The sequence below is a fragment of the Streptomyces sp. SAI-135 genome, assembly GCF_029893805.1.
Lineage (GTDB): Bacteria > Actinomycetota > Actinomycetes > Streptomycetales > Streptomycetaceae > Streptomyces.
In genome coordinates this window covers 3,719,221-3,776,891 of the sequence record NZ_JARXYP010000002.1, presented here as the reverse complement: position 1 = coordinate 3,776,891, position 57,671 = coordinate 3,719,221, and the positions used below count along the sequence as shown (strand labels likewise).

Below are 57,671 nucleotides of genomic sequence, written 5' to 3'. Positions count from 1 at the left end.
CAGGAGGCCAAGGGCCGGGCGGAGAACGCCGAGTCCACGGCTCGCGCCAAGCGGCAGGACGCCGAGGCCGCCCGGGACCGGGCCAAGGGCAAGCGGGACGACGCGTGGGACGCGGAGAGCCAGGCCAACGCGGCTCGCGCCAAGGCCGACGCCAAGGACGCGTACGCCGAGGCCCATGACTCGGAGTCGGACGCCAAGGAGTCCCGGGCCGCCGCCGACCAGGCGGACGCCGCCGCCGACGACGCGGAGTCGGCCGCACGCTCGGCCCGCTCCGAGGCGGACGCGGCCACCCAGGCCGCCGCCGACGCGGACGCCGCAGCCACCCGTGCGGAGGCCGCCGCCCGGCGGGCCCGCTCCGACGCGGACGCGGCCCAGGCCGCCAAGCTGCGGGCGGACGCGGCCGTCCGTACGGCGACCAGCGCCGCCGCCGACGCCATCAAGGCGTCCGAGGCCTCGGCGTCCGCCGCCCGCAGCGCGGTGGAGCTGGCCGACGAGGCCGAGAAGCACGCCGCCGACGCCATGAAGCAGGCCGACGCGGCGAAGGCAGAGGCCGCCAAGGCGGTCGCGGGCGCGGCCGACGCGGCCGGGCACGCCTACACCACCGCCCAGGCCGCGGAGGACGCCGGCAACGCGGCCCAGCAGGTGGCGGCTCCGGCGAACGACGCGATCCAGCTGGGCGCGCCGTACGTCACCACCGACTCGGCGGCGGGCCTCGCCGTGCTGTCGGGCCAGTCGTCGAAGACGATCGCCGAGCAGCAGCAGGCGGTCGCCGAGGCGCACGCGGCCAACGCGCAGAAGAACGCGGCCCAGGCGGCGAGCCTCGCCGCTGCGGCGACCGGTGACGCGAAGGCGGCGTACACGCTGGCGGCGGAGGCCGCCGGGTTCGCGGCCGACGCCCGCAAGTCGGCGAAGGAGGCGCTGGGTTACGCCGCCGAGGCGGCCCAGTACGCGGCCGACGCCCAGGCGTCCCTGGCCCGGGCCAAGGAGTACGACCGCCAGGCCACCGAGGACGCGGCCGCCGCCGACCAGGCGGCCGACCGCGCCGAGACCTACGCGGCCGACGCCCGCTCCTCCGCCGACCAGGCGGCCCTCGACGCGGAGGCCGCGCGCTCGGCGGCGGCGGAGGCCGAACAGGCCGCGAAGGACGCCCGCGCGGCGGCCGACCGCGCGGACGCGGAGGCGACGGCGGCGGAACAGGCGGCGAAGGACGCGCAGAAGTACGCGGAGTCGGCGCAGGAGGCGGCGACCCTGGCGGAGAACAAGGGGGCCAACGACCAGATCAAGAGCGGAGCCGGCACCGGCATCGACAACACGTTCTACACGGTTGACAGCACCCATGAGACGGGCCGCGAGACCAAGGGCTGCGATGACATCATCATGCCCAACGGGTGCACGCTGACCATCACCGTGCACTTCGACGCCACTGTCTCCTTCTACCAATGCGCAGCGGACCTGGACCCGAAGAAGTTCGGTTGCCCGGCACCGGACACGGAGTACCTGGCCACCAGGACGTTCCGGAACCTCAAGGCGGACATCACCCGTGACCTCTCGAACCTGGAGGTCAACCAGGGCATCGCCGACAGCCTGCGCAAGCAGGGGCTGAACCTGCTCTTCGGTGACTTCACCGGCTGCTACCACAAACTCACCGGCACGGGCGGCGGCTGGGGCGACTGTGCCTGGGCCGCGTCCAACTTCATCCCCGGCAAGCTCATCGAGAAGGCGATCGAGCCCCTCGTACGGCTGCGGCTCGCGGTCAAGTCGGGAGACGACCTCGCGGACGCCTGGAAGGCCCTCAAGGAGTCCGGTCTGGAGGACGACGTCCTGGCCGGTATCGGCAAGAAGGAGGCCGAGAAGCTCAAGAACACGGGTTGCCCGACCAACAGCTTCCCGGCAGGCACGCAGGTGTTGATGGCCGACGGGTCGCGCAAGTCCATCGACACGATCGTCCAAGGCGACCGGCTGCTGGCGACCGATCCGAAGACCGGCACCACCCGCCCGGCACCCGTCACCGCGACCTTCTCGCACCGGGCCGGCGAACTCGTCGAGCTGACCGTCTCGGCCGGCGGACGCCTGCTCACCACCCCGGGTCACCGGGTCTATGTGCAGGGCAGTGGTTGGAAGACCGTGAAGGAACTGCGCGCGGGCGACCGGCTGCGCACCCGCGACGGTGCGGTGAGCGCCGTGACCGGTCTCAGGACCGTGGCGGTGCCCCGCGCGGTGTGGGACCTCACGGTCGGCGATCTGCACACCTTCTACGTCCTCGCCGACGCCACCCCGGTTCTCGTCCACAACTGCGACGGCACGCTGCCCGACGCCCTGTACGACGAGATCGAGGCTCGCTACGGCCCGGACATCGCTGACGGCGTCGACTACAACGCCCGCCGGATGCACGACGGTTCGGCGAACTCCCTCGACCATGCGATCCCCGGCATCGGACACAACCTGAAGGCGCTCGGTGACTACCTCGCGAGCTGGCGCGGGAAGTTCACGTACCGTGACACCACGAAGGGATCGGAGGTCGTGTACGACGTGGCCAAGAGGGTGCTGGTGGTGAAGACGCCGTACAACATCCATGCCTTCCAGTACACGACCAAGCAGTGGGAGGACGGCTTGCAGGCGGGGCGGTACGTCCTGAAGAACCCGGGGGGCGGCACACCGTGAGAGACAGGCCGTTCGTACGTCGGGAAGGCACGGGTTTCTCCGTCCGATTCGCGGGAGCACAACGCCCGCTTGTCCACGGAGCGTTGCTGTGGCTCGCCCATCGGCGCGAAGGTGAACCCGCGCTGACGGTCCGGGCCGGGTGCGACAGGCAACGGCTGGAGCGGCTCGCCGGGATGGTCGACACCGGTGAGCAGGTGCTGCTGACCGTGGCAGACCTCCACGTCCTGCATGCCGTGCTGCTGTCCGTGCCCAGCATGTTCGCGTCGGAGGAGGCCTTTCACACGCAGCTCGGCTTCTACCGCGAGAACGCGCTCGCACTGGCAGACGGTCTGGTGAGGGCCGTCCAAGAAACGGTCGTGCCGGAAGGCTGATCGGCCGTACTCACAGGTGCCCCTTTCCCACCCGCGGGAGAGGGGCACCTGTGTCACCGGGCGTCACCTACGAGCAGGTGAACCGTGCGATCTGTTGCCCCTCACACCACGGCCCGAGCCCTGGTACTCGCCCGTTCCGTCATCCGCGGTGGCAGCAGGGTCGACTCCGGTACGGCCGTTCCGTTCAGTTGCTTCATCAGGAGGTCCACGGCCCGTGCGCCCAGGTCCTCCGACGGCAGTGTCACCGACGTGATCGGGACGCGGGCCGACTCGGCGAGTTCGTCGGGGCAGATCGCGGTGAGGGAGAGGTCGGACGGGACGCGCAGGCCCAGTTGTTCGAAGGCGTCGAGCAGGGGCTCCAGCAGGGCCTCGTTGTGGACGACCACTCCCGTCAGCGCGGGCTGTTCGCGCAGGAGGCGTTCGGCGGTCGCGCGGGCCGCGTCCGGTTCGCAGGGGAGGACCGTCGAGGACATGCCGGCCCGGTCCGCGGCGGCCGTGAAGCCCTGGACCACCCGTTGGGCGAAGGCCGTGCGGCGGACGTAGACCTCCGGCGGGGAGCCGACCAGGGCCACCGTCCGGTGCCCCAGCCGAGCCAGGTGCTCCACGCACGCCTCGCCCGCCGCCCTGAAGTCGAGGTCGACGCAGGTCAGACCCTGCGAGGAGGCCGGGAAACCGATCAGGACCGACGGCAGGTCCAGCGTGCGCAGCAACGGCAGCCGGGGATCGTCCAGTTGCACGTCCATCACGATCAGCGCGTCGACCAGAGCCGTGTCCGCGACCCGGATCAGCCCGTCCTCGCCCTCCTCCTGGGTCAGCAGCAGCACGTCGTGGTCGTGGCGCCGGGCCGTCGTCACCACCGACACCGCGAACCGCATCACGGTCGGGACGTGGATGCCGGTCCGTAAGGGCACCACCAGCGCCAGCACGTTGGAGCGTCTGCCGGCCAGGGCGCGGGCGCCCGCGTGCGGACGGTAGCCCAGCTCGCGGATGGCGTCCTCGACCCGTCGGCGGGTCTCCTCCGAGATCGGGCGCTTGCCGCTGAGGGCGTAGGAGACGGTGCTGGGGGAGACCCCGGCCCGCCGCGCCACATCGGTGATCTTCACCATCAGCCCAGCTCCAGGGAGAGGAAGCCGGTGCCGGCCTGCGCCCGTGCCGTTCTGTCCCCGGCCGCCAGGCTCCAGGGAGCCGACGGGTCGGCGCAGGACGCCCGCAGTGTGTCCCCTTCGCGTACGACGGTGAAGGCGACCTCGCCGACCCGTACCGTGACCTGCTCGCCCCGGGCCAGGCCGTACGCCCGCAGGGTCACCCCGTCGGCGTGGTCGTAGTCGGGCCGGTCGTCCACCGCCCCGACCGGCAGCACCGCGCCCGGCCGCACCAGCAGCGGCACGCTGGTGAAGTCGTGCTTCTCGCGCACCCAGCGCGGACCGGTGACCGTCCCACCGGTCACGAAGTGGGTCCAGGTGCCCTCGGGGACGTAGTACGAGACCTCCCCGGAGTCGTTGAAGACGGGCGCCACCAGGAGGTCCGGGCCGAGCATGTACTGCCGCTCCAGATGCGCGCACCCGGGGTCGTCCGGGAACTCCAGGACCATCGCCCGCATCACCGGCACGCCCTCGGTGTGGGCGGTGCGCGCGGCCTCGTAGAGGTAGGGCATCAGGCTCAGCTTGAGGCGGGTGAAGTGCCGCAGCACGTCCACGGACTCCTCGTCGAACAGCCACGGGACGCGGTACGACGAGCTGCCGTGCAGGCGGCTGTGGGAGGAGAGGAGTCCGAAGGCGAGCCAGCGTTTGAAGAGCGCCGGGGTCGGGGTGCCCTCGAAGCCGCCGATGTCGTGGCTCCAGAAGCCGAAGCCGGACAGGCCGAGGGACAGGCCGCCGCGCAGGGACTCGGCCATCGACTCGTAGGTCGCCTCGCAGTCGCCGCCCCAGTGCACCGGGAACTGCTGGCTGCCCGCGGTCGCCGACCGGGCGAAGAGGACCGCCTCCTGTTCGCCGCGGTGCTTGCGCAGCACGTCGAAGACGGTCCGGTTGTAGAGGTAGGTGTAGTAGTTGTGCATCCGCTCGGGGTCGGAGCCGTCGGACCATTCCACGTCCAGCGGCACCCGCTCGCCGAAGTCGGTCTTGAAGCAGTCCACGCCCTGCGCGAGGAGCGCCTCCAGCTTGGCCGCGTACCAGTCGCGGGCGGCCGGGCTGGTGAAGTCGACCAGGGCCATGCCCGGCTGCCACAGGTCCCACTGCCAGACGCTGCCGTCCGGGCGCTTGAGGAGGTGGCCGAGCGCCTTGCCCTCGGCGAACAGCGGGGACCGCTGGGCGATGTACGGGTTGATCCACACCGAGACCCTCAGGCCCCGCGCGTGCAGCCGGGCGAGCATGCCCTCCGGGTCCGGGAAGACCCGCGGGTCCCACTGGAAGTCGCACCAGTTGAACTCGCGCATCCAGAAGCAGTCGAAGTGGAAGACGGACAGGGGCAGTTCGCGGTCCTTCATGCCGTCGATGAACGACGTCACCGTCTCCTCGTCGTACGACGTCGTGAAGGACGTCGACAGCCACAGGCCGAAGGACCAGGCGGGCGGCAGGGCCGGGCGGCCGGTGAGGGCCGTGTACTTGCGGATGATCTCCTTGGGGGTGGGGCCGTAGATGACGTAGTACGTCAACTCCTGTGTCTCGGCGCTGAACTGGACCCGTGACACCGCTTCCGAGCCGACCTCGAAGGAGACCTTGCCGGGGTGGTCGACGAAGACGCCGTAGCCCGCGTCCGTGAGGTAGAACGGGACGTTCTTGTAGGCCTGTTCGGTGGCCGTGCCGCCGTCCGCGTTCCAGATGTCGACGACCTGGCCGTTCTTGACCAGCGGCCCGAAGCGCTCGCCGAGCCCGTACACCGAGGTTCCGACGGCCAGGTTGAGCTGCTCGCGCAGGTAGTGCCCGCCGGACGCGTCCCGCAGGATGCCCATGTTCTTGGTGCCGCTGCTGGTGAGGACCCGGCCGTCGGCGAGGAAGTCGACCTGCCAGGGCCCCGTGCGGGCGAACCGTACCGACAGGGCGCCGGAGGTCAGGGTCGCGGAGTCCTCGTCGGACCCGGAGTGCGGGGTGAACTCCTCTTTCCTGAGCTCGAACTCGGGACGGTCCGGCTGCTCGCCCTCGAAGTGGGTGAAGGTGATGCCGATGACGTCGGGCATCGGGGCGTGGGCGCTGATCGTCACGACCGGTCCCTTCAACAGGTCGCCGCGGTGGCGGATGGGCTGGGACGGCGCGTGGATCTCCAGCCCGCCGTCGGAGGCGACGACCTCGTGGACCACGGCCGGATGGTCCGCGGTCACGCCCTCGCGCAGCAGCCAGTAGCCGTCGGTGAACTTCATCTGTGGGGGGTCCTTACTTCACGGCACCCACGGCGATACCGCGGGTGAGGGTTCGCTGGAAGACGAGGAAGAACACGAGCGCGGGGAGCACGCCGAGCAGGGCGGCCGCGTTGGTCATGGTGGCGTCCATCAGACGCTGGCCCTGGAGGACGCCGAGGGCCACCGACACCGTCTGGTTGTCGTTGGAGATCAGCATGACCAGGGGGAGCAGGAACTCGTTCCAGGTCCAGATGAAGAAGAAGACCAGCAGCACACCGAGGGTGGGGCGGCTGACCGGGACGACGATCCGCCACAGGACCTGCCACTTGTTCGCGCCGTCGATCCGGGCCGCCTCCAGGATCTCGCGGGGGAACTGGCCGAGGACCGCGGAGAGCAGATACGTGCCGAAGGCCGCCTGGATCACCGTGAACACGATGACCACGCTCAGCCGGGTGTCGTAGAGGCCGGCCTCCTTGCTCAGGTAGTAGACGGGGTAGACCAGCGCCTCCTGCGGAAGCATGTTCGCCAGCACGAAGAAGGCGAGGACCCAGGTGCGGCCCTTGATCCGGCCGATGCCGATGGCGTAGGCGTTGAGGACCGACAGGATCACGGCGAGCACCGCCACCGAGCCGCTGATCAGCACCGAGTTGACGAGCTTGCGGCCGAAGTCGACGCGGTCCCAGAAGTCCTTGATGCCGTCGGTGTAGAAGCCGTCGGGAAGGCTGAGGGGGCCGTTCTGGGCGTATTCGGCGGGGGACTTGAAGGCGTTGACCGTGACGATCAGGAACGGCACGATCATGAACAGGGCCGCGATGCACAGGGCGATCAGCACCGGGTAGCGGCGCAGGGCGGTGGTCATGCGTCGGTCCTCTCCTGGAGCCGCAGACCGATCAGGGAGAGCGCGAGGATGATGACGGTGAGCACGGTGGAGATCGCGGCGCCGTAGCCGACCTGCGTCTTCTCGAAGAACGTGGTGAAGGAGAAGTAGGAGGGCACGTTCGTGGCGCCGCCCGGTCCGCCCTTGGTCAGGACGTACACCGCGCCGAACACCTTGAGCGCGGCGATCGAGCACCAGGTCAGGACGACGTAGATCTCCGGGCGGATCTGCGGCAGCGTGATGTGCCAGAAGCGGCGCCACCAGCCGGCGCCGTCCAGCTCGGCGGCCTCGGCCAGCTGGGGGTCGGCGCGTTGCAGGCCTGCCATGAAGACGACGAGCGGGAAGCCCAGTTGGACCCAGACCATGACGCCCATGACGCTGTAGAGGGCGAGGTCGGGGTCGCCGAGCCAGTCCTGTCGCCAGCCGCCGAGGCCGATCGCGTCGAGGAGCGCGTTGAGGGAGCCGTTGTCGGGGGCGAGGATCCAGCTCCAGACGATGCCGGCGACCGCGATCGGCAGGACCTGGGGGAGGTAGAAGCAGGCCCGCAGGACGGCGGCGATCCGGGTGCCGAAGTGCTTGCCGACGTGGTCGAACAGGGCGGCGGCGAGGACCAGCCCGAGGGCCGTGGGGATCGCCGCCATCGCCACGACCATGAACAGGCTGTGCCGGAACGACGCCCAGAACTCGGAATCGTCCACCAGCTCGCGGTAGTTGGCGAGCCCGGACCAGGTGGGCGAGCCCACGCCCTGCCAGTCCGTGAAGCTCACGTACGTGTTCATCACGAACGGCAGGACGATGACCGCGAGGAAGGCGAGGGCGCCCGGGAGGAGGAAGAGGGCGTAGGAGTCACGGGGGCGTGGGGGCTTCGGTGCCGTGCTCTTGCCGGCCGCCCGCGCCCCGCGTTCGACGGTCACCGTCATTGCTTCGGCGCGCCCTTGTCGTAGGCCTCCTGGAGAGCGCTGAGGTAACCGTCGGGCTTCTCGCTGCCCGTGATCAGCTTCTGGGTCTCGGAGACGAGGACGTCGTAGAAGCCGGGGACCGGCCAGTCGGGGTAGAAGGCCAGGCCGTCGTTCTTGGAGAGGGTGTTGAAGTCGTCGATCAGGGTCTTCGACTGAGGATCGGTGATGGCGGAGGCATCAGCCGCGACCGGGACGCCGCCGGAGTTGCCGAGCAGGTTCTGGATCTTCTTCGACATGGTGATGTCGATGAAGTCGTAGGCGAGGTCCTTGTTCTTCGAACCGTGCGGTACGACCCAGAGGTTGCCGCCGGAGCCGAGGGTGAGCCGGGAGTCGGGCCAGCGGAACGTGCCCCAGTCGAACTTGTTCTCCGCCTTGAAGCGGCCGTACCACCAGCTGCCGGAGAACAGGATCGGCGCCTTGCCGGAGGTGAAGGAGACACCGGCGGCCTCCTCGTTCTGACCGCTGGAACTCTTGCTGAAGTAGCCCTTCCGGACCCAGTCGGCGAAGGTGTCGGCGCCGTAGGTCCAGGCCGCGTCGTGGAAGTCGGTCTTCCCCTTGTAGAGCTGGTACGAGTCGACCCAGGCGCGGTCGGCCTTCGAGAGCGCGAGCTGGTAGAGGTACTGCTGGGCGGGGTAGGCGGCGCCGCCGTTGGCGAGCGGGGTGACCTTGTTCTCGACGAACTTGTCCATGGCGGCGGTCAATTCGGCGAGGGACTTCGGCTCGGCGACGCCGTACTTCTTGAAGAGGTCCTTGTTGTAGTAGACCAGCGTGTACTCGGCGTAGTTGGGGACGCCGTACCACTTGCCGGAGCCCATCACGCCGTTGGTGTCGTAGAGGCTGGTGGTGCGGACGCTGGGACTGAGTGCCTTGTCCCAGCCGCGCTCGGCCGCCTGTTCCGTGAGGTCGGTCAGCAGGCCCTGCTTGGAGAGCAGGCCCGCGGTCGCGTTGCCCTTGTTGTACTCCATGAGGTCGGGCGCGTCCGAGGAGTTGAGGACCATCGGGGCGGTCTTCTGTATCTGGTCGAAGCTCTTCTCCTCGAACTTCACCTTCACGCCGGGGTGCGTGGCCTCGAACTCCTTGATCGCCGCGTTCCAGGCGATGCCCATCGCGCTGTCCGGGCCCTCGTAGTGCCACAGCCGCAGTGTCTTCCCGTCGGAGGACCCGCCGTCCGAGTCCCCGCAGGAGGTCATCAGCAGCGATCCCGTCAGGACCACCGCCGTCACCACCACACGCCTTCGTGCCGTCAACATCCCGTACCTCCGGGGAGTCGGATGGTCGCTTCGGGCGGGGCGCCGCGCAGGGGTCGTCGTTTCGACTCGATTCGACGACGCCAGTCGAAGCGCTTCGACACGGGAACGTATGTGGGGGCTCTGGGGGGCGTCAATGGTTTGTACGGGATCAGGTGAAGCGATTCGATGACGTGGGGTGGGGAGGGAGTGGGTGCGGCAGGAAGATGCGCTGCGACTGTCCGGTGGCGTTCCGGTCGGACGGGCTGGTCATGCTTCGGCGGCGTCATCCGCGTGAGCGCGGTCGTCACGGCCGCCGTGGCACCGCCCGGGAGACGTGCTGCAACTGTCCGGCCGCCGACCCGGCTCCCGCCCAGCGGCCAGGCTCGGCGGCACCCAGGTGGGGTGGTCATCGGGGCCGTCGCTGCTGCTGTGCCCGGTCGTCGGCGACGGTGATCCGCCCTCTCAGTCACCGGCCGTGGCTGGGCTGGGGCCCACGGCGACCGGGACCACGCGGATGACCGCACCCACCTGGAGGAGACCGACCCCGCCCCGACGGGACACCGGCCACGGACCGTGCCGCCACGACAGACAGCGGTCCCAGTGGGCGCGGTCGTCGGTTCGTGTTCCGCCGGGCCGGGGCGTCATGGGCTCGTCGGTCTTCTCCAGGTGAGCGCGATCATCAGGGCCGTCGCCGCTGCCGTGGTCGGGATGCCGTAGCCCGCCACCGGCGACAGGTGCTCCACCGTCCAGCCGCCCGCCGCGCTGCCGCAGGCGATTCCGCCGAGCAGGCCGGTCACGGCCAGGGTCATGCCCTCGTTGAGGTGGCCGGGCGGGGTGCGGCGCTGGATCAGGGTCATGCCGGTGACCATGGTCGGGGCGGTCGCCATCCCGGCGATCAGGAGCGTCACCGCGAGGACGGGCAGGGAGCCGGTGAGGGACGCGGCCAGCAGGGGGAGGGTCAGCAGGGCCGTCATGGCGGCTATGCACCACACGTAACGGTCCGCCACGGACCCCGTCCCGGTCCGGCGCACCGCCCCGTAGACCAGCCCCGCCGCGCACGAACCGGCCGCCTGGAGCGCGAGCACGACCCCCGCCGCCGAGCGGTGTCCCTGCGCGTCGGCGAAGGCGATGGTGACGACCTCCAGGGAACCGAACACGGCACCCATGACCAGGCAGACGGCAAGCAGGGGCGGTACGCCGGGCACGCGCAGCGGCGTCCTGGAAGGGCCCCGCCCCCGCACCGGCGGCTCCGTCGAACGCTGTGCCGTGAACACCAGCACGCCCGCCACCAGCAGCACCACCCCGGTCAGCGTGCCCGCCTCCGGGAAGAACGCCGTGCACAGGAAGGCCGCCAGGACCGGGCCCAGCATGAAGCACGCCTCGTCCACGGCCTGCTCGAAGGAGTTGGCGACATGCAGCGACCCCTCGTCGCCGTCGAGGAGATGGGCCCAGCGGGCACGGGACATCCCGCCCAGATTGGGGGTCGTGGCGGTGGCGGCGTACGAGACGAAGAGCGTCCACGCCGGAGCGCCGAGGCGGACGCACAGCAGCAGGGCGAGCGAGCCGAGGGCGGCGAGCACCGTGGCCGGTACGGCGATCTTGGCCTGTCCGTGTCGGTCCACGAGCCGCGCGGTCCACGGGGCGACGACCGCCGTGGCGGCGAGGCCGGTCGCGGTGACGGCGCCGGCGAGGGCGTACGACCCACGCGTCCCCGCGATCATGACGACCGCGCTGACGCCGAACATGCCCATGGGAAGCCGGGCGAGAAGGTTCCCGATGGTGAACGCCCTGGCCCCCGGGGTGGCGAGAAGACGGCGGTAGGGACCCGGGGCCCGGCGACGGCGCGGTCCCCGCGGGCCGAAGTCGGCGATGACGAGCGCGTCCGCGGTCATGGTGAACAACGTTCGTTTCGGTGGCGGCATGCGCCTACCATCGCGTGGAGACGATCAAGGGGTCCAACACCTTCTCCGTACCGATTCACGCACCCGTGTTGTAAGTTCGCCCGATGTCCGCGCCAAGGCCGAGCCCCGGCCCCCGCCCTCACCACCTCGACCCCCGGCTCCTGCGCGCCTTCCTCGTCGTCGCCGAGGAGCTCCACTTCACGCGCGCGGCGGCCCGGCTCTACGTCGCCCAGCAGGCGCTCAGCCGTGATGTGCGGCGGCTGGAACGGGAGTTGGGCACGGAGTTGTTCGTGCGCACCACCCGCCAGGTGACTCTGACCGTCGACGGCGAGCGCCTGGTGCCGTACGCCCGCCGGGCCCTGGACGCCCAGGACGAACTGCTCGCCGCCCTCTCGCAGGCCCGCCCGCTGCTCGTGGACCTGAACTTCCCCGACCAGGCCACCGCCCGCGCCGTACTGCTGCGGGCCCGGGAACTCGCCCCCGACCAGGAGCTGATGGCCCGCTACGAGAGCGGGCTGACGGGTGCGGCGGGGGAGCTGCTGGCCGGTCGCCTCGACGCGTCCTTCGGCCGGTTCGCCGGTCTGGACCCGGCGCTGCGGGCGGGCCTGGACCACCAGCCCGTGCGCTACGAGCCCATGGCCGTAGTACTGCCCGAGGACCATCGGCTGGCCGCCCTGGAACGGGTACCGCTGGCCGCTCTGGAGGGCGAGACCGTGTACGCGGGGGCCGGAAATCCGCGCACTCCGGAATGGACCGATCTCGCTCGTCGGCTGTTCGAAGGACGGGGCATCCGGATCGCCCCGCCGGCCCCGCTCGCGGTCGGCGACGAGGAGTTCCAGCGGATCATGGCGAAGACCCGCAACCCGGTTCTCGCCGTCCTGGATTTTCCGGCCATGCCCGCCACCGTGCTGCGTCCGCTGGTCGACCCGGTACCGCTGTCGCCCGTGTCGTTGGTGTGGCGCAGGGGCTTGGTGCATCCGGCCTTCGACGCCCTCCGCCGTGCCGCGATCGAACTGTCCGTCGAACATGGCTGGCTTCGTCGGCCCTCCGATGGATGGATTCCAGCCACCGATGAGGCCGATATGAACATCCACAAATGACACGTGGCAAACACACATCCTCCGTGTGCGCTACATTCGTGACCTGAGCACGGTGTGGTAAGGGGGGCGCTCGGACCGGGTGGGGGCTCGGTTCAGCCGACGTGTGCTCAAGGTCGAATGCGCGCCCAGATCAGCCCGTGGGGGATGTGCGTGCGCGTGAAAAAGTGGCGGGAAGACGCCCAACCGGAATGGCCCGAGGTTGCATCAGGCACCCAGGACATATCCCTGACGGGGGGTTCCACCCAGACGTTCCCGGAAACCGGAGACCCCGGCTCGACCGGTGCGACCGGTGCGACCGGTACGACCGGTACGACCGGCTCGACCGGCACCGAACAGGCGGGAGCGGTAGGGACAGCGGGTGCGGCCGCCTTCGCCGGCTTCGCCGGAACGGCCGGGCAGAGCGACGACCCGGACTTCCCGGGAGCCCCGACAGCCGACCGCGACGGGGACCTCCCCGAGCCGCCCGGCCGCCGAGCCGTCGTACGCGATCCCTGGGACGAGTCCGGCAGCGCTGACGGCGGCACCCACGACCCGCACGAGGTGACCGTCCAGCTCGACGCGATCAGCCTGAACGGCCACGACCGTATCGAGGGCCGTCCCGGAGGCGACGGCGGATCCGAGTCCGAGGGCCCCGTCTTCGTCGACGAGTCGGGCCGGCGCAGCCGACGCTTCCGCCGGATCGGCATCGCCGTCGGACTGGCCTGCGCGGTCTACGCCGTCGTCATCGTCGTCACCCTGCTGTCCGGCAACTCCAACGCGCCCTGGCTCCCCGTGAACGGCCCGAAGGACGACGCCCCGGCCGGCCAGGTCGACACCAGTCCGATGCCGGCCGAGTCCACCGAGCCCTCCGCCGACGCGGGGGTGATCCCCGGGACCACCCCGACGGTCGGCGGCGGGGTGACACCGGCTCCCGGAGTCAGTGGCACCGCGCCCGCCGCCGGCGTGAGCCAGGCCGGGCCGGGCACGTCCGCCGACCCGTCGGCCACCGCCGGCCGACCGGGCGGCAACCCGTCGGCCAGCGCCGATCCGTCGACCCAGCCGACGCAGTCGGTCACCCCGCCGCCCAGCGCCTCGATCACCCCGCCCGCCACCACCAGCCCCGACCCCTCGGTCGCCCCGACCCAGACCACGGGCGGTGGCAGCGCCGGACCCGGCACGGTCGCCGACGGCCCGGCCGACCCCTCGCCCATCGCGTCGGAGACGTCCCGGACATCCGCGCCCGGCACCTCCGCCCCGGCACCCTCCGACGCCCCGCTCTCCTCCCCGTCCCCGGAGTACATCCTCTGATGGCATCCCGCACCCGCCGCCCGGGGGCCGCACCAGGAGCCCCCGGTGCCTCCAGGCGCCGTCGCCTGCCCATGCGCCTGCTGCTGCCCGTGCTCGTCCTCGTCGCGCTCATGGCGATGCTGATGCTGCGCGGCTACGTCCACAGCGAGATCCTCGCCGACCACCGCATCCAGCCCGAGGCCTCCTCCGACAAGGTGCCGGAGAAGATCATCGACGGCGGCCCGGTGATCGACACCCGCAGCGGCAAGGCCACCAGCCTGAGGATGCCCGACCACCGGATCGTCCTCACCTTCGACGACGGTCCCGACCCCACCTGGACCCCCAAGGTCCTGGACGTCCTGAAGAAGCACCACGCACACGCGGTCTTCTTCGTCACCGGCACCATGGCCTCCCGCTACCCCGACCTGGTCCAGCGCATGGTCGACGAGGGCCACGAGATCGGGCTGCACACCTTCAACCACCCCGACCTGTCCTTCCAGTCGAAGAAGCGCATCGACTGGGAGCTCTCCCAGAACCAACTCGCGCTCGCCGGCGCGGCCGGTATCCGCACCTCGCTCTTCCGGCCGCCCTACTCCTCCTTCGCCGACGCCATGGACAACAAGTCCTGGCCGGTCACCGAGTACATCGGCACCCGCGGCTACATCACCGTCGTCAACAACACCGACAGCGAGGACTGGCAGAAGCCCGGAGTCGGAAAGATCATCAGCAACGCCACGCCGAAGAACGGCAAGGGCGCGATCGTGCTGATGCACGACTCCGGCGGCGACCGCCACCAGACGGTCCAGGCGCTCGACCGGTTCCTGCCCGACATGGCGGACAAGGGCTACGAGTTCGACAACCTCACCGAGGCCCTCGACGCGCCCACCGCGCACACCGCGGTCGCCGGACCCGAACTGTGGAAGGGCAAGGCGTGGATCTTCCTGGTCCAGGCATCCGAGCACATCACCGACTTCCTCGTCGTCGGACTGTCGATCATCGGCTCCCTGGTCATCGGCCGTTTCGTCCTCATGCTGCTGCTCTCCGGCATCCACGCCCGCCGGGTGCGCCGCAAGGACTTCCGCTGGGGAGAGCCGGTCACTCAGCCGGTGTCGGTGCTCGTCCCGGCCTACAACGAGGCCAAGTGCATCGAGAACACCGTCCGTTCCCTGATGGCGAGCGAGCACCCCATCGAGGTGCTCGTCATCGACGACGGTTCCAGTGACGGCACCGCCCGGATCGTCGAGGCGATGGGCCTGCCGAACGTCCGGGTCGTCCGCCAGCTCAACGCGGGCAAGCCCGCCGCCCTGAACCGCGGTCTGGCGAACGCCCGTCACGACATCATCGTGATGATGGACGGCGACACCGTCTTCGAGCCGTCCACCGTCCGCGAACTGGTCCAGCCCTTCGGCGACCCGCGCGTCGGAGCCGTCGCCGGCAACGCCAAGGTCGGCAACCGGGACTCGCTGATCGGCGCCTGGCAGCACATCGAGTACGTGATGGGCTTCAACCTCGACCGGCGGATGTACGACGTTCTGCGCTGCATGCCGACGATCCCGGGCGCGGTGGGAGCCTTCCGGCGCTCCGCCCTGGAACGCGTCGGCGGCATGAGCGAGGACACCCTCGCCGAGGACACCGACATCACCATGGCCATGCACCGGGACGGCTGGCGCGTGGTCTACGCCGAGAAGGCGCGCGCCTGGACGGAGGCACCGGAGTCCGTCCAGCAGCTCTGGTCCCAGCGCTACCGGTGGTCGTACGGCACCATGCAGGCCATCTGGAAGCACCGGCGCGCGCTGGTGGAGCGGGGCCCGTCGGGCCGCTTCGGCCGCGTGGGTCTCCCCTTGGTCTCGCTGTTCATGGTCGTGGCCCCCCTGCTGGCCCCCCTGATCGACGTGTTCCTGCTCTACGGCGTCGTGTTCGGCCCGACCGAGAAGACGATCCTGGCCTGGCTGGGCGTCCTCGCCATCCAACTGGTCTGCGCCGCCTACGCGTTCCGCCTCGACCGGGAGCGCATGACCCACCTGATCTCGCTGCCGTTGCAGCAGATCCTCTACCGCCAGCTCATGTACGTCGTGCTGCTCCAGTCCTGGATCACCGCCCTCACCGGGGGCCGCCTGCGCTGGCAGAAGCTGCGCCGCACGGGAGTCGTCGAGGCACCGGGCGGACCGGTGCCGAGGCAGCGGACAGGCAGTGAGAGCGACGAGCGGAGGCCGGTCGGATGACGCAGGAGTACACAGCGGGGCTTGATGTTCCGGCGCCCGAGGCGGATGCGAGGAAGCCCGGCCGGGACCGGTACCTGGACCTCCTCCGCTCCCTCGCGCTGGTCCGCGTCGTCCTCTACCACCTCTTCGGCTGGGCGTGGCTGACCGTGCTGTTCCCGTCGATGGGCGTGATGTTCGCGCTGGCGGGCTCGCTGATGGCGCGTTCGCTGAACCGCTCCGCCCTGAGCGTGATCAGGGGCAGGATCCGCCGCCTCCTGCCTCCGCTCTGGGCGTTCAGCGCGGTGGTACTGCCGTTGATGTTCGTCGGCGGCTGGAAGCTCTCGGAGGACCCGGACCACAGCGGCACCTGGGGCCTGCTGGAGCTGGTGAACTACGTCGTCCCGATCGGGGCGCCGCCGTACCCGTGGGAGGTCGGCTTCCCGAACGACCTGCTGGAGAGCACGTGGGCGGACCAGGCGGTGGGCCCGCTGTGGTACCTCCGCGCGTATCTGTGGTTCGTGCTGGCGTCCCCGCTGCTGCTGTGGGCGTTCCGCAGGGTGCCGTGGGCGACGCTGCTGGCACCGCTGGCGCTGACGGCGGTCGTGGGCACGGGACTCGTGACCATCCCCGGTGAACTGGGCAACGCGGTCACCGACTTCGCGGTCTACGGCAGTTGCTGGGTCCTCGGTTTCGCGCACCACGAGGGGGTGCTGGCGAAGGTCCCGCGCTATCTCGCGGTCTCCGGGTCGTTCCTGGTGATGTCCTTCGCCCTGTGGTGGGCCTCCGGCCACCTCGGCCCCGAGGGCTGGGACCTGAACGACATCCCGCTCGCCCAGGCGGCCTGGTCCTTCGGTTTCGTGGTCATCCTGCTCCAGTACTCCCCGTCCTGGCAGGAACTTCCGGGCCGCCTGGCACGCTGGGACAAGCTGGTGACCCTCTCCAACAACCGTGCCGTCACGATCTACCTCTGGCACAACATGCTCATCATGGCCACGGTCCCGATCATCGACCTCGCCTACGACCTGCCCTTCATGCAGAGCGACCGCGCGGTCGCGGCCCTCGACTCGACGGACACGCTGTGGATGTTCTTCCTGGTGTGGCCGCTGATCGGGCTGGCGATCCTGACGTTCGGGTGGATCGAGGACCTGGCGGCGAAGAGGAGCCCCAGACTGTGGCCGAACGGGGTGAAGCGAGGGCGCGCGAAGCCGCGGGTGAGCGCCGGGCACCGGGCCTGACCGAGTTCGAGGCGATCTCGCAAGGCAAGTGGATCGGCTTCGGCCCGGACGCCCGCGAGCGCGTCCCGGCCGCACGGAGCGGCTTCAAGGGCGGCTGCCTGAGCAGGCACCGGTTCTCACCTCCGGAGTGACCGCAGCGGAGCTTTCCGTAACACAAGGGCTCCACGACCTCTCATCCCGGCCTGCCCCGGGGTGAGAGCAAAGTTCCTTTCCGGTCATCCGAGGAAACACAGGCAGGAAACGCGCTCTCCCTAACTTCGGGCTCAGTCACTCGCAGCAGGACCCGAGCCCCGTCGCACCGTGGAGGCGTCATGACAGCCCCTAGTACAGCCCCCGCACCCCCGAGCAGGGGCGGTCGCTGGATCCAGCAGTGGGATCCGGAGGACGAGACCTTCTGGAAGGAGACCGGCGAGAAGGTCGCCAAGCGGAACCTGCTCTTCTCCGTGCTCTCCGAGCACATCGGGTTCTCGGTCTGGACCCTGTGGTCCGTGCTGGTGCTCTTCATGGGCCCGGAGTACGGGCTGACCCCCGCCGACAAGTTCCTGCTCACGTCGATGGTCACGCTCGTCGGCGCCGTCGTCCGCGTCCCCTACACCTTCGCCGTCGCGATCTTCGGCGGGCGGAACTGGACGATCATCTCGGCCGGCCTGCTCCTCGTCCCCACCATCGCCGCCTTCACCGTGATGGAGCCGGGGACCTCGTTCAGCACCTTCCTCCTCGTCGGTCTGCTGGCCGGTATCGGAGGCGGCAACTTCGCCTCCTCCATGACGAACATCAACGCCTTCTTCCCGCTCCGCAAGAAGGGGTGGGCCCTCGGGCTCAACGCCGGCGGCGGCAACATCGGCGTCCCGGTCATCCAGCTGGCCGCCCTCGCGATCATCGGCGCCAGCGGTGGACCCCGGGTGCTGCTCGGCATCTACATCCCGCTGATCCTCGTCGCCGCCGTCCTCGCCGCGCTCTTCATGGACAACATCGAGAACGTGAAGAACGACACCGGCGCCGCGAAGGACGCGGCGCGGGACGGTCACACCTGGATCATGTCCTTCCTCTACATCGGCACCTTCGGCTCGTTCATCGGTTACAGCTTCGCCTTCGGGCAGGTGCTGCAGAACCAGTTCGGCCGGACCCCGCTGGAGGCGGCGTACGTCACCTTCATCGGCCCGCTGCTCGGCTCGCTGATCCGTCCGGTGGGCGGCGCGCTGGCCGACAAGTACGGCGGCGCCAAGATCACGCTGTGGAACTACGTCGCGATGGCCGCCGCCACCGCCGTCCTCATCGCCGCCAGCATGCAGAAGTCGCTCGGACTGTTCACCGTCGCGTTCGTGGTGCTCTTCGTCCTCAGCGGCCTCGGCAACGGCTCGACCTTCAAGATGATCCCCGGCATCTTCCACGCGAAGGCCCTCGGCAAGGGGCTGGAGGGCGAAGCGGCCGCCGCCTACGGGCGTCGCCTCTCCGGTGCCTCCATGGGCCTGATCGGCGCGGTCGGCGCGCTCGGCGGTGTCGGCATCAACCTCGCCTTCCGCCAGTCCTTCCTCTCCTACGGCTCCGGGACCGGCGCGTTCGTGGCCTTCCTCGCCTTCTACGCGGCCTGCTTCGCGGTCACCTGGGCCGTATACCTTCGGCGTGCGGCGGTCCAGGGCCGGGCCTCGGCCGCCGCAGAGACGAAGCCGCAGCTCAGCTACGCCGAGGTGTGACGTAACACTGGCGACATGAACCGGAACCGAGCCTGTCACGAGCCGTTGACAGGCTCGGTCGGCATGTAGGGACGACCCACGTACGCCCACGTACGACTGTGTACGACGACTCGAGTGCGGGACGAGAGCCATGTACGAGCAACAGCAGGAACCAGAGCAACACGGCCCCCTCGCGGGGTTCACCGTGGGAGTCACGGCCGCGCGCCGGGCGGACGAACTCGGTGCGCTGCTCCAGCGCCGCGGGGCCGCGGTCCTGCACGCGCCCGCCCTGCGGATCGTCCCCCTCTCCGACGACAGCGAGCTGCTCGCGGCCACGAAGGACCTGATCGACCAGGCACCGGACGTGGTGGTGGCCACCACCGCCATCGGATTCCGGGGATGGGTCGAGGCCGCCGACGGGTGGGGGCTCGGTGAGGCGCTCCTCGACCGGCTGCGCGAAGTCGAACTGCTCGCGCGCGGGCCGAAGGTGAAGGGGTCGGTACGGGCCGCCGGGCTGACGGAGGACTGGTCGCCGTCGTCCGAGTCGATGGCGGAGGTGCTGGACCGGCTGCTGGAGGAGGGTGTCGAGGGGCGCCGGGTCGCCATCCAGCTGCACGGGGAGCCGCTGCCCGGGTTCGTGGAGGCGCTGCGGGCCGGGGGAGCGGAGGTCGTGGGGGTGCCGGTGTACCGGTGGATGCCGCCGGAGGACATCGGGCCGGTGGACCGGCTGCTGGACGCGACGGTCTCGCGCGGGCTGGACGCGCTGACCTTCACCAGCGCGCCCGCCGCCGCGTCGCTGCTGTCCCGGGCCGAGGACCGGGGGCTGTTGCCGGAGCTGCTCGCCGCGCTCAACCATGACGTGCTGCCGGCGTGTGTCGGCCCGGTGACGGCGCTGCCGTTGCAGGCGCGGGGAGTGGACACCGTCTCGCCCGAACGCTTCCGGCTGGGGCCGCTCGTGCAGCTGCTGTGCCAGGAACTGCCGGGGCGGGCCCGGTCGCTGCCCATCGCGGGGCACCGGGTGGAGATCCGGGGGCACGCGGTGCTGGTCGACGGGGTGCTGCGGCCGGTGCCGCCCGCGGGGATGTCGTTGCTGCGGGCGCTGTCCCGGCGGCCCGGATGGGTGGTCTCCCGGGCGGAGCTGCTGCGGGCCCTGCCGGGCGCCGGCCGCGACGAACACGCGGTCGAGACGGCGATGGCCCGTCTCCGCACGGCCCTCGGCGCCCCGAAGCTGATCCAGACGGTGGTGAAGCGGGGGTACCGCCTCGCCCTGGACCCGGCGGCGGACGCGAAGTACGCGGACGCCTGACGCGGACGCCTGACGCCGACGCCTAGTCACCGGTCGGATCGGCCTCTGCGGCACGACTGCCCGTCCGTGGGGCACGACTGCCCGTCCGTGCGGCACGACTGCCTGTCCGTGCGGCTCGACTGCCCGTCGCTTTCACCAGAAGCCCCAGTGCCACCGTCAGCAACACGGCCCGCACCACGTTCCACGCCACCCACGCGTCCTCGAACTCCTCGCGCAGGGCACCCGGGTCGCCGTCGTGGGCGAGGGCGTCGTTGAGGGGGACGTTGCAGGCGACGGTGACCAGGAAGGCCAGGACGGAGAGGGCGAGCGCCGCCCGGACCCACCCGCGATGGTCCCGGGCCCGCGCCTGCCAGGCCGCCACCGCCGTGAGCACCGGTGCGCCCAGGAAGGTCAGGAAGAAGACCGGGTTCTGGACGACCTCGTTGATGTCGCGCATCACCTGGACGTAGACGCGGTCGTCACTGCGGGCCAGGGCCGGCATCACGGCGCACGCGAAGACGTAGAAGGCTCCGGCGATCAGGCCCGTGGCGACCGTGGCCGCGCCGAGGACGTATCCGCTGCTCCGGCTGTTCTGTGTCATGTCTCCAGTCAAGGCACCGCCTCCCGTGCCGGACATGGCCGAGACGCGCCGTCGCATACGTGCGCGTCCAGGCATCGCTCCCGGTACGGGGGGTTCCGGCGGCGGGGGCGGGAGGGCACTGTGGGAGGGAGCCCCGGAACAGCCCCGCACAGCCGCGAAGCACCTCACCGACCCCGTCCGACCGGGGCACCCCAAGGCGGTGACAGGCACATGGCACTCGGTACGGCCACGGTCGCGTACGAGCTGCGGTTCGACGCCGGACGGATCTGTCTCGACCTCCTCGCGACCACCCACCCCGAGGAACGCCTCGACTCGACGGAGGTGCTCGGCGCCTGGATCGTCGGTTCGGGACTGGTGCCGGAGGGGACGGACCTGACACACGTGGACCCCTCCTGGCTCGTCGGCTTCCGTGAACTGCGCGGACGCATCGCACAGTTGGTGCGGGGCGCCCCCGGTCACGGCTACGACCTCGCACTCGCCGGCGTCAACGACGCCGCCCGCGCCGCGCCGCCCGCCCCGCGCGCGGTACCGGCCGAAGACGGGTCATTGATCCGCGAGTTGGACGGCCCGCCGGACTGTGCCGCACTGCTCGGGGCCATCGCCCGGGACGCCGTGGGGCTGCTCACGGACCCCGTCGCGCGGGCCGCGGTCAGAGAGTGCGAAGGCGACAACTGCCCCATCGTCTACCTCGATACGTCACGGGGACGCAGGAGGCGCTGGTGCTCCAGTGAGGTCTGCGGGAACCGCGAAAGGGTGGCCCGGCATCGTCGGCGCGCGGCCCTGTCGCGCTCCTGACTGGTCGTTATGTCCCTTCTGCGGAGGGGAAGTCGACGTGATTTCGATTACATGTTGTTTACTCGCTCAACCTCACGGGCCGTAGTCGTGATCTTGCCTGTGTGGCGGAAATGTAAAGATCGCGCGGCGGGAATGTGCGCGCATGTCCTGTCTCGTCACGTCACTCAGAAGAAAACTGTCGTCGCACTTTGAACACCTGGCGCCCCCCGTCCGTACCCCTCGTCGAGCGACCGACTGGGGGAACCCCCGGACATCGGAGGTGGGCGTGCGCAAGGATTCCGTCGTGGCCAATGAACGTGGATCGAGGGCCCGACATCGCATGTCCCAGCCCTCGGAACCTGATGAGGAGCTGATGCGTGCCCTGTACCGGGAGCACGCCGGACCTCTCCTTGCGTACGTCCTTCGTCTGGTCGCGGGTGACCGCCAGAGAGCCGAGGACGTGGTGCAGGAAACACTCATCCGTGCCTGGAAGAACGCCGGACAGCTCAATCGAGCGACCGGATCGGTACGCCCCTGGCTGGTGACGGTCGCACGGCGCATCGTCATCGACGGCCACCGCAGCCGGCAGGCCCGGCCGCAGGAGGTCGATCCGTCGCCGCTGGAGGTCATCCCCGCGGAGGACGAGATCGACAAGGCGCTGTGGTTGATGACGCTGTCGGACGCGCTCGACGACCTGACCCCGGCCCACCGGGAGGTGCTCGTCGAGACGTACTTCAAGGGGCGTACCGTCAACGAGGCGGCCGAGACCCTGGGCATCCCCAGCGGAACCGTCCGCTCGCGGGTCTTCTACGCCCTGCGGTCGATGAAGCTCGCACTGGAGGAGCGGGGGGTGACAGCGTGATGGGTGTTTACGGGGGTAACCAGGGATTCGGCACAGGTGGTTCGGGTATGTCTGGCTCCATGATGGGATCTCCGGTGCCGAACGAGCACGAGACCGTCGGCGCCTACGCCCTCGGGATCCTCGACGACGCCGAGGCGACCGCCTTCGAGGCCCATCTCGCGACCTGCGAGTGGTGCGCGCAACAGCTCGACGAGCTCGCCGGCATGGAGCCGATGCTCGCCGCCCTCGCGGACCTGCCGGGCTCCGGCACCCCAGCGATCGGGGAGTCGCTGTCCGCCAAGCCCAGTCCGCGGATCGTGAACAAGCTGGTGGACGAGGTCGCCGAGCGCCGTGCGCAGAAGCGGCGCCGCAGCTTCTACATGGTCGCGGCCGCGGCCGCACTGATCATCGGCGGCCCGTTCGTCGCGATCGCGGCGAACGGCGGTGACTCCGACGGCGGTGCCAAGCAGGGCCAGGTCCTCGCGGCCACGCCCAAGGAACTCTTCGACTCCATGAAGGACAAGGTCTCGGGCAAGGACGCCACCACCGGCGTCAGCGCGACCGTCGCCATGGCGCAGAAGAACTGGGGCACCTCCCTCGGCTTGGAGCTCAAGGGCGTCAAGGGACCGCTGAAGTGCTCGCTGATCGCGGTCGGCACCAACGGTGAGCGCTGGACGGCGTCCACCTGGTCCGTCGGCAAGTGGGGCTACGGCATCCCGGACGGCAAGACCGAGGAGTCCAAGAAGCCGCTCTACATCGGCGGCGCGGTCGCACCCGCCCAGAACGAGATCGATCACTTCGAGGTCGTGGATTCGGACGGCAACAAGCTCGTCCAGGTCGACGCGTAACTTCCCGCCGGGGCCCCCTTCGCGTACGGTTGACGGCTGCCCAGCACGTCAGAAGGGGGCCCGGTGGCCGCTCAGGCTCAACCATCTGCGGTCGGCTCGGTTCACGACTCGGTTCGGGACCGTGAGATCAGCGTCGAACAGGAACATCTGGACCGGGTCTACCGGCGCCTCGAGGAGAAGATCCACGAGGCGGAGTTCCTCATGAACGACGCGGCCAAGCGTGGCCAGGTCGGCACGCCCGGCGCGCTCGCCGAGCGGGACGCCCAGGTCTTCCGGGCCGGCGTCCACCTCAACCGGCTCAACAACGAGTTCGAGGACTTCCTCTTCGGCCGTATCGACCTGCTCGCCGGCAAGGACGGCAAGAAGGGGCCCGACGGCGCCTACACCGCCGTCGAACCCGCCGAGGGCGCCGTCCGTGAGGACAACACGGCCGACATCGCGGAGACCCTGCACATCGGCCGGATCGGGGTCCTGGACTCCGAGTACGCGCCGCTCGTCATCGACTGGCGGGCCCCCGCCGCAGCGCCCTTCTACAGGTCCACTCCGGTGGATCCCGGGCGTGTCGTACGACGCCGGGTGATCCGCTCCAAGGGGCGCAGGGTCCTCGGTGTCGAGGACGACCTCATGCGCCCCGAGCTCACGGCCTTCCTCGAGGGCCGCGAGCTGCCCGTCATCGGCGACGGTGCTCTGATGGCCGCGCTCGGTCAGGCCCGCAGCCACACCATGCGGGACATCGTCGCCTCCATCCAGGCCGAACAGGACCTGGTCATCCGCGCCCCCGCCGCGTCCGTGACGTACGTCGAGGGCGGGCCCGGCACCGGCAAGACCGCCGTGGCCCTGCACCGCGCGGCCTACCTGCTCTACCAGGACCGCCGCCGGTACTCGGGCGGCATCCTCATCGTCTCGCCCACACCCCTGCTGGTCGCCTACACCGAGGGCGTCCTGCCCTCCCTCGGCGAGGAGGGCCAGGTCGCCATCCGGGCGATCGGCTCCCTGGTCGACGGCGTCGAGGCCACCCTCTACGACTCCCCGGCGGTGGCCCGTGCCAAGGGCTCCTACCGGATGCTGAAGGTGCTGCGGAAGGCGGCGCGGGGGGTGCTTGAGCTGGGCGCCGACGGTTCGGGCGGGGGCGCGCCGGGCCCCTCCGACTCCGGGCAGCTCTCCTTCGGGGACGCCGGTGACCTGGACGGCGGGGTCGGGGAAGGAAGCGGTGCCGGTACCGCCGTAGCACCGAAGGCCGGACCCCCCACCCGCCTCAGGGTCGTCGCCTTCGGGCGGAGGCTGGAGCTGGAGGCGGACGAGCTGGAACGTATCCGCCGCACCGCCCTCGGCGGCACCGCGCCCGTCAACCTGCTGCGGCCCCGGGCCCGCAAGCTGCTGCTGGACGCGCTGTGGGCGCGGTCCGGGGCGGGCGGCCGGCACACCGATCCGGAGCTGGCCGCCGAGCTGCGGTCCTCGTTCGACGAGGACATCACCTCCGAGGACAGCTTCATCGAGTTCCTCGACGCCTGGTGGCCCGAGCTCACCCCCAAGGCCGTCCTCGCCGCCATGGCCGACGAGCGGCGCCTGGGCCGCTGGGCCCGCCGCATCCTCAACCCCGGCGAGGTCCGCAGGGTCGCCCGCTCGCTCCGGCGGGACGGTCTGACCGTCCACGACATCGCCATGCTCGACGAGCTCCAGGCGGTCCTCGGCGCCCCCGCCCGCCCGCGCAAGCGGCGCGAACTGGACCCGCTCGACCAGCTCACCGGCCTGGAGGAGCTGATGCCGGTCCGCGAGGAGTCGCAGCGCGAGCGGGCCGAGCGGCTCGCCCAGGAGCGGGTCGAGTACGCCCACGTCATCGTCGACGAGGCCCAGGACCTCACGCCCATGCAGTGGCGCATGGTCGGCCGCCGCGGCCGGCACGCCACCTGGACGGTCGTGGGCGATCCCGCCCAGTCCTCCTGGTCCGACCCCGACGAGGCCGCCGAGGCCCGCGACGAGGCCCTCGGCACCCGGCCCCGCCGCCGCTTCCAGCTCACCGTCAACTACCGCAACCCCTCCGAGATCGCCGACCTCGCGGCGAAGGTGCTGGCCCTCGCCATGCCGGGCGCGGAGTCCCCGCGGGCCGTGCGGTCCACCGGTGTCGAGCCCCGCTTCACTGTCGTGCGCAAGTCGCTGGGCGAGACCGTCCGCGAGGAGGCCGACCGGCTCCTCGGCCTCGTCGACGGCACCGTCGGCGTCGTGGTCGCCATGAACCGCCGCGAGGAGGCGGCCCGCTGGCTCACCGGACTCGGCGACAGGGTCATGGCGCTCGGCAGCCTGGAGGCCAAGGGCCTGGAGTACGACGCGACGGTCGTCGTCTCCCCGGCCGAGATCGCCGACGAGTCGCCCGCCGGACTGCGGGTGCTCTACGTCGCCCTCACCCGGGCCACCCAGCAGCTCACGGTCGTCTCGGCGGAGCGCGACCAACCGGACGGGGAGGGCGTGCCGGACCTGCTGAGAGATTGAACTCTCCGTACGGGAATGGTCTTTCGGGATCCGTTTGTTAGCCTGGATGTGACACCGGCCCGATCCAAGCCCCCGGGCCCAACCTTCGTCGCTACGAGCGACCACTTGCCGCGAGGCGAGCATGGCGGGTCGGTGTCACTGACCTGGTGAGAGGCCCACGTCCGTGTGACGTGGGCCTCTTGCGTGTGGACGCCCCCGTGAACAAAACGTCCGCAATCCCGTGCGGCTAACGCCTACTCATCAGTAGGTGCGACGATCGGACGGCATCAGCGTCACCCGTGAAAGCAGAGGAAGTCGGCCATGGCAACGGCGCCCAGCGTCTCCTACTCGATGACGGTCCGGCTGGAGGTGCCCGCGAGCGGAACCGCCGTCTCGCAGCTCACCACCGCCGTGGAGTCCTCCGGAGGCTCGGTGACCGGCCTCGACGTCACCGCGTCCGGCCACGAGAAGCTCCGGATCGACGTCACCATCGCGGCCAGCTCCACCAAGCACGCCGACGAGATCGTCGAGGAGCTGCGCGGCATCGAGGGCGTCACGCTCGGCAAGGTGTCCGACCGTACGTTCCTGATGCACCTCGGTGGCAAGATCGAGATGGCGTCGAAGCACCCCATCCGCAACCGCGACGACCTCTCCATGATCTACACCCCGGGTGTGGCCCGCGTGTGCATGGCGATCGCCGAGAACCCCGAGGACGCCCGCCGCCTCACCATCAAGCGAAACTCCGTTGCGGTCGTGACGGACGGCTCGGCCGTGCTGGGCCTGGGCAACATCGGTCCCAAGGCCGCCCTGCCGGTCATGGAGGGCAAGGCGGCCCTGTTCAAGCGGTTCGCCGGCATCGACGCCTGGCCGCTGTGCCTGGACACCCAGGACACCGACGCGATCGTCGAGATCGTCAAGGCGATCGCCCCCGGGTTCGCCGGCATCAACCTCGAGGACATCTCCGCGCCCCGCTGCTTCGAGATCGAGGCCCGGCTGCGTGAGGCCCTCGACATCCCCGTCTTCCACGACGACCAGCACGGCACGGCGATCGTGGTCCTTGCCGCCCTGACGAACGCACTGCGCGTCACCGGCAAGGCGATCGAGAACATCCGGGTCGTCATGTCCGGCGCCGGCGCGGCCGGTACGGCCATCCTCAAGCTGCTGATCGCGGCGGGCGTCAAGAACGCCGTCGTCGCCGACATCCACGGCGTCGTGCACGCCGGCCGTGAGGACCTCGTCGACGCCGCTCCGGGCTCGGCGCTGCGCTGGATCGCCGACAACACCAACCCCGAGAACCTGACCGGGACGTTGAAGGAGGCCGTCCGCGGCGCCGACGTCTTCATCGGCGTCTCGGCCCCGAACGTCCTGGACGGCGCCGACGTGGCCGCCATGGCCGAGGGTGCGATTGTGTTCGCGCTCGCGAATCCCGACCCCGAGGTCGACCCGGCGGTCGCCCGTCAGACGGCGGCCGTCGTGGCCACCGGCCGCTCCGACTTCCCGAACCAGATCAACAACGTGCTGGTCTTCCCGGGCGTTTTCCGCGGTCTGCTGGACGCCCAGTCCCGCACCGTCAACACCGAGATGATGCTCGCGGCCGCGAAGGCCCTCGCGGACGTCGTCACCGAGGACGAGCTGAACCCGAACTACATCATCCCGAGCGTCTTCAACGACAAGGTGGCGGGCGCGGTGGCCGGCGCGGTGCGGGACGCGGCGAAGGCCGCGGGCGCGACGGCGTAGGGCCCTCGACCGGGCCTGGGGACCCGCGTCTACAGTGGACGTCGTATGTTTGTTCGGCTGTGAGGATTGCCACGGTGGTCCTCCGGCCCGGCGCGTCGCGGAACCAGGCGCTTCGCGCCACCCTCTAGGGTGGCGCCACGCCCAGGCCTCTGTTCGTGTGACCCCCTAGGGTGTTCATGCGAGTCCTACGGGTGCCGGATTGGCTTTCCCGCAGCAGGTAGGGGCAGGATGCGTCCCTGGGCGCGAGCGCATCGGCTTCGCTGTGCCTCGTGTGCGGCTCCGCCGCGTGGCACACCCCAACGGCAAGAAGAACACGGGAGTAACAACATGAACCGCAGTGAGCTGGTGGCCGCGCTGGCCGACCGCGCCGAGGTGACCCGCAAGGACGCCGACGCCGTTCTGGCCGCGTTCGCCGAGACCGTCGGCGAGATCGTCGCCAAGGGCGACGAGAAGGTCACCATCCCCGGCTTCCTGACCTTCGAGCGCACCCACCGTGCCGCTCGCACCGCGCGCAACCCGCAGACCGGTGACCCGATCCAGATCCCGGCCGGCTACAGCGTCAAGGTCTCGGCGGGCTCCAAGCTCAAGGAAGCCGCCAAGGGCAAGTAAGCGCTCCGCTTCGAGCGCCGGGTAACTGCGGGCCGTCCCTCGGCTGACGGATCGCCGTGGCTGGTCGCGCAGTTCCCCGCGCCCCTTCGGGGCGCTCAGCACAACGCCGATGGGGCGGTCACCCGAGTCCGGGTGACCGCCCCATCGGCGTGTTCGGGAGGGGGCTAGCCGAGTGCCTTGCCCGGCAGTTCCACCTTGGCGCCCAGTTCCACGAGCTTCTCCATGAAGTTCTCGTAGCCGCGGTTGATGAGGTCGATGCCGTGGACGCGGGAGGTCCCCTGGGCCGCGAGGGCGGCGATCAGGTAGGAGAAGCCGCCTCGGAGGTCCGGGATGACCAGGTCGGCGCCCTGGAGCTTGGTGGGGCCCGAGACGACCGCCGAGTGCAGGAAGTTGCGCTGGCCGAAGCGGCAGTCCGAGCCGCCCAGGCACTCGCGGTACAGCTGGATGTGGGCACCCATCTGGTTGAGCGCGGAGGTGAAGCCGAGCCGGGACTCGTAGACCGTCTCGTGGATGATCGACAGGCCCGTGGCCTGGGTGAGCGCGACCACCAGCGGCTGCTGCCAGTCCGTCTGGAAGCCCGGGTGCACGTCCGTTTCGAGCGCGATGGACTTCAACTGGCCGCCGGGGTGCCAGAAACGGATGCCCTCGTCGTCGATCTCGAAGGCACCGCCCACCTTCCGGTAGGTGTTCAGGAACGTCATCATCGAGCGCTGCTGGGCGCCGCGGACGTAGATGTTGCCCTCGGTCGCCAGCGCGGCGGACGCCCAGGAGGCGGCCTCCAGGCGGTCCGGCAGGGCGCGGTGGTTGTAGCCGCCGAGCCGGTCCACACCCGTGACGCGGATGGTCCGGTCGGTGTCCATCGCGATGATGGCGCCCATCTTCTGCAGGACGCAGATGAGGTCCTCGATCTCCGGCTCCACCGCGGCGTTCGACAGCTCGGTGACGCCCTCGGCGAGGACGGCCGTCAGCAGCACCTGCTCGGTCGCGCCCACGGACGGGTACGGCAGCCGGATCTTCGTGCCGCGAAGGCGCCGCGGCGCCTCCAGGAACTGCCCGTCGGCGCGCTTCTCGATCGTCGCGCCGAACTGCCGCAGCACCTCGAAGTGGAAGTCGATGGGCCGGCCGCCGATGTCGCAGCCGCCGAGACCGGGGATGAAGGCGTGCCCGAGCCGGTGCAGCAGCGGGCCGCACAGCAGGATCGGGATGCGCGAGGAACCCGCGTGGGCATCGATGTCAGCGACGTTGGCGCTCTCGACATGCGTCGGGTCCATCACCAGCTCGCCCGGTTCCTCACCCGGACGGACCGTCACCCCGTGCAGTTGCAGCAGCCCGCGTACGACACGCACGTCACGGATGTCCGGAACGTTGCGCAGTCGACTCGGCTCGCTGCCCAGCAGGGCGGCGACCATGGCCTTCGGTACGAGGTTCTTCGCACCGCGGACACGGATCTCGCCCTCCAGCGGGGTTCCGCCGTGGACAAGCAGTACGTCGTCAGAGCCGTTGACGGTCATGTATCTCGCGTTCCGATGAGTGGGGCAGGGGCCGGAAGGGACAAGGGTAATCGCCGCCTACCCCCCTTCTGTAAGCCCAAGTACCGCCCAGGCACGTCATAGCTCTGTCACAACACGGCCTGCTAGGCGCCGGGCACATGGGGTCACCGGCGCCCGGCGTGCGCTCACGGCGCACCGGTGCGCTCTGAGCTGCATCCACCGTCGTCGGGGCATTGCCTCCCCACGCGGAGGGAAGATGCGGGATCATGTCTGGCATGACCGAGGTGTCCTCGCTCACAGGGCGGTTGCTCGTGGCAACGCCCGCCCTGGCGGACCCGAACTTCGACCGTGCGGTGGTGCTCCTTCTCGACCACGACGAGGAGGGCTCCCTCGGTGTCGTCCTCAACCGCCCCACCCCGGTGGACGTGGGGGACATCCTGGAGGGCTGGGCCGACCTCGCGGGCGAACCCGGGGTCGTCTTCCAGGGCGGCCCGGTCTCCCTGGACTCGGCCCTGGGGGTCGCCGTCATCCCCGGCGGCGGGGCCGTCGACGGGGCCCCGCTGGGCTGGCGCAGAGTGCACGGCGCGATCGGACTGGTCGACCTGGAGGCCCCGCCGGAGCTGCTCGCCTCGGCCCTCGGCAGCCTGCGCATCTTCGCCGGTTACGCCGGCTGGGGGCCCGGTCAGCTGGAGGACGAGCTGGTCGAGGGCGCCTGGTACGTCGTCGAGTCGGAGCCCGGGGACGTCTCCTCACCGGCCCCGGAGAGACTCTGGCGCGAGGTGCTGCGCCGCCAGCGCAACGAGCTCGCGATGGTGGCCACGTACCCGGACGACCCTTCGCTCAACTGATCCATGTGAGCTTCAGTACTCTTGGGCTTATGAGCACTCTCGAGCCCGAGCGCGGGACTGGTACGGGGACCCTCGTCGAGCCCACGCCGCAGACTTCCCACGGCGACGGCGACCACGAGCGCTTCGCCCACTACGTCCAGAAGGACAAGATCATGGCGAGCGCCCTCGACGGGACCCCCGTCGTGGCGCTGTGCGGCAAGGTGTGGGTACCCGGCCGCGATCCCAAGAAGTACCCCGTGTGTCCCATGTGCAAGGAGATCTACGAGTCCATGGGCTCGGGGGACGACGACAAGGGCGGCGACCAGTAGGACTGCCGCCCGGCTGAGCTTCACAGGGCCCCTGGGGTGCGTACAACGTGCCCCAGGGGCTTTTGCGTGTCACGGATTGGTTGAGACCTCTTGTGGGCGTGTTCATGCAAGCCATAACCTCCGTTGCGTTGAGCGAAACCGTCATTGCATATGTTGCAACGCACGCTCGGAGGAACACTCCATGAAGCTCTCCCCCCGCCTCCCCTCCCTCCTCCTCGCTGCCCTGGTGGTCACCGCCTGCGCGCCCCAGACCTCCTCCAACTCCTCCTCCGACAAGGACGAGAAGACCGGCACCCTGCGCGTCTGGCTCTTCCAGGAGGTCGGCAACAAACCGAAGGAGAAGGTCGTCGACTCGGTCGTCACCGCCTTCGAGAAGGCCCACGACGGCACGAAGGTCGACGTCGAGTACATCCCCGTCGAGACCCGCGCCCAGCGCGTCAAAGCCGCCTTCAACGACCCCTCCTCCGCGCCCGACGTGATGGAGTACGGCAACACCGACACCGCCGGCTACGTGAAGGACGGCGGACTCCTCGACGTCACCGAGGAGTTCGGAGCCTGGAGCGAGTCGAAGGACACCGACCCCACGGCGAGGACCTCGGTCACCGTGGACGGCAAGGTGTACGGCTCGCCCTTCTACGTCGGCGTCCGCGCGCTGTACTACCGCACCGACGTCTTCGACGAACTCGGTCTGGAAGTGCCGAGGACCATGGCCGAGTTGGCGGCGACCGCCCGCAAGATCCGCGCCGCGAAACCCGACTTGTACGGCCTGGTCGTCGGCGGCGCCTACACCTACGGCGCGATGCCCTTCATCTGGGCACACGGCGGCGAACTGGCCACCCGCAAGGCCGGTTCGTACGCCTCCGCGATCTCCGGAGCAGCCGCGCAGAAGGGCATCAAGGAGTACACCTCGCTCTTCACCGACGACAACTGTCCGGCCGCCAAGTGCGCCGGCATGGGCGGCAACGACACGGTCACCGCGTTCGCGGCGGGCAAGGCCGGGATGGCGATCGGCGGCGACTTCAGCCACACGGCCGTGGAGGCAGGGAAGGTCAAGGGCGCGTACGCGGTGGTGCCGCTGCCCGGCACCTCCGCCGGGTCGATCGCTCCCGCCTTCGCCGGCGGCAACAACATCGGGGTGCTGAAGAGCACCTCGCACCGGACGCTGGCCGTCCAACTGATGGAGCGGCTGACGTCGAAGAGGACGCAGGCGGCGATGTTCGACGCGATGGGATTCCTGCCGACGTTCGGGGACGTGCGCGACGAGGTCGCCGCGGAGCACCCGTACGTCAAGCCGTTCGCGCAGACCCTGGCCGCCGGGACGAAGTTCGTGCCCGCGTCGGCAGCGTGGTCGCAGATCGACTCCTCGCTGGTGCTGCCGACGATGTTCCAGGAGGTCGTCAGCGGCAGGAAGAGCGTGGCGGCGGCCTCCGGCGAGGCGGCGAAGAAGATGGACGACGCGTTCGGGTCCGCCGGATGACCTCGGTGACCCACCGCACCGCCCGGACCCCCTGGCTCTATCTCGCCCCCGCCCTGGTCGTCCTCGCCGGACTGCTCGTCTACCCGATCTACCAGCTCGGCTTGATCTCCTTCTTCCAGTACACCCAGGCCCAGGTCAGCGGCGGGCAGCCGACCACCTTCGAGGGGTTCTCGAACTACTCGGCGCTGTTCTCCGACCCGCAGTTCTGGCGGGTCCTGCTCGCCACCGTGCTGTTCGCGGCGGCCTGCGTCGTCTCCACGCTCGCCGTCGGATGCGCGCTGGCCGTGCTCCTCACGCGCGTGCGTGCCGTGCCCCGGCTGGCGTTGCTGCTGGCGGCGCTCGGCGCGTGGGCCACCCCGGCGGTGACCGGGTCGACGGTCTGGCTGTTCCTCTTCGACCCCGACTTCGGCCCGGTGAACCGGCTGCTCGGGCTTGGCGACCACTCCTGGACGTACGGGCGGCTCAGCGCCTTCTTCCTCGTGCTGCTCGAAGTCGTCTGGTGCTCCTTCCCGTTCGTGATGATCACGGTCTACGCCGGCATCCGGGCCGTCCCGGCCGAGGTGCTGGAGGCCGCCGCGCTGGACGGTGCCTCGCAGTGGCGGATCTGGCGGTCGGTCCTCGCGCCGATGCTCCGGCCGATCCTGACCGTGGTCACCATCCAGTCGGTCATCTGGGACTTCAAGGTCTTCACCCAGATCTACGTCATGACGAACGGCGGCGGCATCGCGGGCCAGAACCTCGTCCTGAACGTCTACGCCTACCAACGGGCGTTCGCCTCCTCCCAGTACAGCCTCGGCTCGGCGATCGGCGTGGTGATGCTGCTGATCCTGCTCGCGGTGACACTGGTGTACCTGCGGCTGCTCCACCGACAGGGGGAGGACCTGTGAATCTTCTCCGGCTGAATCTCGTGCGGCTGCGTCTCGTGCGGCTGGATCTTCTACGGCGCCCTTGGCGCGCGGCCGCCGAGGGTGCCGCGTTGCTCATCGCGGCCCTCGTCGCCTTCCCCCTCTACTGGATGGTCCTCGGCGCCTTCAAACCGGCCGGGGAGATCGAGTCGACCGAGCCCCGGCCCTGGACGCTCGCGCCCTCGCTGGATTCCTTCCGGCGTGTGTTCGGGCAGCAGGATTTCGGCCGGTATTTCGTCAACAGCCTTGTCGTCGCATGCAGCGTCGTGATCGTCTCGGCGTTGATCGCGTTTCTCGCGGCGACCGCTGTGACGCGATTCCGCTTCCGCTTCCGGACCACCTTGCTGATCATGTTTCTGGTGGCCCAGACGGTGCCCGTGGAGGCCCTCACCATCCCCTTGTTCTTCCAGATGCGGGACTTCGGACTGCTGAACACCCTGGGCTCGCTGATCCTGCCCCACATCGCCTTCTCGCTGCCCTTCGCGATCTGGATGCTGAGGGGGTTCGTGAAGGCCGTACCGGAGGCTTTGGAGGAGGCCGCCTACATCGACGGGGCGAGCCGCGCGCGATTCCTCTGGCAGATTCTCTTCCCGCTCGTCCTGCCCGGCCTGGTGGCCACGAGCGTGTTCTCCTTCATCTCGGCCTGGAACGATTTCCTCTTCGCCAAGTCGTTCATCATCAGCGACACTTCGCAGTCGACGCTGCCGATGGCCCTGCTCGTTTTCTACAAGCCTGACGAGCCGGACTGGGGCGGGGTCATGGCCGCGTCGACGGTGATGACGATTCCGGTGCTGGTGTTCTTCGTACTCGTACAGCGACGCCTGGTCTCGGGGCTGGGCGGAGCGGTAAAGGACTGACGTGACTTCACTGATTCCGGCACCCGGAGTCCTGCGGCATCCGACGGTGGGCGGGTTCGTGCTCGGCGAGAGCACGGTGCTCGACGCCGGACCCGGCACCGAGGCGACCGCGAGGTGGCTGCGCGGCACGCTCGGTGCCGTCACCGGACTGGCCCTGGCCCCCGGCGCGGGGGACGACGGCGAGGCCATCCGGCTGCGGGTCAGTCCCGGGGACGCCGGCCACCTCGGCCCGGAGGGCTACAAGCTCTACGTCAACGGGGACGACGTCACCATCCACGGCGGCGGGCCGGCCGGGGTCTTCTGGGGCGCCCAGACGCTGCGTCAGCTGCTCGGCCCCGAGGCGTACCGGCGGGCTCCCGTCGACCCCGGCCGGCGATGGCAGCTCCCCGGCACGTTCGTCGAGGACTCGCCGCGGTTCCGCTGGCGCGGCCTCATGCTCGACGTGGCCCGGCACTTCATGCCCAAGGACGGGGTACTGCGCTGTCTCGACCTGATGGCCACGCACAAACTCAACGTCCTCCACTTCCACCTGACGGACGACCAGGGCTGGCGGATCGAGATCGAGAGGTACCCCCGGCTCACCGAAGTGGGTTCATGGCGGGCGCGCACCAAATTCGGCCACCGGGCCTCACCGCTGTGGGAGGAGAAGCCGCACGGCGGTTTCTACACCCGCAACGACATCCGGGAGATCGTCGCCTACGCGGCCGAACGGCATATCACCGTCGTCCCCGAAATCGACGTGCCCGGACACTCGCAGGCCGCCATCGCCGCGTACCCGGAACTCGGCAACACCGATGTCATCGACACGTCCTCCCTCTCGGTCTGGGACAACTGGGGCATCTCCGCAAACGTACTCGCCCCCACTGACAACACCCTGCGCTTCTACGAGGGGGTGTTCGAGGAACTCCTGGAGCTGTTCCCCTCTCAGTTCATTCACGTCGGGGGTGACGAATGCCTCAAGGACCAGTGGAAGCAGTCACCCACCGCCCAGGCCCGCATCAAGGAACTCGGCCTCGCCGACGAGGACGGGCTCCAGTCGTGGTTCATCGGTCACTTCGACCGGTGGCTGACCGCGCGCGGACGCCGGCTCATCGGCTGGGACGAGATCCTGGAGGGCGGTCTCGCCGAGGGAGCAGCCGTCTCCTCCTGGCGCGGCTACCAGGGCGGGATCGCGGCGGCACGATCCGGCCACGACGTCGTCATGTGCCCCGAGCAGCACGTGTACCTGGACTACCGTCAGGACGCCGGCGCGGACGAGCCGGTGCCGATCGCGTACGTCCGCACCCTGGAGGACGTCTACCGCTTCGAGCCCGTTCCGCCGCAGCTCACCGCGGAGGAGGCCGCCCGTGTGCTCGGCGCCCAGGCCAACGTGTGGACCGAGGTGATGGAGGACCAGGGGCGCGTCGACTACCAGACCTTCCCCCGCCTCGTGGCCTTCGCCGAGGTGGCCTGGAGCGCGCTGCCCGCCCCGGCGGAACGGGACTTCGCCGACTTCGAGCGGCGGATGAGCGCGCACTACCGACTGCTCGACGCCCTGGGCGTCGGCTACCGGCCGCCCACGGGACCGCTGCCGTGGCAGAAACGGCCCGGTGTGCTCGGCCGGCCCATCGAAGGGGCGCCCCCGAACAGGTAGGGGAAAAAGAGCCCTAAGGGTCACCGAAGAGTGTCAATCGGTGTGTGTGGGTGATCCCGTGCGAAAACGGACCATCTCCTGGTGGGGTGGGCGAATGCCGCCGAACGCCTCCTAGCGGACCCCTGTCTTCGGGTGTTGCGAAGATGTGCCAGAGTTGCCACGTCCGCCCTGTCAGCACGTACCGTACGGCAGCAACAGGCAGGACCAGCAGGACCAGGTGGGGCAGCGGGAAGGGGCAGCCGGTTTGACCACGCACGCACCGCAGGCGGCGCAGGCCGTCACGCTGCCCACGACGCTGGACGAGGCCGTGGCGGCCCTCACCGCCATGCCCGCCGCCGTGCCCGTCGCCGGCGGCACCGACCTGATGGCCGCCGTCAACTCCGGGCAGCTCAGGCCCGCCGCGCTCGTCGGCCTCGGCCGGATCAGCGAGATCCGCGGCTGGCAGTACCAGGACGGGCACGCCCTGCTCGGCGCGGGACTCACGCACGCGCGCATGGGCCGCCCCGACTTCGCCGCCCTCATCCCGGCGCTCGCGGCCGCCGCCCGCGCCGCCGGTCCGCCGCAGATCCGCAACGCGGGCACCCTGGGCGGCAACATCGCCTCGGCGGCCCCCACGGGCGACGCGCTGCCCGTCCTCGCCGCCCTGGAGGCCACGCTGGTCATCGCGGGCCCCGACGGCGCCCGCCGGGAGATGCCGGTCTCGCACCTGCTGGCCGGCATGGAGATGCTGCGCGCCGGCGAGCTCATCGGCTTCGTGCGGGTGCCGCTGCTGCACGCCCCGCAGGTCTTCCTCAAGGTCACCGGGCGCACCGGACCGGGCCGCGCGATGGCCTCCGTCGCGCTGGTCCTCGACCCGGCCCGGCGCGGGGTCAGGTGCGCCGTCGGTGCCATAGCGCCGATGCCGTTGCGGCCCCTGGACGCCGAGCAGTGGGTCGCCCGGCTCATCGACTGGGACAACAACCGCGCCATCGTCCCGGAGGCCCTGCAAGCCTTCGGCGAGTACGTCGCCGCCGCCTGCATCCCGGACCCGGCACCGGCCCCGGACGGTTCCGTGGCGCAGCATCCGCCCGCGGTACTGCACCTGCGGCGCACCGTCGCCGCGCTGGCCCGGCGAGCACTGGGGAGGGCACTTTCGTGACCGACGACCAGCACGGAGAGGGCACGCCCCGGGCCGCCGGCCGCTGGGACCCGCTGCCCCAGGGTGACTACGACGACGGCGCCACCGCCTTCGTGAAGCTCCCCGAGGGGGGCATCGACGCCCTCCTCGCCTCCACCGACAGTCCGCTCGCCGCGCCCGGTCACGGCTATGTGCCGCCGCAGATAACGGCCGCTCAGGGCGACGGCACCGATCCGGGCGCCTGGACCGTGCCGCCGGCCGAGAGCGCCCAGTGGCCCGACCCGAGCACCCTGCCGCAGGGTCAGACCGGGCAGTTCACATACAACCCCGCGACCACCCAGCAGTGGCACGTGGAGGACACCGCGGCCGCGCCCGCGCCGGGCCACGACGTCACCGGCCAGTGGTCGATCCCCGTCGCCGGCGGCGACCTCCCGGACGAATCGGGCGAGTTCACCACGTCGTCCCTGGTCGAGCAGTGGGGCGGCACCCCTCCGGCGACCCTGCCGGGCGGCGCGGCCGCGCCCTGGGCGACCCAGCCGGCGCAGCCGTGGGGTGACCAGCCCCAGGGCGAGCCGGGAGCGGGCCCCGAGCACGGCGGACCGGCCGGAGAACGGCACCCGCACGTGCCGCACGGCGACGGTCACGGGAGCGGGTTCGACGGCGGCCGCGAAGGCGGCTTCCCCGGAGGTCACGAGGGCGGCTTCGACGACGGCCGCGGTGACGGGTTCGACGACGGTCACGGCGGGGCGGCGGGCGACGGACACGTAGGTCCGCCCGGTGACCGGCACGCGGGTCCTGCCGGTGACGGCCACGCGCACGTGCCCGCCGGTGAGATGCCGGGCGGCGGGGTCGGCGAGGTCATCGAGCGGCACGGCGGCCCGGCCGGCGACGCGCATCTGGCGTCCGCCGCGCACCCCGGGGACCACGCGGTCGCCGACGCCCCGCAGCGACCCGGGCCCGACGAGGAGTCCCACGAGCTGTCGCAGGAGGCCGCTCAGCCGCACGCGGACACCGACGGCCGCGGCACCGGTCTCGCCGAGCCCTCCGCAGCCGCCTCACAGCCCTCACCCGGCCCCGGTGAGACATCGGCGGCCCCCAGGCTCCCCGAGAGTCCGGAAGAGGCCCTGGAGGGCGCTGACGGCCCCGCCGAGCCCGGAGCCGAGCACCCGTCGGCCGCGGGCGAGGGCGAACCGGCCCCGGAGACCGTCGAGGAGCCCGCCCCCGACGCCGACGAGGATCCCGACGACCAGGCCCTCGCGCACCCCGGTGAGGAACACCCCCTCGCCGCCTACGTCCTGCGCGTCAACGGCGTCGACCGCCCCGTCACCGACGCCTGGATCGGCGAGTCGCTGCTCTACGTGCTGCGCGAGCGGCTCGGACTCGCCGGTGCCAAGGACGGCTGCTCGCAGGGCGAGTGCGGGGCGTGCAACGTCCAGGTCGACGGGCGGCTCGTGGCCTCCTGCCTGGTGCCCGCCGTGACCGCCGCCGGCAGCGAGGTCCGTACCGTCGAGGGCCTCGCCGAGGACGGCCGGCCCTCCGACGTGCAGCGGGCGCTCGCCCGGTGCGGGGCCGTGCAGTGCGGCTTCTGCGTGCCCGGCATGGCGATGACGGTGCACGACCTGCTGGAGGGCAACCCCGCCCCCACCGAGCTGGAGACCCGCCAGGCGCTGTGCGGCAACCTCTGCCGCTGCTCCGGCTACCGGGGCGTCGTCGACGCCGTCAAGGAGGTCGTCGCCGAGCGCGAGGCCCACGCGGCGGCCGACGCTGAGACGGACGGCGACGAGGCACGTATTCCGCACCAGGCGGGCCCCGGCGCCGGAGGCGTCAACCCGTCGGCGTTCGACTCCCCGGGCTTCCCGGGCACCTCCGGACCGCATGAGCAGGCGTACGGACAGGGACAGGACGGAGGCCAGGCGTGAGCAACGAAGCCGCCACCGCGACCACCGCCGCGGAGGCAGCACCCGCCCCCGAGCCGATTCCGCACGGCATCGGCGTCTCCCTGCCGGCCGCCGACGCGCGCGCGAAGACCGAGGGCACCTTCCCCTACGCGGCCGACCTGTGGGCCGAGGGCCTGCTGTGGGCGGCCGTCCTGCGCTCCCCGCACGCGCACGCGCGCATCGTGTCCATCGACACCTCGCACGCGCGTGAGATGCCCGGAGTCCGCGCGGTCGTCACCCACGAGGACGTGCCCGGCAGCCCGGTGCACGGCCGCGGCCGGGCCGACCGCCCGGTGTTCGCCTCCGAGGTCGTACGCCACCACGGCGAGCCCATCGCGGCCGTCGCCGCCGACCACCCCGACACCGCGCGCATGGCCGCGGCCGCCGTCATCGTCGAGTACGAGATCCTCGACCCGGTCACCGACCCGGAACAGGCCTTCGAGGCCGAGCTCCTGCACCCCGACGGCAACCTGGTCCGGCACATCCCGCTCCAGCACGGAGACCCCTCCGTGACCGGCGAGATCGTCGTCGAGGGCCAGTACCGCATCGGCCGCCAGGACCCCGCCCCCATCGGCGCCGAGGCCGGACTCGCCGTGCCCCGCCCCGACGGCGGCGTGGAGCTGTACCTGGCCTCCACCGACCCGCACGCCGACCGCGACACCGCCGCCGCCTGCTACGGCCTGGAGCCCGAGCGCGTCAAGGTCGTCGTCACCGGTGTCCCCGGCGCCACCGCCGACCGCGAGGACCAGGGCTTCCAGCTCCCGCTCGGCCTGCTCGCGCTCAAGACGGGCTGCCCGGTCAAGCTGACGGCCACGCGCGAGGAGTCCTTCCTGGGCCACGTGCACCGCCACCCCACCCTGCTCCGCTACCGGCACCACGCCGACGCCGAGGGCAAGCTGGTCAAGGTCGAGGCGCAGATCCTGCTCGACTCGGGCGCCTACGCCGACACCTCCTCGGAGGCCCTGGCCGCCGCCGTGGGCTTCGCCTGCGGGCCGTACGTCGTCCCGAACGCCTTCATCGAGGGCTGGGCCGTGCGCACCAACAACCCGCCCTCAGGACATGTCCGCGGCGAGGGCGCGATGCAGGTCTGCGCCGCCTACGAGGCGCAGATGGACAAGCTGGCCAAGAAGCTGGGCCTCGACCCGGCGGAACTGCGCCTGCGCAACGTACTGGCGACGGGGGACGTTCTCCCCACCGGCCAGACGGTGACCTGTCCGGCCCCGGTCGCCGAACTGCTGCAGGCCGTACGCGACTTCCCGCTGCCCGCGCTGCCCAAGGACACCCCCGAGGACGAGTGGCTGCTGCCCGGCGGCCCCGAGGGCGCGGGCGAACCGGGCGCGATCCGCCGGGGCGTCGGCTACGGCCTCGGCATGGTGCACATGCTGGGCGCGGAAGGCGCGGACGAGGTCTCCACGGCGACCGTGCGGGTCCAGGACGGTGTCGCCACGGTGCTCTGCGCGGCCGTCGAGACCGGTCAGGGCTTCACCACGCTGGCCCGTCAGATCGTCCAGGAGACGCTCGGCATCGACGAGGTCCACGTGGCCCCTGTCGACACCGACCAGCCCCCGGCCGGACCGGGCTGCCGCGGCCGCCACACCTGGGTCTCGGGCGGCGCGGTCGAACGCGCGGCCAAGATGGTCCGCACCCAGCTCCTCCAGCCCCTGGCGCACAAGTTCGGCATGTCCACCGAGCTGCTCCAGATCACCGACGGCAAGATCACCTCGTACGACGGCGTCCTGTCGACGACCGTCACCGAGGCCATGGACGGCAAGGAGCTGTGGGCCACCGCCCAGTGCCGTCCGCACCCCACCGAGCCCCTCAACGAGATGGGCCAGGGCGACGCCTTCGTCGGCATGGCGTTCTGCGCGATCCGCGCGGTGGTCGACGTCGACATCGAACTCGGCTCGGTGCGCGTGGTCGAGCTGGCGCTCGCCCAGGACGTCGGCCGGATCCTCAACCCCGCCCAGCTGGAGGCCCGTATCGAGGCGGGCGTCACGCAGGGCGTCGGCATAGCGCTGACGGAGAACCTGCGCAGCGCGCGCGGGCTGATCCGCCACCCCGACCTCACGGGGTACGCGCTGCCGACGGCCCTGGACGCGCCCGAGATCCGGATCGTCAAGCTGGTCGAGGAGCGGGACGTGGTCGCCCCGTTCGGCGCGAAGGCGGCCAGCGCGGTGCCGGTGGTCACGTCACCGGCGGCCGTCGCCTCCGCCGTACGGGCCGCGACGGGCCGTCCCGTCAACCGGCTGCCGATCCGCCCGCAGGCCGCGGTGGTGACGGACCGGTGAGCACGCCGGGCCAGGAACCGCGCGAGTACGAACCGCCTCCGGGGCTCGGCAAGTTGGCGTTGTGGATCCTCCTCTTCGTGGTCGCGGCGATCGTGGTCGTGGTGGGCGGCGTGTACTTCGCGTGATGCGCGGGGTCGTGCTGGTCACCGGCGTGATGGCGGCCGGGAAGTCGACGGTCGCGCAGGCGCTGGCCGAGCGGTTGCCGCGGGCGGCGCACGTCCGCGGCGACGTGTTCCGGCGGATGATCGTGTCGGGGCGCGAGGAGTACACCCCCGGGGCCTCCGCGGAGGCCACCGCCCAACTCCGCCTGCGGTACCGCCTGTCGGCGGCGACGGCGGACGCGTACGCCGAGGCCGGGTTCACGGCCGTCGTGCAGGACGTGGTTCTCGGCGCGGACCTGACGGCGTACGTCCAACTGGTCCGCACCCGCCCCCTGTACGTCGTCGTCCTGGCGCCGGACGCCGGGACGGTGGCCGCCCGGGAGGCGGCCCGGACGAAGACGGGCTACGGGCCGGCCTGGACGGTTCCCGCGCTGGACGCGGCGCTGCGGGCGTCGACCCCGCCGATCGGCCTGTGGCTGGACACCTCCGCGCAGACCCCCGCACAGACGGTGGAGGCGATTCTCGCGGGGCGGGAACGCGCGCGGGTGCTCTGACGTCTCCTTGGTACGGGGGCGTTGTCAGTGGTGGCGCGTAGTGTTTCGAGCAGTGGGGGACGCGCGCAGGCCCGACGGGTTCGCCGTGCCGTGCCCGGCCAGGGGACTGCGTACGAAGCACACGGGGGAGCCATGAGCGCGACCGATGCCGCCGTAGCGGCGATCACACTGACCGAGGACGAACTGCAGCCGTACATCTCGCACGCCTCGACCCGCCGCTGGCTCAGCGGCCCCGGACTGCCGGTCGACAGCGACCTGTTCACCTTCGAGGAACTGCGCAGACAGGGCCTGCGGACGGTGGCCGACGCGACCGCCGACCCCGGCGGCCGGCTCAGTGAGGAGCTGCGCGGCCAGCTGGTGATCGGCGGACTCACGGACCTGCACGGCAGGGAGACGGAGTCGGTCCTGCTCGACGGAGTCACCGGCGAGGTCTCCACGACGGCGTTCTTCCCCGCCCGCCCCGAGCTGATGGACCGCACCCCCCTGGCCCCGTCGCTCCCCACCCTGGTCCGCTTCGCCACGGCGACCGACGAACTGACGGAGGTGCGCGGCCAGTTCGCCGCCTACGCCGGCCGCTTCGGACCTACGGCCGTGGAGGACGCGACGCGCCAGCTGCTGACGGTGTTCGAGGAGGGCACGGGCGGCGATGTGCCGACGTTCTGGAAGATCGCGGCCCTGATCCGCCCCCTGGCCCTGGTGGCGGGCCCGGGCACCGACTCCGGCCTGGCCCTGGACCTGCCGCCGCGCCTCCTGGACCACGAGTTCGGCCGCAACAGGGTCGCCCGCTTCGAGGACATCGACTTCCCGTCCACCCTCACCCACGCCCCGACCCGCCGCTTCCTCGCCCAGACCGGCCTGCCCGAGGACGGCGTCCTCTTCCACACCGACCCGGACGCCCCGCTGCCGACCCTCGCGGAGCACCGGGCCGAGCACCTGGTCGCCCTGCCGCCGCGGGCCGGCCACCTGATCGTCCTCGGCCATCTGATCGAGGACAACACCCTGGTCGTCGACGGCGAGACGGGCGCGGTCCTGAACTGGAGCGAGCGCGAGGGCACGCTCCACCCCCTGAACACCGACATCTCCACGCTCGCCTTCACCCTCTGGCTCCTGCACCGGGAGCGCCGGATCGACGAGTCCCTCGCCCACGAGTTGACCAACACGCTGTACGTCCAGGTCGCCAAGACGATGATCCGAGCCCTGTCCACCATCGACCCCACGGGCACGACGACGGACGCGGACTGGCACTACTGGACGGAGCTGTTCCAGGACGAGGTGGGCGGGGTGCTGTGAGCTACGTCTTCGTACCCGACCTCGCGAGGCCCGGCCCCTGACCCGGACGCGTCGTGTGGTCGCCGGCCGGCCTTGCCGCGGAACCGCTGCCGACGGCGACGGGTGCCTCCGGCACCGAGCCCGGCACCTTCACGTTGTCCAGCAGATGCTGGCCCTGCCGGTCGACGGCCCGGGTGACGGACTCCTGCAACACACCGAAGGCGAACGCCCCACGCGGCCACCTGCGTGGGGGTGTCGAGCCTTCGTTTTGCTGGTGAGGCGCTAAGAGGCCGTGGCGGGAATCGAACCCGCGTAACTCGCTTTGCAGGCGAGTCCCTGAGCCACTCGGGCACACGGCCGGGGTGAACCGGTGACTTGACCGTAGGGGGCGGGTGAGGGGTGGTTCAAGCAGGGCGTGGGGGCTGCAACGGGACTGCCATACGCCGTTCATGAACGGTCGTACGACCAAGGTCTCAGGGGGAAGGAGGCTTTCGACAGGGGTGAAGAGGGGGTGAGGACCTTACGCTGGCGGGCATGGCAGTGCTGGAACCACGTGACGCCGGTGTCACCGACGACCCTGAGGCCCCCTCCGCCGACGAGAGGGAGGAGGGGGTGCTGGGGCGTTCCTACCGGGCGTTGAGCATCGGGATCGTGTCCGTGGTGCTGCTGATCGCGTTCGAGGCGACCGCCGTGGGGACCGCGATGCCCGTCGCCGCGCGGGAGTTGGACGGGGTCGGGCTGTACGCGTTCGCCTTCTCCGGGTACTTCACCACCAGCCTGTTCGGGATGGTGCTGGCCGGGCAGTGGGCGGATCGGCGGGGGCCGCTGGGGGCGTTGAGCGGGGGGATCGCCGCGTTCGCCGCCGGGTTGCTGCTCTCCGGGACCGCCGGCGCGATGTGGCTGTTCATCCTCGGGCGGGCCGTGCAGGGGTTCGGGGGCGGGCTGGTCATCGTGGCGCTGTACGTCGTCGTCGGGCGGGCCTATCCGGAGCGGCTGCGGCCCGCGATCATGGCGGCGTTCGCGGCCGGCTGGGTGGTGCCGTCGATCGTGGGGCCCCTCGCGGCCGGAGCCGTGACCGAGCACCTGGGCTGGCGGTGGGTGTTCGTCGGGATCCCGGTGCTGGTCGTCTTCCCGCTGGCCCTCGCCCTTCCCCGGATACGGCAGCGGGCCGCGGGACCGGTGGACGGCCGTGCCCCCGGTGGCGCCGACCGGCGCCGCATCCGGCTCGCCCTCGGGATCTCCGTCGGTGCCGGGCTCCTCCAGTACGCCGCCCAGGACCTGCGTCCCCTCTCCCTGCTCCCCGGCCTCGCGGGCGTGGCCCTGCTCGTGCCGGCCGTGCTCGGGCTGCTGCCGCGCGGTACGTACCGGGCGGCGCGCGGGTTGCCCTCCGTCGTGCTGCTGCGCGGGGTCGCCGCGGGGTCCTTCGTCGCCGCGGAGTCCTTCGTGCCGTTGATGCTCGTCACCCAGCGGGGCCTGTCGCCGACGCTCGCCGGGTTCTCCCTCGCGGCCGGCGGGGCGACCTGGGCGCTGGGGTCCTGGGTGCAGTCCCGGGCGCGCGTGGAGCCGTACCGGGAACGGCTGATGACCTCGGGGATGGTGCTGGTCGCGGCCGCGATCGCCGCCGCGCCGAGTGTGCTGATCGACTCCGTGCCGGTGTGGACGGTCGCCGTCGCCTGGGGTTTCGGCTGTTTCGGCATGGGGCTGGTGATCTCCTCCACCAGCGTGCTCCTGCTGCAGCTGTCCGCCCCGGAGGAGGCCGGCAGCAACTCCGCCGCCCTCCAGATCTCCGACGGCCTCTCCAACGCCGTCCTGCTCGCGGCGGGCGGCGCGGCCTTCGCGGCGCTGGGCGGCGGCACGGTGAGCCATACGGCGGCACAGGCGTCCGGCTCCCACCCGGCCGCGTTCGCCGTGGTGTTCCTGCCGATGGCGGGGGTGGCGCTGGTGGGGGCGTGGGTGACGACCCGGCTGCACGCCAGGACAGGGTCCGCCCGCACCTGAACGGACACCCGCCGGCCGGACCCACTGTGACCTCGGTCCCACCCGCTGCCGCCCCGGCCCCGTCCGCCCGTCGGCAGGAGCGGGCCGCCGGTAAGGTGACCCGGTCGTCATACACGGCCGAAGACCGCCCGACCGCTCGACCCCGACGGAGACCGTGACTACCACCGCCGCCTCCTCCCACCACCTTTCCCCCGCCTTCCCCGGCCGGGCCCCCTGGGGTACCGCCAGCAAGCTGCGTGCGTGGCAGCAAGGGGCGATGGAGAAGTACGTCCAGGAGCAGCCGCGTGACTTCCTGGCCGTCGCGACGCCCGGAGCCGGCAAGACGACCTTCGCGCTCACGCTCGCGTCCTGGCTGCTGCACCACCATGTCGTGCAGCAGGTGACGGTCGTCGCGCCGACCGAGCATCTGAAGAAGCAGTGGGCCGAGGCGGCGGCGCGGATAGGGATCAAGCTGGATCCCGAGTACAGCGCCGGGCCGCTCGGCAAGGACTATCACGGTGTCGCCGTCACCTACGCGGGTGTGGGCGTGCGGCCCATGCTCCACCGCAACCGGGTCGAGCAGCGCAAGACCCTCGTCATCCTCGACGAGATCCACCACGCCGGTGACTCCAAGTCCTGGGGCGAGGCCTGTCTCGAGGCCTTCGAGCCCGCCACGCGCCGGCTCGCGCTCACCGGTACGCCGTTCCGGTCCGACACCAACCCGATCCCCTTCGTGACGTACGAGGAGGGCAACGACGGGATCCGCAGGTCGGCCGCCGACTACACCTACGGGTACGGCAACGCGCTGGCCGACCACGTCGTGCGGCCCGTCATCTTCCTCTCCTACAGCGGCAACATGCGCTGGCGGACCAAGGCGGGGGACGAGATCGCCGCCCGGCTCGGGGAGCCGATGACCAAGGACGCGATCAGCCAGGCCTGGCGTACGGCCCTCGATCCGCGCGGTGAGTGGATGCCGAGCGTGCTGCGCGCCGCCGACCAGCGGCTCACCGAGGTCAGGAAGGCCATCCCGGACGCCGGCGCCCTCGTCATCGCCTCCGACCAGGACTCCGCGCGCGCCTACGCCAAGCTGATCCGGGAGATCACCGGCACCAGGGCGACCCTCGTCCTGTCCGACGACGCGGGCGCCTCGAAGAGGATCGACGACTTCAGCCAGAGCAACGACCGGTGGATGGTCGCCGTGCGGATGGTGTCGGAGGGCGTCGACGTGCCGCGGCTGGCGGTGGGCGTGTACGCCACGACCATCTCCACGCCCCTCTTCTTCGCCCAGGCCGTCGGCCGTTTCGTACGGTCCCGGCGGCGCGGCGAGACCGCCTCCGTGTTCCTGCCGACCGTGCCGGACCTGCTCACCTTCGCCAACGAGATGGAGGTGGAACGGGACCACGCCCTCGACAAGCCGAAGAAGGAGGGCGAGGAGGACCCGTACGCCGAGTCCGAGAAGGAGATGGAGGAGGCGAACAAGGAGCAGGACGAGGACACCGGCGAGCAGGAGCAGTTCGCCTTCGAGGCGCTGGAGTCCGAGGCCGTCTTCGACCGCGTCCTCTACGACGGTGCCGAGTTCGGCATGCAGGCGCATCCGGGGAGCGAGGAGGAGCAGGACTACCTCGGCATCCCGGGCCTCCTTGAGCCGGACCAGGTGCAGCTGCTGCTGCAGAAGCGGCAGGCCCGGCAGATCGCGCACAGCCGCAAGAAGCCGGACAGCGAGGCGGACCTGCTGGAGCTGCCCGCCGAGCGGCGGCCCGTCGTCTCGCACAAGGAGATGATGGAGCTGCGCAAGCAGCTCAACACCATGGTCAGCGCCTACGTCCACCAGAGCGGCAAGCCCCACGGCGTGATCCACACCGAGCTGCGCCGGGTCTGCGGCGGGCCGCCGAGCGCCGAGGCCACGGCCGGGCAGCTGCGGCAGCGGATCGCCAAGGTGCAGGAGTGGGCCACCCGGATGCGGTGAAGCCTGCGGGAGACCGGCCCCCCGGGACCGTACGTATCAGGGCAAACGGAGTGGTCCGTACCGGCTGCTGCCCGGATTCTGGACGGAGGCTTCCGCTGAGCGAACCCGCTTCGCTACTGTCCCGCTACGCACACGCCCCGTGGCAGCGCCGCCGCGGAGCGCAGCCGTGAAGCGACGCGGCCCGGTAAGAGACCGGGTCGCCGGCCGATCGGCGGCCTCTGAAGCGCGTCACTGACGGGACTCGGTGACGCATCCGCCGCGAAGGGGCTGCCGACCTCACCACTTGGAGGAGTGGGCGTCGTGACCGCGGAGACCTCTCAGACGCTTGACCGGGGACTGCGTGTCCTCAAGCTCCTGGCCGACACGGACCACGGGCTCACCGTCACCGAGCTTTCCAACAAACTGGGTGTGAACCGGACCGTTGTGTACCGGTTGTTGGCCACGCTGGAGCAGCACGCCCTCGTCCGGCGTGATCTCGGCGGTCGTGCCCGGGTGGGCCTCGGGGTGCTGCGACTCGGACGGCAGGTGCATCCGCTGGTACGGGAGGCCGCGCTGCCCGCGCTGCGATCGCTCGCGGAGGACATCGGGGCGACGGCCCACCTCACGTTGGTGGACGGTGCCGAGGCGCTGGCCGTGGCCGTCGTGGAACCCACGTGGACGGACTATCACGTGGCCTATCGGGCGGGTTTCCGGCACCCGCTGGACCGGGGCGCGGCGGGGCGGGCGATCCTCGCCGCTCGGCAGCAGGGGTTCGGGGAGCCGGGGTACATGCTGACGCACGGCGAGCTGGAGGCCGGGGCGAGTGGGGCGGCCGCGCCGTTGCTCGGGGTCACCGGGGTCGAGGGCAGTGTCGGGGTCGTGATGCTGGCGGACGCGGTGCCGGAGCGGGTGGGGCCGCGGGTGGTGGATGCGGCGCGAGAGGTTGCGGAGGCGTTGCGCTGAGCGTGGCGGTGTCGTGCGGGTTCGTTGTCGGCTGCGGGGCCGGTGGGGGCTGGTCGCGCAGTTCCCCGCGCCCCTGGGTGGGTGTGGTTGCCGTCGGCCGATCGGTGCCCGCGCTGGATCGGCCGTGAGGGTTCGTCGTCGGCTGTCGGGTCGGTGGGGGCTGGTTGCGCAGTTCCCCGCGCCCCTGGGTGGGTGAAGTCGCCGTCGGCCTGCATGCCCCCGTGTTGCATCGTCCGTCGTCCGTCGTCCGCCGTCCGGCGCCCGCTGGCTTGGTCGCGTTCTCAGGCGGTAGTCGACTCCGGGCCGAGGCCTGCCAGCAGTCTCAGCTGGAGCCAGAGCATCAGGCGTTCGTCGGGGTCGTCCAGGTTGATGCCGAGTTGGTGGCGCAGTTGCTTCAACCGGTAACGGCATGTGTTGGGGTGCACGGCGAGTGACTTCGCCGCGCCCGCCATGTCGCAGCCCGCGTCGAGCCAGCACACCAGCGTGCGGGCGTGGTCGGTGCCGTGCTTCTCGTCGTACGCCAGGACCCGCCGCCAGGAGCCTTCCGTCAACTCCCGCCGTTCGGTGAGTACTTCGGCCAGGCGCAGCAGCGTGACCCGGGGCCGTACCTCGTCGACCGTCGCCACCGGCAGCGAGGGTCCCAGCACCCGCAGCACCAGGTCGGCGTCGGCACGTGACCCGGCCGCCTCCGCGAGCCCCGCCACCATCGCGCCCAGCCCCGCCCGCACCGGCACCCTGAGTGCCTGGCCGGCCCGCGCCACGATGTCCTCGGCCAGCCGCCGGTGCCGGGCTCCGGGTGCCGGCAGCAGCGCGTACACGACCCCGTCGAGCAGGACGCACGCGTGCCGCCCGTACCGCGCCTCGCACTGGAGCCGTACGACGTCCAGCAGCCGCAGCCCGGTCTGCCCGGCGTCCGGGAGGCCGGCCGCGTCCGGTACGAAGGCCGCCACCCGCACCGGCCCCTCGACCCCCAGCCGGGCGGCGGAGGCCGCCGTGTCCGCCGTGCCGTCCAGCACCCGTCGCAGCAGGTCACCGCTCTGGTGCCGGGCCAGCTCCTGGGCCGCGCGCGCCCGCAGGAGCAGCAGGGCCGCCGTCGACGCCCCCTGGACAAGTGTGTCCGCCGCGTCCGCCGCGAGCGTGCCGTCGTCGACGACCCACACCGAGCCCAGGGTCTCCCCGCCGGCCCGGACGGCGACCGCCAGACGCGGCAGGGCCCCCTCCCGCAGCGCGGGCAGCCGCAGCGGGCCGGCGGCCGCGAACAGCCCCCGGTACTGGTCGGTGTTCTCCACGTCCACCGGCACCTGGAGGCCCAGGATCCCCTGGCGGCGGTCCTCGTCGACCGGCTGGCCCGGGACGGTGGAGTACGCGAGGATCCGCCGCCGCGGGTCCTCCACGGCGGTGGCCCCACCGGTCGCCGTCGCGATGGCGTCGGCGAGCGCGAAGAGGTCGCCGTGTCCGCCCGTGGACGAGACCGGCCGGGAGCCGGTCGCCGACGCCAGCAGCAGGTGCGCGCGGTGCCAGGGGGTGTCCTCGGCGACGGACAGCAGCGCCACGCCGTACGTCTCGGCCTCCGCCGCCGGCCCGTCCGGGCCCCGGACCACCAGGCCGGTCATCCCGGCCTCCGCGACCGCCCGCGCCAGCGGCCCGGCCGCGGCCGCCCGCACCCCGACGGCCAGCAGCAGCGCCCCCGGCACCCGGGGGAGCGGGGCGTGGGCGTCGTACAGGACCACCTCGGTGACCGGGGCGGCGAGCCCGGCGGGCGCGGTGTGCAGGTGTACGGAGGTGCCGCCGACGACGTCCAGGAGGTCACCGAGGGTGCAGGCGTCCATGGGTACCTCCCGCGCTTTGGCCGTTCCGCAAAGGAACGTAGGCAGACGTTGTCCGCCTGCACAACCCCGGGTGGCCGCGCGGATCCAAGACTGGGCACATGACCGCAGTGAGCATCCGTACCGTCCACGACGTCGCCGGCCTCGGTGCCGTCAGCGCGTACTTCGGCGAGGTGTGGCGGACCCCGCCCGCCGCCCCGCCCTATCCGGCCGAGGTGCTGCACAGCCTGGTGCACGCGGGCGGCGCGGTGCACGCGGCCCACGAGGGGCAGCGCCTCGCCGGGGCCTGTGTCGCCGTGTTCGGGCCGCCGGGCTCGGGGGAGGCGTACTCCCTGGTGGCCGCGGCGGAACCCGGGCTCGGGCAGGCGGTGAAGCAGGCGCAGCGGGCCTGGGCGCTCGGTCTCGGCGCCCGCACCATGCGCTGGACCTTCGACCCGCTGGTCGCCCGCAACGCCCGCTTCAACCTGGCCAAGCTCGGCGCGGCCGGCACCGAGTACCTCGTCGACTTCTACGGCCCCATGCGGGACGGCGTGAACGGCGGCGACGAGAGCGACCGGCTGACGGTGACCTGGGACCTGACGGCGCCCGGACAGCCGTACGACCCGGGGCATCGCGAGGACGCGCCCGCCACCCGTCGCGCCCCCGACGGAGGAGTCCTCGCCCGCCGCGACCCCGCGGACCTGCACATCTGGTGCCGGGTCCCGGACGACGTCGTCAAGCTGCGGGCCGCCGACCCGGCGCTCGCGCTGCGCTGGCGGCATGCCGTGCGCGAGGTGTTCACGGAGGCGTTCGGGCGGGGGTTCCGGGCGACCGGCATGTCCCGGGACGGCTGGTACACGCTCACGAGGGAGGCCGCCGCATGAAGCTGGAGCGCGTGGAAGTCGTCCATGTGGCGATCCCGCTGGTCAGCCCCTTTAGGACCTCGTTCGGCACGATGACCGTCAAGGACACCTTCCTGCTGCACGTCGTCACGGACACCGCCGAGGGCTGGTCGGAGTTCGCCGCCGACCCCCAGCCGCGCTACTGCTCGGAGTTCGTGGCGGGCGCGGAACTCGTGCTGCGGGACTTCCTGGTGCCGAGGGTGGCGGCTCTGCCCGCCCCGACGGCGGCTCTGGTCGGGCCCGCCGTCAGCGGGATCAAGGGGCACGAACTGGCGAAGGCGGCCCTGGAGACGGCGGTCCTGGACGCGGAGCTGCGCTCGTACGGCATGCCGCTGGCGGTATACCTCGGCGCGGTGCGCGACCGGGTGCCGGCGGGGGTCTCGGTGGGCATCAAGGAGTCCGTGCCGCAGCTGCTGGACGACGTCGAGCGGTATCTCGCCGAGGGGTACGTCCGGATCAAGCTGAAGATCGAACCGGGCTGGGACATCGAGCCGGTCCGGGCCGTGCGCGAGCGCTTCGGGGACGCGCTGCCCCTCCAGGTCGACGCCAACACCGCGTACACGCTCGCGGACGCGGAACACCTGCGGCGCCTCGACGCGTTCGGGCTGCTGCTGATCGAGGAGCCGCTGGACGAGAACAACCTGTACGGCCACGCGCGCCTCCAGAGCCGTGTCGCCACCCCCGTCCGCCTGGACGAGTCGCTGCACAACGCCCGGGACACCGCCTCCGCGATCGCGATGGACGCGTGCCGGGTGGTCAATGTGAAGCCCGCGCGCGTGGGCGGATACCTGGAGGCCCGCCGCATCCACGACGTGGCCCGCGCGCACGGTGTGCCGGTGTGGTGCGGGGGCATGCTGGAGACGGGAATCGGCCGCGCCGCGAACCTCGCCCTGGCCGCCCTGCCCGGCTTCACGCTCCCCGGCGACACCTCGGCCTCCTCCCGCTACTTCGCCGAGGACATCACCGAGCCGTTCGTGCTGGCGGACGGCCACCTTCCGGTGCCGCGCGGGCCGGGTATCGGTGTCGAACCGCTTCCGGACGTCCTACGGCGCTTCACCCGTCGCGCGACGGGATCTGTACCGGGGTTGACCGGCTCGTGGCCGGAACTGACCGCCGCGTTAGATTGATCCCGTGCTCTCTCGCCTCACGCGCCCCCAGGCCGTCGCCGTCTGTGCCCTGCCCGTCGTGGCACTGGTCGCCACGGCCCTTTTCGCGCCGCTGCCGTTCTCGCTGGCGCAGCCCGGCATGACGGCGAACGTCCTCGGCGACAACGAGGGCGCGGCGGTGATCACGATCTCCGGGGCCGCGACCCGTACGACGAGCGGGCAGCTGCGGATGACGACCATCGAGGCGACCGGGCCGGACGCGCACATCTCCCTCGGCGACATCTTCGACAACTGGTTCCGCACCGACCGGGCCGTCATGCCCCACGACGCGGTCTACCCGAGCGGGCAGAGCGTCAAGGAGATCGAGAAGCACAACACCGCGCAGATGAAGGAGTCCCAGGACGCGGCGACCGAGGCGGCCCTCGGCTATCTCGACCTCAGCGACGACAAGGTCAAGGTGTCCCTGAAGCTCGCGGACGTCGGGGGACCGAGCGCGGGGCTGCTGTTCGCGCTGGGGATCGTCGACAAGCTGGACGGCGACGGGGCCGGGGGCGACCTCACGGGCGGTCGGACCATCGCCGGGACGGGCACGATCGACGCGGACGGCACGGTCGGCGCGGTGGGCGGCGTGGCGCTGAAGACACAGGCCGCCAGGCGGGACGGGGCGACGGTGTTCCTGGTCCCGAAGGACGAGTGCGCCGACGCGAAGGCGGAGCTGCCGAAGGGGCTGCGGCTGATCCCGGTGACGTCCCTGAAGGAGGCGGTCGGCGCGCTGACCGCCCTGGAGTCGGGCAAGGGGTCCGTCCCCGCCTGCTAGTGCGCCAGGACCGGCCGCGGGGCGGCGAGCCGGAGCCCGACCTCCACGAGGGTCCAGCCGAGGCGGGTCCTCATGGCGTACGGCCGCCTGGCCTCGGCGGCGAGGCGGTGCGCGTCGGCCTCGGCACGGAGGTCGGCGGCGCGGAGGTGGTGCAGGGCGAGGTGGGTCTCGGGGTGCATGGCGGGGCCTCTCAGTCCGTGGAGACGGGGAATGCGTGCGTGTGAATGCGTACCTGGGCCGTGTCGTCACCGGTGGTGGACAGATCGCGGTACGTGTCGACCAGCGCGTGCATCTTCTCGATGAGTTCCTTGGTCAGCTCCGGCGTGAGCCGTAGCGTCGCGCTGCTCATGTCCCAGACGCGGTTCCACTGCTCGGGCCAGGTGGCGCGGTCGCCCAGCCAGTTGGAGAGGTTCTGGATCTGGGCGGTGGCGACCTCGTGGAGGTACATGTCGGCGGCTCCGCGGACGGCCGGATCGCTGTCCGTGAGCAGTGTGTCGTCGAAGCTCAGCCCCTTGTGGACCGCCTTCCACCAGCGCTCCCGCCCCTTGCCGCGCTCCGGGGCGTCCTCCACGAAGCCGTGGGCGGCCAGTTGGCGCAGGTGGTAGCTGGTGGCGCCACTCGACTCGCCCAGTTTCTCGGCGAGTTGGGACGCGGTGGCGGGGCCGCCGAAACGCAGGGCGTCCAGCAGCTGCATCCGCAGGGGATGGGCCAGCCCGCGCAGGGAGCGGGCGTCGAGTTTCCGTACGGTGGGCTCTTCCGGCATGCGTACAAAGGTATCTATGCAAAGACTCCTTTGCAACGGGTTCTTTGTAACTCTGCCGTGGACCAGGTTCCTACTTCACGAACCCCTCCGCCTTCATCCAGTCCAGCGCCACCTCGTGGGGGTCCTCCCCGGCGACGTCCACCTTCGCGTTGAGCTCCTGCGCCACCGTGTTGTCGAGCCGCTTCGTGACCGGGTCCAGGACCTCGGCGATCGCCGGCCACCTCTTCAGGGACTTGGAGTTGATCTCGGGCGCCGCGTTGTAGTTGGGGAAGAAGGACCGGTCGTCCCGCATCACCGCCAGGTTCATGGACCTGATGCGGCCGTCGGTGGTGAAGACCTCCCCGTACCGGCAACTGCCCTTCGCCACCTGGGTGTAGATGATCCCGGTGTCCATCTGGGTGATGTTCTTCGCCGGGACGCTCATCCCGTACGCCTTCTCCATGCCGGGCAGTCCGTCGGCGCGGTTGGCGAACTCGCTCTCCACGCACAGGGTCACCGCGCCGGGGTCCTTCCTCGCCAGCGCGGCCACGTCGGACAGCGTCCTCGTGCCGTACTTCCGGAAGGCGGACCGGTTCATGGCGAGGGCGTAGGTGTTGTTCAGGGGCGCCTTCGGCAGCCAGGTCAGCCCGTTGCCCAGGTCGGCCCTGCGCACCGCCGCCCACTGCTCCTGCGGGTCGGCGATCGGCTCGCTGTTGCCCTGGTAGGTGATCCACGCGGTGCCCGTGTACTCGTACATCCCGTCCGCGTCCCCGGACTTGACCGCCTCGCGGGCCCCGACCGATCCCTGGATCCCCGTCCGGTCGAGCACGTCCGCCCCGGCCGCCTCGAAGGCGATGCCCATGATCGCGCCGAGGATCAGCTGCTCCGTGAACTCCTTCGACGTGACCGTCAGATCCGCCCCCTTGAGCGGCAGACCCCGGCCGATCGACCCCGGCTCCACGTCGTCGACCATCGGGGAGCCACTGGTCAGCCCGCAGCCGGCCAGCACGACCAGACACCCGCTCACCACCGGGAAGGCCCGCTTCACGCCGACACCTCCCACCGTGTCCGGGCTCGCCCTGGCCCCTGGCGGCGCTCACGCCCGTCCGGGCCGGTACGGGACACATGAGCCTCATGGCGTGGCTGCCGACCGGACCGCGCAGAGGGAAAGTTCGGCAAGCGTCGTCGTCCAGTCGGCCGGCGGGGAGTCCAGGCCACTGTCTCCTGCCGCAGGTCGCCGAGGCTGCCGTATCGCCGTTGCGGACCTGGGTGGCAAGAACGCGGGCCGGGGCCAGGAGCAGGCACCCTCGCCATGTGTTTCCGCCTCCCGTTCGGTGCGTGCGCTCGCTCGGTCCGTCGGCGCGGGCTCCGGCTGCCGAGGTGTGCCGGGGCCGCCGCAGCGGTGTCGGGGGGCGAGGTCGTGCGGATGCCCGCCGGGGCCGGTGCCGAGCAGGCTCGTCTCATGTCCCCGCCTCCAACCCCCGCGGCCGCAACAGCAGTTCGGCGAGGGAGGCCAGCCAGTCGACCAGCAGGGCGAGGGCCACCGTGAGGATCGAGCCCAGCATCAGTACCGGCATCCGCTGGTTGGTGATGCCGGTGGTGATCAGGACGCCGAGCCCGCCGCCTCCGCCGAAGGTCGCGAGGGTGGCCGTGCCGACGTTGAGGACCAGGGCCGTGCGGACGCCGGCGAGGATCAGGGGGACGGCCAGCGGGAGTTCGACACGGGTCAGTACCCCCAGCGGGGACATGCCGATGCCGCGTGCCGCCTCCAGCAGGGTCGGGTCGTTCGCCTTCAGGCCCGCGATCGTGTTCGACAGGACCGGCAGGACGGCGTAGGCGATGATGCCGATCAGGGCCGCCCTCGTGCCCGTGCCCAGCCAGATCACCAGCAGGGCCAGCAGGCCGATCGCCGGGGTCGCCTGGCCCATGTTGGCAACGGTCATCGCCACCGGGCTCGCCTTCCGGAAGGCGGCGCGGGTCAGCACGATGCCCAGCGGGATCGCGATGATCAGCACGAAGAACGTCGAGATCACCGTCAGCTGCACGTGCTGCCACAGCGCCTTGGACACCTGCCCGTCCGACAGCGCGTTCTCGGTGAGCGGGTCCAGGTCGGCCTGCGCGAACCACAGCCAGGTCGCGAGCAGGAGGGCGAGCAGGAACGCGGGCAGGAAGGTCAGCTTCTGCCAGGTGACCCGCCGCCTCGGCGCCCCCGGTGGGGGAGGGGGCGCGGCCTCCGCCCCCTCGTCCTCCGCCACCCAGGTCCCGGACGCCGTCATGCCTTGCGCTCCCCTCCGTCACCCTCCTGCTCGGCGTGCGTCCGGTCGGCCCGGACCACCTCCAGTTCGTGCTGGTGCTCCATGGCCTCCAGCCGGTCGGCCTCCAGGAGCTCGTGCACGGAGTTCATGAGCGTCTCCATGTCGACGACACCCGTGTACTCACCGCGCCGCCCGGTCACCGCGACCCGCCCCGCGTTGTCGGTCAGCACGGCCTCCAGGGCGTCCCGCAGGGTCGCGTCCCGGGTCACCGTGTCGCTCACCAGCGTCCCGGCCCGGGCCAGCGACCCCTTCGCGCGCATCATGTCGCCGCGCCTGAGCCACTTGTAGGGCCGTCCCCGCTTGTCGAGCAGGAGGATCTCGTTCGTCCCGCTGCCCCGGAGCTTGTTGAAGATCTCCTGGAGGGGGTCGTCGACGGTCGCCGTCGGATATCCGGTGACCTCCACGTCCCGCACCCGGGTGAGGTTCAGCCGCTTCAGGGCCGCCCCGGCGCCGACGAACCCGGACACGAAGTCGTCGGCCGGGTTGGTCAGGATCGCCTCGGGGGTGTCGAACTGGGCGATGTGCGAGCGCTCGCGCAGCACGGCGATCCGGTCGCCCAGCTTGATCGCCTCGTCGAAGTCATGGGTGACGAAGACGATCGTCTTGTGCAGCTCGCGCTGGAGCCGGATCAGCTCGTCCTGGAGGTGGTCACGGGTGATCGGGTCGACCGCGCCGAACGGCTCGTCCATCAGCAGGACCGGGGGATCGGCCGCCAGCGCCCTGGCCACCCCGACCCGCTGCTGCTGACCGCCGGACAGCTGCCGCGGATAACGGCCGTGGAACTCACCGGGGTCCAGCCCGACCAGGTCGAGCAGCTCCTCCACGCGGTCGCTGATCCTGCTCTTCCCCCAGCCGGTCATCCTCGGCACCAGCGCGATGTTCTGCGCGACCGTCATGTGCGGGAAGAGGCCGGCCGACTGGATGGCGTAGCCCACCTTGCGGCGCAGCTTGACCGGATCGATGTCGGTCACGTCCTCACCGTTGATCCGGATGCGTCCGCCGGTCGGCTCGATCAGCCTGTTGATCATCTTGAGTGTGGTCGACTTGCCGCACCCGGACGGCCCCACGAAGATCACGGTCTCGCCCGCCTTGATCTCCATGCTGACGCTGTCGACGGCCGGCTGCGGACTGCCGGGGTACCGCTTGGTCAGGTGCTCCAGCTCGATGGAGGCACCCGAGGCGCCGGACGTCTCAGGCACGGATCCCCCTCGGAATGGTCAGCCGCCCGATCAGGACGTACGCGGCGTCGAACAGCAGGGCGAGGACGATGATCCCGAGGGTGCCCGCGAGCACCTGGTTGAGCGCGTTCCTGCTGCCCAGGGAGGCGATGCCGCGGAAGATCTCGTTGCCGAGGCCGGGCCCGGAGGCGTAGGCGGCGATCGCGGCGATGCCCATCAGCATCTGTGTGGAGATCCGGATCCCGGTCAGGATCGGCGGCCAGGCGAGCGGCAGCTCCACCCGCACCAGGCGGGTCGCCCGGGACATCCCGATGCCCGTGGCCGCGTCCACCAGCGCGGGATCGACCCCGCGCAGTCCGACGATCGCGTTGCGGACGATCGGCAGCAGCCCGTACAGCGTCAGGGCGATCACCGTGGGCGGCACACCGAGTCCGACGGCCGGGATGAGCAGGCCGATCATGGCGAGCGACGGGATGGTCAGGATCGTCGAGGTGGTCGTGGTGGCGAGGTTGCCCGCCCACGCGCTGCGGTAGGTCACGATCCCGATCACCACCCCGATCACCGTCGCCACGACCATGCACTGGAGGACGGCGCTCGCGTGCTGGTAGGCGTCCGCGAGCAGCTGCTGGTGGCGGTTGCCGAGGTACTCCCAGAAGCTCACGCGCTCACCCCAGGCCTGGGTCGGTCAGGTCTCCCGGTCTCCCGCCGCCTGCTCCACCAGCGGGATGATCCGCAGCGGAACGGGGTTCTCCATGACGATCGCGGTGGCGGCCCGGACGATCCCATCGAAGCCGACAACCCGGTCGATCACACGTTGGAGATCGGCGTTGGAGCGGGCCACCAGACGGCACAGCATGTCGCCGCTGCCGGTGGTGGTGTGCAGCTCCAGCACCTCCGGCACCGTGGCCAAGTGCGCCCGGACGTCGGCCCCTTGCCCCTGCCGGATCTGGAGCGTGGCGAAGGCGGTCACCGGGTAGCCGAGCGCCGCCGGGTCGACCTGCGGACCGAATCCCCGGATGACTCCGTTCGACTGAAGCCGGTCCAGTCGCGCCTGTGCGGTCCCCCGGGCCACCCCCAGCCGCCGGGACATCTCAAGGACCCCGATCCGCGGCTCGCGCGCGAGCAGCACGATGATCCGCGCGTCCAGCTCGTCGATCCCCACAGCGGCC

At 71.2% G+C, this 57,671-nt stretch carries 49 protein-coding genes and 1 tRNA gene (1 of these 50 running past the window's edge); 32 read left to right on the top strand and 18 right to left on the bottom strand.

From position 1 onward, the window contains the following. A protein-coding gene (locus M2163_RS21500) for a ricin-type beta-trefoil lectin domain protein (RefSeq protein ID WP_280894758.1) crosses the window boundary here: on the top strand, positions 1–2,661 show its 3' portion. It extends 2,199 nt beyond the left edge of the window; the window shows 2,661 of its 4,860 coding nt (coding positions 2,200–4,860); its start codon lies beyond the left edge, outside the window; its stop codon occupies positions 2,659–2,661. Between the two features lie 83 nt (positions 2,662–2,744). Continuing rightward, positions 2,745–3,032, top strand: a complete 288-nt coding sequence (locus M2163_RS21495) for a hypothetical protein (RefSeq protein ID WP_280851176.1) — start codon at positions 2,745–2,747, stop codon at positions 3,030–3,032. A gap of 101 nt (positions 3,033–3,133) precedes the next feature. Here the strand turns inward: M2163_RS21495 and M2163_RS21490 are convergent, their stop codons facing one another. The 6 genes from M2163_RS21490 to M2163_RS21465 all read right to left on the bottom strand — a co-directional run bounded on the left by M2163_RS21490 (position 3,134) and on the right by M2163_RS21465 (position 11,323). Then, positions 3,134–4,138, bottom strand: coding sequence for a LacI family DNA-binding transcriptional regulator (locus tag M2163_RS21490; protein WP_280894757.1), 1,005 nt, complete (start codon positions 4,136–4,138; stop codon positions 3,134–3,136). Further along, entirely contained in the window at positions 4,138–6,387 is a 2,250-nt protein-coding gene (gene yicI / locus M2163_RS21485) for an alpha-xylosidase (protein ID WP_280894756.1), read from the bottom strand. The genes M2163_RS21490 and yicI overlap by 1 nt, the downstream gene beginning before the upstream one ends. Before the next feature lie 13 nt (positions 6,388–6,400). After that, positions 6,401–7,225, bottom strand: coding sequence for a carbohydrate ABC transporter permease (locus tag M2163_RS21480; RefSeq protein WP_280851179.1), 825 nt, complete (start codon positions 7,223–7,225; stop codon positions 6,401–6,403). Then, a complete protein-coding gene (locus tag M2163_RS21475) occupies positions 7,222–8,163 on the bottom strand; it encodes a sugar ABC transporter permease (RefSeq protein WP_280851180.1) in 942 nt (313 codons plus the stop codon). The genes M2163_RS21480 and M2163_RS21475 overlap by 4 nt, the downstream gene beginning before the upstream one ends. Then, positions 8,160–9,452: an extracellular solute-binding protein gene (locus tag M2163_RS21470; protein WP_280894755.1), complete on the bottom strand. Its 1,293-nt coding sequence runs from the start codon at positions 9,450–9,452 to the stop codon at positions 8,160–8,162. The genes M2163_RS21475 and M2163_RS21470 overlap by 4 nt, the downstream gene beginning before the upstream one ends. Before the next feature lie 620 nt (positions 9,453–10,072). Further along, the gene (locus M2163_RS21465) at positions 10,073–11,323 is read right to left on the bottom strand and encodes an MFS transporter (protein ID WP_280894754.1); all 1,251 of its coding nucleotides are present in this window, start codon (positions 11,321–11,323) and stop codon (positions 10,073–10,075) included. A 113-nt stretch (positions 11,324–11,436) separates the two neighbouring features. Here M2163_RS21465 and M2163_RS21460 point away from each other — a divergent pair, with 113 nt between their 5' ends. The 6 genes from M2163_RS21460 (at position 11,437) to M2163_RS21435 (ending at position 20,113) form a co-directional block, all read left to right on the top strand. Further along, positions 11,437–12,432 (top strand): LysR family transcriptional regulator, encoded by a 996-nt coding sequence (locus M2163_RS21460; RefSeq protein ID WP_280894753.1) that lies wholly within the window; start codon positions 11,437–11,439, stop codon positions 12,430–12,432. 156 nt (positions 12,433–12,588) lie between these two features. Then, on the top strand, positions 12,589–13,719 hold the full coding sequence (locus M2163_RS21455; protein ID WP_280894752.1) for a hypothetical protein: 1,131 nt from the start codon (positions 12,589–12,591) through the stop codon (positions 13,717–13,719). After that, positions 13,719–15,920, top strand: coding sequence for a glycosyltransferase (locus M2163_RS21450; RefSeq protein ID WP_280851185.1), 2,202 nt, complete (start codon positions 13,719–13,721; stop codon positions 15,918–15,920). The genes M2163_RS21455 and M2163_RS21450 overlap by 1 nt, the downstream gene beginning before the upstream one ends. Next, positions 15,917–17,134, top strand: a complete 1,218-nt coding sequence (locus M2163_RS21445; RefSeq protein WP_280894751.1) for an acyltransferase — start codon at positions 15,917–15,919, stop codon at positions 17,132–17,134. Before M2163_RS21450 ends, M2163_RS21445 begins: the two co-directional genes overlap by 4 nt. Before the next feature lie 311 nt (positions 17,135–17,445). Further along, positions 17,446–18,828: a nitrate/nitrite transporter gene (locus tag M2163_RS21440; protein WP_280851187.1), complete on the top strand. Its 1,383-nt coding sequence runs from the start codon at positions 17,446–17,448 to the stop codon at positions 18,826–18,828. A gap of 130 nt (positions 18,829–18,958) precedes the next feature. Then, on the top strand, positions 18,959–20,113 hold the full coding sequence (locus tag M2163_RS21435; protein ID WP_280851188.1) for a uroporphyrinogen-III synthase: 1,155 nt from the start codon (positions 18,959–18,961) through the stop codon (positions 20,111–20,113). 22 nt (positions 20,114–20,135) lie between these two features. On the opposite strand, the gene M2163_RS21430 is transcribed toward M2163_RS21435, so the two are convergent. Further along, complete coding sequence (locus tag M2163_RS21430) at positions 20,136–20,693, bottom strand: anthrone oxygenase family protein (RefSeq protein ID WP_280851189.1); 558 nt, start codon at positions 20,691–20,693, stop codon at positions 20,136–20,138. 210 nt (positions 20,694–20,903) lie between these two features. Here M2163_RS21430 and M2163_RS21425 point away from each other — a divergent pair, with 210 nt between their 5' ends. From M2163_RS21425 to M2163_RS21400, 6 genes are all read left to right on the top strand, one after another. After that, positions 20,904–21,488 (top strand): ABATE domain-containing protein, encoded by a 585-nt coding sequence (locus M2163_RS21425; protein WP_280851190.1) that lies wholly within the window; start codon positions 20,904–20,906, stop codon positions 21,486–21,488. 319 nt (positions 21,489–21,807) lie between these two features. After that, positions 21,808–22,329, top strand: a complete 522-nt coding sequence (locus M2163_RS21420) for a sigma-70 family RNA polymerase sigma factor (protein ID WP_010039908.1) — start codon at positions 21,808–21,810, stop codon at positions 22,327–22,329. Between the two features lie 47 nt (positions 22,330–22,376). Next, a complete protein-coding gene (locus tag M2163_RS21415) occupies positions 22,377–23,156 on the top strand; it encodes a zf-HC2 domain-containing protein (protein WP_280894750.1) in 780 nt (259 codons plus the stop codon). Between the two features lie 63 nt (positions 23,157–23,219). Beyond that, positions 23,220–25,643, top strand: a complete 2,424-nt coding sequence (locus M2163_RS21410; protein ID WP_280894749.1) for a UvrD-helicase domain-containing protein — start codon at positions 23,220–23,222, stop codon at positions 25,641–25,643. Between the two features lie 300 nt (positions 25,644–25,943). Continuing rightward, positions 25,944–27,359, top strand: a complete 1,416-nt coding sequence (locus M2163_RS21405) for an NAD-dependent malic enzyme (RefSeq protein ID WP_280851193.1) — start codon at positions 25,944–25,946, stop codon at positions 27,357–27,359. 327 nt (positions 27,360–27,686) lie between these two features. Continuing rightward, a complete protein-coding gene (locus M2163_RS21400) occupies positions 27,687–27,968 on the top strand; it encodes an HU family DNA-binding protein (protein WP_007382399.1) in 282 nt (93 codons plus the stop codon). A gap of 164 nt (positions 27,969–28,132) precedes the next feature. Here the strand turns inward: M2163_RS21400 and murA are convergent, their stop codons facing one another. Beyond that, complete coding sequence (gene murA, locus M2163_RS21395; protein WP_280851194.1) at positions 28,133–29,479, bottom strand: UDP-N-acetylglucosamine 1-carboxyvinyltransferase; 1,347 nt, start codon at positions 29,477–29,479, stop codon at positions 28,133–28,135. Between the two features lie 254 nt (positions 29,480–29,733). Here murA and M2163_RS21390 point away from each other — a divergent pair, with 254 nt between their 5' ends. The 12 genes from M2163_RS21390 to M2163_RS21335 all read left to right on the top strand — a co-directional run bounded on the left by M2163_RS21390 (position 29,734) and on the right by M2163_RS21335 (position 42,773). After that, entirely contained in the window at positions 29,734–30,306 is a 573-nt protein-coding gene (locus M2163_RS21390; RefSeq protein WP_020139023.1) for a YqgE/AlgH family protein, read from the top strand. A 29-nt stretch (positions 30,307–30,335) separates the two neighbouring features. Continuing rightward, positions 30,336–30,614: a DUF3039 domain-containing protein gene (locus M2163_RS21385; protein WP_280851195.1), complete on the top strand. Its 279-nt coding sequence runs from the start codon at positions 30,336–30,338 to the stop codon at positions 30,612–30,614. A gap of 181 nt (positions 30,615–30,795) precedes the next feature. Then, entirely contained in the window at positions 30,796–32,091 is a 1,296-nt protein-coding gene (locus M2163_RS21380) for an extracellular solute-binding protein (RefSeq protein WP_280851196.1), read from the top strand. Further along, positions 32,088–32,978 (top strand): sugar ABC transporter permease, encoded by an 891-nt coding sequence (locus tag M2163_RS21375; protein ID WP_280894748.1) that lies wholly within the window; start codon positions 32,088–32,090, stop codon positions 32,976–32,978. Before M2163_RS21380 ends, M2163_RS21375 begins: the two co-directional genes overlap by 4 nt. A gap of 26 nt (positions 32,979–33,004) precedes the next feature. Continuing rightward, positions 33,005–33,853, top strand: a complete 849-nt coding sequence (locus M2163_RS21370; RefSeq protein WP_280897290.1) for a carbohydrate ABC transporter permease — start codon at positions 33,005–33,007, stop codon at positions 33,851–33,853. 1 nt (position 33,854) lies between these two features. Further along, positions 33,855–35,486, top strand: a complete 1,632-nt coding sequence (locus M2163_RS21365; protein ID WP_280894747.1) for a beta-N-acetylhexosaminidase — start codon at positions 33,855–33,857, stop codon at positions 35,484–35,486. A gap of 244 nt (positions 35,487–35,730) precedes the next feature. Next, positions 35,731–36,624, top strand: a complete 894-nt coding sequence (locus M2163_RS21360) for an FAD binding domain-containing protein (protein WP_280894746.1) — start codon at positions 35,731–35,733, stop codon at positions 36,622–36,624. Beyond that, on the top strand, positions 36,621–38,522 hold the full coding sequence (locus tag M2163_RS21355; protein ID WP_280851200.1) for a 2Fe-2S iron-sulfur cluster-binding protein: 1,902 nt from the start codon (positions 36,621–36,623) through the stop codon (positions 38,520–38,522). Before M2163_RS21360 ends, M2163_RS21355 begins: the two co-directional genes overlap by 4 nt. Then, the gene (locus M2163_RS21350) at positions 38,519–40,828 is read left to right on the top strand and encodes a molybdopterin cofactor-binding domain-containing protein (RefSeq protein ID WP_280894745.1); all 2,310 of its coding nucleotides are present in this window, start codon (positions 38,519–38,521) and stop codon (positions 40,826–40,828) included. The genes M2163_RS21355 and M2163_RS21350 overlap by 4 nt, the downstream gene beginning before the upstream one ends. Beyond that, positions 40,825–40,953 (top strand): hypothetical protein, encoded by a 129-nt coding sequence (locus M2163_RS21345; RefSeq protein ID WP_260470535.1) that lies wholly within the window; start codon positions 40,825–40,827, stop codon positions 40,951–40,953. Before M2163_RS21350 ends, M2163_RS21345 begins: the two co-directional genes overlap by 4 nt. After that, complete coding sequence (locus M2163_RS21340) at positions 40,953–41,483, top strand: AAA family ATPase (RefSeq protein ID WP_280894744.1); 531 nt, start codon at positions 40,953–40,955, stop codon at positions 41,481–41,483. The genes M2163_RS21345 and M2163_RS21340 overlap by 1 nt, the downstream gene beginning before the upstream one ends. A 132-nt stretch (positions 41,484–41,615) precedes the next feature. Then, positions 41,616–42,773 (top strand): SUKH-4 family immunity protein, encoded by a 1,158-nt coding sequence (locus M2163_RS21335; RefSeq protein WP_280851203.1) that lies wholly within the window; start codon positions 41,616–41,618, stop codon positions 42,771–42,773. A 1-nt stretch (position 42,774) separates the two neighbouring features. Here the strand turns inward: M2163_RS21335 and M2163_RS21330 are convergent, their stop codons facing one another. After that, positions 42,775–42,966, bottom strand: a complete 192-nt coding sequence (locus M2163_RS21330; protein WP_280894743.1) for a hypothetical protein — start codon at positions 42,964–42,966, stop codon at positions 42,775–42,777. Between the two features lie 73 nt (positions 42,967–43,039). Then, a tRNA-Cys gene (locus tag M2163_RS21325) sits at positions 43,040–43,111 on the bottom strand. Positions 43,112–43,286: 175 nt separating this feature from the next. Between M2163_RS21325 and M2163_RS21320 the strand changes: the two genes are divergently transcribed. The 3 genes from M2163_RS21320 to M2163_RS21310 all read left to right on the top strand — a co-directional run bounded on the left by M2163_RS21320 (position 43,287) and on the right by M2163_RS21310 (position 47,637). Next, positions 43,287–44,750: an MFS transporter gene (locus M2163_RS21320; protein ID WP_280894742.1), complete on the top strand. Its 1,464-nt coding sequence runs from the start codon at positions 43,287–43,289 to the stop codon at positions 44,748–44,750. Positions 44,751–44,904: 154 nt separating this feature from the next. Beyond that, on the top strand, positions 44,905–46,695 hold the full coding sequence (locus M2163_RS21315; RefSeq protein WP_280894741.1) for a DEAD/DEAH box helicase: 1,791 nt from the start codon (positions 44,905–44,907) through the stop codon (positions 46,693–46,695). A gap of 300 nt (positions 46,696–46,995) precedes the next feature. Beyond that, positions 46,996–47,637 carry a helix-turn-helix domain-containing protein gene (locus M2163_RS21310; RefSeq protein WP_031041623.1) on the top strand — a complete coding sequence of 214 codons (642 nt, stop codon included), beginning with the start codon at positions 46,996–46,998 and terminating at the stop codon, positions 47,635–47,637. A gap of 281 nt (positions 47,638–47,918) precedes the next feature. Here the strand turns inward: M2163_RS21310 and M2163_RS21305 are convergent, their stop codons facing one another. Further along, the gene (locus M2163_RS21305; RefSeq protein WP_280894740.1) at positions 47,919–49,466 is read right to left on the bottom strand and encodes a helix-turn-helix domain-containing protein; all 1,548 of its coding nucleotides are present in this window, start codon (positions 49,464–49,466) and stop codon (positions 47,919–47,921) included. Positions 49,467–49,564: 98 nt separating this feature from the next. On the opposite strand from M2163_RS21305, the gene M2163_RS21300 reads away from it, so the two are divergent. From M2163_RS21300 to M2163_RS21290, 3 genes are read left to right on the top strand one after another with little or no spacing between them, the layout of a single operon-like run. Then, complete coding sequence (locus M2163_RS21300; RefSeq protein WP_280894739.1) at positions 49,565–50,326, top strand: chorismate synthase; 762 nt, start codon at positions 49,565–49,567, stop codon at positions 50,324–50,326. Next, a complete protein-coding gene (gene menC / locus M2163_RS21295) occupies positions 50,323–51,471 on the top strand; it encodes an o-succinylbenzoate synthase (RefSeq protein ID WP_280894738.1) in 1,149 nt (382 codons plus the stop codon). Before M2163_RS21300 ends, menC begins: the two co-directional genes overlap by 4 nt. Before the next feature lie 4 nt (positions 51,472–51,475). Next, a complete protein-coding gene (locus tag M2163_RS21290) occupies positions 51,476–52,267 on the top strand; it encodes a S16 family serine protease (RefSeq protein WP_280894737.1) in 792 nt (263 codons plus the stop codon). Here M2163_RS21290 and M2163_RS21285 read toward each other — a convergent pair. The 7 genes from M2163_RS21285 to M2163_RS21255 all read right to left on the bottom strand — a co-directional run bounded on the left by M2163_RS21285 (position 52,264) and on the right by M2163_RS21255 (position 57,664). Next, positions 52,264–52,446, bottom strand: coding sequence for a hypothetical protein (locus tag M2163_RS21285; RefSeq protein WP_280851211.1), 183 nt, complete (start codon positions 52,444–52,446; stop codon positions 52,264–52,266). The genes M2163_RS21290 and M2163_RS21285 overlap by 4 nt on opposite strands. Before the next feature lie 11 nt (positions 52,447–52,457). Further along, positions 52,458–53,030: a helix-turn-helix domain-containing protein gene (locus M2163_RS21280; protein ID WP_280851212.1), complete on the bottom strand. Its 573-nt coding sequence runs from the start codon at positions 53,028–53,030 to the stop codon at positions 52,458–52,460. Positions 53,031–53,100: 70 nt separating this feature from the next. Further along, positions 53,101–53,982, bottom strand: coding sequence for a glycine betaine ABC transporter substrate-binding protein (locus M2163_RS21275; RefSeq protein ID WP_280897289.1), 882 nt, complete (start codon positions 53,980–53,982; stop codon positions 53,101–53,103). A gap of 487 nt (positions 53,983–54,469) precedes the next feature. Then, entirely contained in the window at positions 54,470–55,285 is an 816-nt protein-coding gene (locus tag M2163_RS21270) for an ABC transporter permease (protein ID WP_280851213.1), read from the bottom strand. Then, positions 55,282–56,523, bottom strand: coding sequence for a betaine/proline/choline family ABC transporter ATP-binding protein (locus M2163_RS21265; protein ID WP_280851214.1), 1,242 nt, complete (start codon positions 56,521–56,523; stop codon positions 55,282–55,284). Before M2163_RS21265 ends, M2163_RS21270 begins: the two co-directional genes overlap by 4 nt. Beyond that, positions 56,516–57,163: an ABC transporter permease gene (locus M2163_RS21260; protein ID WP_280894736.1), complete on the bottom strand. Its 648-nt coding sequence runs from the start codon at positions 57,161–57,163 to the stop codon at positions 56,516–56,518. The genes M2163_RS21265 and M2163_RS21260 overlap by 8 nt, the downstream gene beginning before the upstream one ends. Before the next feature lie 24 nt (positions 57,164–57,187). Beyond that, complete coding sequence (locus M2163_RS21255; RefSeq protein WP_280854192.1) at positions 57,188–57,664, bottom strand: Lrp/AsnC family transcriptional regulator; 477 nt, start codon at positions 57,662–57,664, stop codon at positions 57,188–57,190. Between the last annotated feature and the right edge of the window lie 7 nt (positions 57,665–57,671).

Coding starts and splice junctions, on each gene's coding strand:
- M2163_RS21275 (WP_280897289.1), bottom strand. CDS start 53,982: ATGGTCGACGACGTGGAGCCGGGGTCGATCGGCCGGGGTCTGCCGCTC.
- murA (WP_280851194.1), bottom strand. CDS start 29,479: ATGACCGTCAACGGCTCTGACGACGTACTGCTTGTCCACGGCGGAACC.
- M2163_RS21300 (WP_280894739.1), top strand. CDS start 49,565: ATGACCGCAGTGAGCATCCGTACCGTCCACGACGTCGCCGGCCTCGGT.
- M2163_RS21435 (WP_280851188.1), top strand. CDS start 18,959: ATGTACGAGCAACAGCAGGAACCAGAGCAACACGGCCCCCTCGCGGGG.
- M2163_RS21285 (WP_280851211.1), bottom strand. CDS start 52,446: ATGCACCCCGAGACCCACCTCGCCCTGCACCACCTCCGCGCCGCCGAC.
- M2163_RS21305 (WP_280894740.1), bottom strand. CDS start 49,466: ATGGACGCCTGCACCCTCGGTGACCTCCTGGACGTCGTCGGCGGCACC.
- yicI (WP_280894756.1), bottom strand. CDS start 6,387: ATGAAGTTCACCGACGGCTACTGGCTGCTGCGCGAGGGCGTGACCGCG.
- menC (WP_280894738.1), top strand. CDS start 50,323: ATGAAGCTGGAGCGCGTGGAAGTCGTCCATGTGGCGATCCCGCTGGTC.
- M2163_RS21460 (WP_280894753.1), top strand. CDS start 11,437: ATGTCCGCGCCAAGGCCGAGCCCCGGCCCCCGCCCTCACCACCTCGAC.
- M2163_RS21445 (WP_280894751.1), top strand. CDS start 15,917: ATGACGCAGGAGTACACAGCGGGGCTTGATGTTCCGGCGCCCGAGGCG.
- M2163_RS21385 (WP_280851195.1), top strand. CDS start 30,336: ATGAGCACTCTCGAGCCCGAGCGCGGGACTGGTACGGGGACCCTCGTC.
- M2163_RS21270 (WP_280851213.1), bottom strand. CDS start 55,285: ATGACGGCGTCCGGGACCTGGGTGGCGGAGGACGAGGGGGCGGAGGCC.
- M2163_RS21425 (WP_280851190.1), top strand. CDS start 20,904: ATGGCACTCGGTACGGCCACGGTCGCGTACGAGCTGCGGTTCGACGCC.
- M2163_RS21490 (WP_280894757.1), bottom strand. CDS start 4,138: ATGGTGAAGATCACCGATGTGGCGCGGCGGGCCGGGGTCTCCCCCAGC.
- M2163_RS21415 (WP_280894750.1), top strand. CDS start 22,377: ATGTCTGGCTCCATGATGGGATCTCCGGTGCCGAACGAGCACGAGACC.
- M2163_RS21475 (WP_280851180.1), bottom strand. CDS start 8,163: ATGACGGTGACCGTCGAACGCGGGGCGCGGGCGGCCGGCAAGAGCACG.
- M2163_RS21320 (WP_280894742.1), top strand. CDS start 43,287: ATGGCAGTGCTGGAACCACGTGACGCCGGTGTCACCGACGACCCTGAG.
- M2163_RS21375 (WP_280894748.1), top strand. CDS start 32,088: ATGACCTCGGTGACCCACCGCACCGCCCGGACCCCCTGGCTCTATCTC.
- M2163_RS21400 (WP_007382399.1), top strand. CDS start 27,687: ATGAACCGCAGTGAGCTGGTGGCCGCGCTGGCCGACCGCGCCGAGGTG.
- M2163_RS21335 (WP_280851203.1), top strand. CDS start 41,616: ATGAGCGCGACCGATGCCGCCGTAGCGGCGATCACACTGACCGAGGAC.
- M2163_RS21390 (WP_020139023.1), top strand. CDS start 29,734: ATGACCGAGGTGTCCTCGCTCACAGGGCGGTTGCTCGTGGCAACGCCC.
- M2163_RS21280 (WP_280851212.1), bottom strand. CDS start 53,030: ATGCCGGAAGAGCCCACCGTACGGAAACTCGACGCCCGCTCCCTGCGC.
- M2163_RS21450 (WP_280851185.1), top strand. CDS start 13,719: ATGGCATCCCGCACCCGCCGCCCGGGGGCCGCACCAGGAGCCCCCGGT.
- M2163_RS21465 (WP_280894754.1), bottom strand. CDS start 11,323: ATGACCGCGGACGCGCTCGTCATCGCCGACTTCGGCCCGCGGGGACCG.
- M2163_RS21405 (WP_280851193.1), top strand. CDS start 25,944: ATGGCAACGGCGCCCAGCGTCTCCTACTCGATGACGGTCCGGCTGGAG.
- M2163_RS21340 (WP_280894744.1), top strand. CDS start 40,953: ATGCGCGGGGTCGTGCTGGTCACCGGCGTGATGGCGGCCGGGAAGTCG.
- M2163_RS21380 (WP_280851196.1), top strand. CDS start 30,796: ATGAAGCTCTCCCCCCGCCTCCCCTCCCTCCTCCTCGCTGCCCTGGTG.
- M2163_RS21430 (WP_280851189.1), bottom strand. CDS start 20,693: ATGACACAGAACAGCCGGAGCAGCGGATACGTCCTCGGCGCGGCCACG.
- M2163_RS21420 (WP_010039908.1), top strand. CDS start 21,808: ATGTCCCAGCCCTCGGAACCTGATGAGGAGCTGATGCGTGCCCTGTAC.
- M2163_RS21470 (WP_280894755.1), bottom strand. CDS start 9,452: ATGTTGACGGCACGAAGGCGTGTGGTGGTGACGGCGGTGGTCCTGACG.
- M2163_RS21440 (WP_280851187.1), top strand. CDS start 17,446: ATGACAGCCCCTAGTACAGCCCCCGCACCCCCGAGCAGGGGCGGTCGC.
- M2163_RS21480 (WP_280851179.1), bottom strand. CDS start 7,225: ATGACCACCGCCCTGCGCCGCTACCCGGTGCTGATCGCCCTGTGCATC.